The organism is Bacteroidia bacterium (genome assembly GCA_026932145.1).
Lineage (GTDB): Bacteria > Bacteroidota > Bacteroidia > J057 > JAIXKT01 > JAIXKT01.
The window spans coordinates 1-57,671 of record JAIXKT010000021.1 but is presented as its reverse complement, the minus strand read 5'-3'; the positions used below and the strand labels follow the sequence as shown (position 1 = coordinate 57,671).

The window sequence follows — 57,671 nt, the reverse complement described above, 5'->3', positions numbered from 1 at the left end:
GTTCTTTTTTATAAACGGGATGCCAAACATGATTAAGGCACTAAGCAAGCCGATGGCCGCAATATGCCAGTGGGCAAAAACGATGAATCTGGGAATATCTAAGAGTAATGCTATTGGGCTTTCTCCTTTATACATAGAAGGTTCGTCGCCTAAAAGCACCGGTATTTGTTTGGAAATAATGATAATCCCAATTGCGGCAAGCATTCCATGTATTGCTGAGTGTGGGAAAAAGTCTCCGTATGAGCCAACTTTTAATACTGCAAAAAGAATCTGAATAGCTGCCATTACCACAATTACTGCGCAGGTCATCTTCCAGCCTTGTTCACCTCCGCCAAATTCCATGATGGCACCGGAACATATTGTAATTAAGCCGGCAGCCGGCCCCTTGATAGATAAATCACATACCTTGAAAAAGGTCGTAAAAATGCCGCCTACCATAGCCGCTAACACGCCCATAGCTGCCGGAAAACCACTCGCCTTGGCTATCCCAAGACTTAAGGGCAGTGCTATCAAAAAAACCAGAAAGCCCGAAACCATATCTGATTTTAAACTTTGTTTGCTATCTTTAAATGTAGATAACGATAATACTGATTGATTATTCATGTTGAAAAATGAAAAATGAAAAATGAAAAATGAAAAATGTTTTTTTAACTTGATTTTAACGGATTTGAGATGCTGGGTGATATTTGCGGCCCTAAAAACAGCCTCGCATAAATTCTGATAAGCGAGATGCCACTGACCACAAAACTGAGTGCGACCAACATTCCCAATACAAATTGATGTTCATAAATATGGCTAATCAGTAAATCTTCACCAATAAAGGTTGGTGTTATGGGAAAGCCAATCAAGCCAAGTGCCGCTAATAAAAACACAAAAGCTAACGTTTGATGCTTAACAATATGCCCTGAATACCCTTCTAAATCAAATGATTCCGGCTCTGCTTTTTTTAGTTTATTTAAGCAAATAAGCCCGATTATCCCTGCCGGAACAACTCCACTGAAAAAAATAACGGTTTCATGAAAGTCTATCTGTTTGTTGAAAGAAACAGCAAGTGCCAAACTAATGTGATTAAACAAAATCAGAAACCAAGCTAACCGTGGATGCTCATTTTCTGCAAATGACCGCAGTACCATAACCAACCCCAACAACGCAAAAACAGGCGGTAGAAACTCCAATATTAACGGAGAAAGTATATCTTGAAAAAAATACAACCCAAAACCAGTAACATATATCGGGAAAAAGTAGTATAGTACATTTTTAGGCGTTAAAAAAGAAAGCAACTTCCCTCGCCTTTTTAAGAACCGGAATACTCTATTGGTCATGAAATAGTCCATATTCCATTCCTTTAAAGAAAGTAAATAAAGTGTGTCTCTTATTTTTCCCGTTTGAGTGCCGCTACCCGGAACAAAATGATAGATTTGCTCCTGAATTAAATAACTGACAACCGAAGGCGATACCAATAGTTGATACGTCCTTAAAAAAGCATTTCCGGCAAAATGTAGCAGCGCTAAGGTATGCCAGCCGAGTGCAACTTCGATAAACATGATACCTATTTGGGTGATAGACGCATAGGCAATCTTAGGCTTTATGGACGATTGAACCCGCGCAATCAAAGAAGATACAATAGCCGTAAGTAAGCCCATTAAACCAATGGCAACTCTAACCGCAATCTGCCCCTCCCAAAAAGGATAAGTCCTCAACAACAAAAAGACCCCTAAATGAACTGATAATGAGCCATAAAAAATGGCACTGGACGGCGTAGGGCCTTCCATAGCTCGAGGAAGCCACGAAGAAAATGGCACTTGGGCGGATTTTGCCAGCGCCGCAACCAACAAAGATAATCCAATAAAAATACCTATTCCGCTATCTACTGATAAATTCTTGTGAACCAACACGTGGCTACTCATCTTGAAAAACGTAATACTTTCGTGCCAAAAATGGTGGCTTGCCCACATAGCCGCTAAAAGCCCTAAATCACCAATTCGATAGATTGAAAATACCTTAACAGCATTCTTGACAGGCAAATAACGATCTCGGTAAAACGCTATTAACAAAAAAGAAGAAATACCTAAAACCTCCCACCCAATAAAAAAAGTCTCGAAATTCCCAGCAAGAACGGTTAAATTATAGCCAAAAAAGAACAGTAAAATCGTATTGAAAAACCGCTTATAGCCCGGCTCTAAGTGCATATAGTAGTGGCTGTACCGAGCTATCAAAAACGTAATAAAAGAACCTACCAACAAATAACACGCCGCTATCTTGTCAAAATAAAAATTGATAAAAAAATAGTAGCCTTTTGACCGGTATAATACCAACTCTTCCAGATTAATATCTCCGGTATCCTGAACCAACCAATACACAATGAATGCACATAAGAGCAATAATTGGGATCCTGTTGTGAACATAGCTATTCGAGAAATGAGTGTTTCTCGCTTTGACGGAGAAAGCACACTCAGCCAAAAACCTAAAAACGGTACGGCAACTAAGCTAACTATAGCAAAACTGATGTTCATAATTAATATATTTGATAAACCGGTAAATTTTCAGCCTCAGTTTCAAAGACTTCTCTTAGAGAATTAACTTGCGGAATCGAATTGAGTATAGGTTCGTGCAAAATGAACTCTCCCTGCCTAAACACAAATACCTTTTTATTTTCCGGATGAATCACTGCCAAGTGAATCCAGTCATTAATATACCACTCGTATGTAGCCGGGTTTGCTTTAACAATCTGCAATGCAGCATCCGGAAAATGCTCTATTATTACCAAAAGACGCAAAGAGTCGTGAATATCAACCATTTGTCTCGGTAATCCTGTACGCAGGTCTCCGTCTATGCCGTTCGCCACGCCTATCAAGCTCATCACATTATGGGGAAGTTTAGTCCCTGCCCCCAAACGGTAGTTATCAACCCTTGAAAAGTAATATTCTAAATTTATCCCTCCACAAACAGGCGTTACAGCATTCAGTATTCCCAGCAAAATAGAGCCATCCGGGTCAATTCGGTAGTCATACGAATTTAGAAAAGCACGTCTATCCAAAAATAATTGTTTACTATTTTCTCTTTTTCCGATGAGACAAAGGGCGTTCGTGGCGTGATTCCATTCCGGGCGCGGCTCATATAACGAAAAAGCACGCTGTTTCACTTGTTGATGTACTTTTTTAGCGGACTTTTTGGAATCTACTAATAAAAATCTACGGGAACGCTCTTTGGCATTTTCCTGCAAAGAGCTTTCAAAAACCCGTAGATTTTCCTGATGTTTTCGTTCATTAACAGATGTTAGTATCTCCTCATCAAAAAACGCAACTTCGTCCCGAGTAGTATCATGTAGCGCTCCAATAAATTGAGTGGTTTCAGGAATAACTATTCCTTTTTGGGTAAGTAGCTTACGAACTTCCGGCTTATTCGCCATATAAGCTACCACACGAGCATTTACAGAACCTGCCCTGCCCGAACAAGCACCGCAATCGTATCCTGCATAATGAGTGTTGTTGATGCTACTTGCTCCATGCCCAACAATATACACTATTGGTGCAAAATTTTCTACTAAACCGATTCCCAATAGAAAACCCGTTACCCGCTCAACCATTTCAGGAACCGAAAAACCTACTTGTAAATCATGTTGTCTCTGGCCGGTATAGTCAATAGTTAGCTGGCTTTTTTGAGACATGTGTTTAAATGAAGATACCGCTTCCGGTATTTCCGAAGGAAATAAAATATTGATTCCCAATCGTATAGCAGACCAAAACCCTATAGTGGGTGAAGCCAATAAGCCACCCCAAAAACTATGCGTTTGGTTGTGAATCAAAGTGTCTTTATGGTGATGTTTTTCAGCCTGCTGCTCCTGAATCAAATAGGGCGTAGATTGTGGCGCCGGGCATGACTTTGTGAGAAACTTTCCATTTTCCGGCTGAAAATAAAACGCAACATTAAAAAAACCCGCCGTACTAAAAGTTTCACACAAGCTATCGGTAGCTTCTAAATGCCGCCTAAATGAACATTCTCTATCATCTATACAAAAAACAGCTTGAAAACTATGTTGCTCTTCCTGAATGTTATTTTTGTAAGTAATACTGATTCCTTTCAGCACACCGTCGTAATAGCTCCATTCAAATGCTTCTTGCCAAAGACTAAAAACTTCAAAAAGTTCATTATATGAAAACTCTGATAATGCATCCCGCTTAAAATCAGCAGGTAAGTAAGCAGATATTGGCTTCCATTTTTCGCCGTATCGCTCATCTAAGGTGTCTAATTCTAATAGCAGTTCAAAGGTTATTAAATCTTGTAGCGATACAATTCTTTTATCCACTAAGGTATCAGGGTTTTCCTCTAAAACACAGAACATCCCAGACCAACCGGGATGAGCAAATTGCTGGTCAAATAAATAACGCTCTACCAGCATTTCATCCCCGATGATTAAATCAAAAAGTGCTTGCAATAAGTCTTTCTCTTCAAGAAGAAGTTTTTTAGCCCGTTTTGTTTTGAAAAGGCTACTATAGCTATGCTGCTCTATTTTTTTTATTGCCTCTAAAAACGGTAATTGATAGTACGGAAATTTCTGATTAGCAATACCTTGATCTAAAAATGCTCCTAAAACCTTAAATAAGGTTGGATGCACATATTTATCAAGATTAATCTTGCAGCCTTTTTTCCAATACGCCCTGAGATTACCCACATATTGGTGGTGAGTTTCGTCATATTTATGATGCAGTAGTTTGTCTTGCCATTCTTGCAGGGATTGCTCTCCCTTAGCCTCTTTGATGCAACGAGCCAACACAGCTTCCTGTATCTGGCCTTTTTGGTACATCTTTCGGTAATCTTCTAAAGGTAAATATACCTGATAACCAAAATTTTGAGCAGAAACTCGAAGTGCTTCGTGAAAGTTTTTATCTTGAAACGCATGTAGCGTATTATGATGAATAAAGTACTTTAATGGGTTTTGTGTTGGCAGATAGTGCCGAATTTGGCTCAAAATCTGCCCTACCGAGGAATCCTCAGCATTGTCAATGGATTTCATTTTTTTGTTTTTTAAACAATAATATTGTGTTTTTTTTACTTAAATAATAATAGATATACCACTATATTTGAAATTATTTCAAATACTAACAGGTTTTCCATAGCTAAAAAAGTATGGAATAGAGAAACAACTTACTAAACTCTATGGATGAGTTAGGTAAAATAGCCAATGGCTAAAAACAGTGTTAAACTCTAAGTTATTAATTAAGAAAATGCTTCCACGCGTGAAACAGTGCGTAAAGCGGAATATCCCACAAAATAGGGGCGTGTACGCCATAAAAATGACCGTAACCTATCAATGCATTGATAACGATAGGTACAGAATACTGGGCTACCTCGAGTACATTATCTACTCGGTTTTCCTCTTTTTTATTCTCTTGGTCTTTACAAAGATTGTTTTCTTCAAGGGAGTAAAAAGTGGCTGTGATACTTTTAGTCTTCTTTAGATTAAAATTCTGGAAGAAAGGAGCCGTGCTGCATATCTGATGCACAACCCTCTTCGGATGCAAAGACATCTGAAAAACGATGCCTAAGATACCGCCGAGCAAAGCGACAGCTAATGTAGCTTTAAAAACGACTCTTTCAGAATTTAGGAGCATACTTGCTTTGTAAACAAGATTACCACAACTTGGAGGTGATTACAAATTCGCTGCAAAGTTAGTTCAATTTATTTTCAAAAAAATATTGTGTCTTAAATCTTCTAAATCTATTTCTTTAGAAATTCTTTTCAAAAAACACCCAAGAATACTTCCCAAGAATGGGTTTAAGTATTTTTTTCCTATTTAAGCTGTATTTCTGTTTTGTACCTTTGTGGCATAATGGAAAAAATCCGAAACTTTTGTATTATTGCACATATAGATCATGGGAAAAGTACCCTTGCTGATAGGCTGTTAGAGTTTACAAACACCGTTTCTGCCAGAGATATGATGAGTCAGGTGTTAGACGATATGGATTTAGAGCGCGAGAAGGGAATAACCATCAAAAGTCATGCAATACAAATGGACTACCAATTTCAAGGAGAAAAATACACCTTTAATTTGATAGATACACCCGGCCACGTTGATTTTTCGTATGAAGTATCTCGCTCAATAGCCGCCTGTGAAGGTGCCCTATTAGTTGTGGACGCTGCCCAGGGAATCCAAGCACAAACTATTTCTAACCTTTACTTAGCGATTGAAAATGACTTAGAAATCATCCCCGTCCTCAATAAAATAGATTTACCCGGTGCTCGCGTAGAGGAAATGTGTGATGAAATTACGGCCTTGATAGGTTGTGATAAAGAGGAGATTATCTTAGCCAGTGCCAAAGAAGGTACTGGTATTCAAGCGATTTTAGAGGCTATCGTTTACCGGATACCAGCCCCCAAAGGAAACCCAGATGCACCGCTCAAAGCGTTGATTTTTGACTCCATATTTAATTCTTTTAGAGGCACTATTACTTATTTTCGTGTTTTTGACGGCTCTATTTCTAAGGGCGAACTATTGCGCTTTATGAGCACAAAAGCCAGTTATTATGCGGATGAAATCGGTATTCTACGGCTTAAAAAAGAACCCAGAGAAAAAATCTGTGCCGGAGACGTTGGTTACTTAATAACCGGCATCAAAGATGTGCGGGAGGTTCGGGTAGGCGATACCATTATTTCCCAGAGTAACCCCGCCACAGAAGCTATAAAAGGATTTAAAGACGTGAAACCTATGGTTTTTGCCGGAATTTACCCCGTAGATACAGAGGAATTTGAAGAGCTGAGAGCTTCTTTAGAAAAGCTGCAACTCAATGACGCTGCATTGGTATTTGAGCCAGAGACCTCAGCCGCATTAGGATTTGGTTTTAGAACCGGTTTTCTGGGAATGCTGCACATGGAAATCGTTCAAGAGCGGTTAGACCGAGAATTTGACATGACCGTCATAACCACAGTGCCAAACGTACAGTATATCGCCACCTTAACCAACGGCACAATTGTAGATGTTCATAACCCGACCGACTTGCCCGACCCCGGAAGCCTCCAAAAGGTAGAAGAACCCTACATCAAGGCACAAATCATCACCAAATCCGAATATACCGGCGGAATCATGACCCTCTGCATCGAAAAACGCGGCATCTTCAAAAACCAACAATACCTCACCCCAGAGCGCGTTGAGCTAACCTTTGAAATGCCCTTATCAGAAGTAGTCTTTGACTTCTATGACCGGCTAAAAACCATTTCCAGAGGCTACGCATCCTTAGATTATGAACTCGTTGGCTACAAAGAATCCACATTAGTAAAAATGGACGTTATGCTGAACGGAGACCCCGTAGATGCCCTTAGCGCAATTATTCACCGCGATAAAGCCTACGACTGGGGAAAAAGATTATGCCTAAAACTCAAAGAACTTATCCCCAGACAGCAATTCGATATTGCTATTCAGGCAGCTATCGGTGCCAAAATCATCTCCCGTGAAACCGTCAAAGCACTGCGAAAAGACGTTACCGCTAAATGCTACGGCGGAGACATATCCCGAAAACGTAAACTCCTCGAAAAACAAAAGAAAGGAAAAAAACGTATGAGGCAAATAGGAACCGTTGAAGTACCTCAATCCGCTTTCATGGCAGTATTAAAATTAGATTAACATTGGCACTCTTTTTGATAAAATATCCTAAAATACTCAGAAATCATGAACCACATCATCAAATTAACAACTTTTCTATTTTTAATTACCTTATTCCAAGTAAGTTATGCGCAGCAAGATGAAATTATCGGAGATGATGAACCGGTAACCCATACCGTAAAAGGCCCCAAATATGAAAATGCTCGTATTCAGTTGAATGGAAAAGACTTTGCCCTATCAGATGAAATAAACATCACAGCCGGCAAAAAATACCAAATTGACGTTACTCAACTACTACCCAACTCCGTAGTTATCCTAAAACTACAAAAAACCGGCGTTCGAGTAGATCAAAAAAAATTCTATGCAAACGAAGAAGGTGAGCTGAACTTGGAAACAACACTCCCTAAGCAAAAACTACAAGCCAGCGCAGTAATCATCTACACACCGTCAAACGGAAAAGTAATCGAACGAAAAATTAAAGTAAAGCTATCTTAAACACAAGATTAATTATACTTAATTACTCGTAATTTTACCTACTGCTATCACTTAAAATTTATTTTACTACTAATTTGCGAATCCAAAATAATTACTAATTTCGCCTTTATTTTTTAATTATGGGAAAGTTTATAATTAGCAAACGCAGCAACGGCGAATTTCAATTTAACTTAAAAGCAACTAACGGTCAGGTTATACTAACCAGTGAAGGATACACAACCCGCCAAGGATGTGATAACGGCATCGAATCTGTACGTAAAAATGCACCGGAAGACAAACGCTATGAACACAAAACAGCCAGTAACGGAAAGTTTTACTTTAACCTAAAATCCTCAAATGGCCAAGTTATCGGAACAAGCCAAATGTATGTTAGCGAAGACGGATGTAACAACGGAATAGAATCCGTAAAAAAGAACGCATCAGAAGCTAAAATAGAAGAAAATTTGGGCTGAAAACCAACCTAAAAAACTTTGCGTAAGGCTTGTATCCTATCCATAAATTACTTTGTGGCAAAATATGCTTTTAATTAAGGATATTATTGATATTTTAGAAACTTGGGCACCACCAGCTTTAGCAGAAAGCTATGATAACTCACGCTTAATCGTTGGTAACAAGAATAGTGTTGTAAATCATATTGTTATCAGCTTAGATTTAACTCAAGAAGTTATTGCTTTTGCTAAGCACTTGAATGCAAACCTGATAATCTGCCATCATCCGATTTGGTTTGGCTCAAAACAAAATTTAGTATCCGGCACTTGGGTAAACGATTTATTGATAGATGCAATTAAGTCAGACATTGCTTTGTATGCCTTTCACACAAATTTTGATAATATCCGTACTGGTGTAACCAAATCTATTGCGGCTCTCATGGGGCTGCAACGAACCCAGATATTGCTGCCTAAGCCCAAACAGTTGCAGGTATTATACGTCAATGTGCCAACTACCCACCGGCAAGTTGTTCAAGAAGCATTGTTTGCAGCAGGAGCCGGTAAAATCGGTGATTACGATAACTGTTCTTTCTTTTTCTCCGGAACGGGGACATTTCGCCCCCTATCCGGTTCAAATCCTTTTTTAGGTGAAAAAGACGTTATTGAAATCGCCACAGAAGATAAATTAGAAGTCGTTTTCCCTGCAGCCCGCCAAGTTGAAATAATTCGGGCTATGAAACAAGCCCACCCATACGAAGAAGTGGCTTTTCAAATTATAACAACAGAAAACTACCATTCAGATATTGGTGCCGGCATTATCGGATATTTACCAGAACCTGTGTCCAAGGAGATATTTTTAGGCTCACTAAAAGCTATTTTTTCGGCAGAGGGAATTCGATATGCTGACACTCATAAAACACATATTGAGAAAGTAGCCGTTTGCGGCGGATCCGGCAGTTTTTTAATTTCGGAATCACTCAAACAAAAAGCCGATGCCTTGGTTACAGCAGACATAACCTATCATAAGTTTTTTGAGCCGGATAAAAAAATGCTGTTGGTTGATATTGGACATTATGAATCCGAACAATTTGCTGTTCAACAAATACACGCCTATATTCAAGAAAAATTTTCTAACTTTGCGGCTTCAATTTTCACCCATTCCACTAATCCAATCAGATATTTTCGATAATGGATATTTCAATTGACGAGAAGCTTCGCTCCTTAACACGTTTGCAGCACATTCACAGTAAGTTAGATCGTATTAACCAGATTTTAGGCGGATTACCTGAAGAGGTACGGGACTTAGAAGACGATTTAGAAGGCCGTCGAATCCGCACCCAAAAAATAACCGAAGAAGTTCACCAGATAGAGCGAGAAATTGCCGATAAGCGTCAGCATATTTTATCCCAAAAAGACCTTATTAAACGCTATCAAGAGCGCTTAAATGAGGTTCGCAATAACCGTGAATTTGAGTCTTTGACTCATGAAGTTCAATTAGCAGAGTTAGAAATCCAAACTGCGGAACGCAGAATCCGTTTTAGCACAGAGAACTTGGAAGAGCGTACAAACTCCCTATCATTTGAAAAAAACTTATACCAAGAACGGTTGCACGACCTTGACGCTAAAAAGCTGGAACTAAGCGGATTAGTAGCTGAAAACGAAGCCGAAGCCTCTAAGTTAGAGTCCGAAGCTGTTGATGCTTCTAAGCAGATTGAACCCAGATTGCTAAAGGCGTACAGTAATGTTCGCAACAATATGCGCAACGGTTTAGCAGTAGTTTCTATGGATAGAGATGCCTGCGGAGGCTGTTTTTCTGTGATTCCACCACAACGGAGAGCAGAGATACGCCACAGCAGACGAATAATTGTTTGTGAAAACTGCGGCAGAATACTTGTTGATGCGAGCTATTTCCCTGATTATGTGCCACCTGCTCCTAAGATAGAAGAAGTACCTGCTCCCAAAACCCGCAGGCGCGCCAGCACCGCTAAGACAGTGGATGCAGGAGCCGAGTAACGCTCCAAAGAGTGAACTTCGCATGGTATCTCGCCCGAAAATTTACTTTTTCGGTAAGTCGTGTACACACCAGACTTATCATAGCATTAGCTATCGGGAGTGCAATGCTCGCCATTGCAGTAATGGAGGTCTCCATTTCTGTTGTCTTTGCCTTTGAATCCGCTATAAAAGAAAAAATAATTGGATTTACAGCTCATGCACAACTGACAAACTATTTACCACAGGCAGATAACAACATTATCCCAATTACGCTATCCGACTCTCTGCTACAGCTATACAAAGGGAGTTATGTTCGTAGTTTGCAGCCATTTATCTACAAAACCGGGATTTTAAAGTCTAAAAATGGGTTAGAGGGAATTCAGGTAAAAGGCGTAACTGCCCAGTGGGATAGCTTGTTTTTTAAAAATACCTTAGTTGCCGGTAGATTACCCGATTTCTCATCGGAGAAGTATTTTGAAGTTCTTCTTTCCCAAAAATCAGCTACAAAATTAGGCGTTCAGGTAGGGGAAAAAGTTCGCTTATATTTTTTGGAGAAAAATATTCGTGCTCGGCCAATCATCGTTAGCGGAATTTATGAAACCGGATTAGCAGAATTTGATGCTCGAATTGCCATCGGCAGCCTTACGATGCTACAGCAAATTTTAGGCTGGGAAGCCAACCAAGTAGAAGGATTAGATATTTTTTTACATAAAACCGAAAATTTGCCCCTCTTTTTAAGTAATATCAGTTCTAAAATAGCTTTTGACCAGCAAATATTATCTGTTTATGAACGGTATCCAGAAATATTTGACTGGTTAAATCTGCAACACCAAAATGTACTGTTTATATTAATTTTGATGATTTTAATTGCCATGATTAACCTTTCGGCAGCCTTAGTGGTGTTGATTTTAGAGAGAACATCAGTTATTGGTCTGCTAAAAGCTATGGGAGCGTCTTTGTTTCAATTGTATCAGTTATTTTTGGGTCAGGCTTTTTGGTTGATTTGTATTGGTATAGTTTTGGGGAATGCCCTTGGGTTGGGGCTGCTTTGGGTGCAGCAAGAAACGGGTTTTATAGCCGTTGACCCTGATTCTTATTTTGTGGAAGTAATTCCGGTTAGTTGGCGTTGGGTAGAGTTTGGGCTTATTAATCTCGGAACTCTAATAATCTGCTTATTTTCAATGCTTATACCAGTAACTTTAGTCAGTAGGATTCAGATAATTCAAGCTATGCGCTTGAATTAATTGTGTTTTTACAGGTACATCATTTTCAAATAGGCAGAGATGCTATGTTTAATTTATTGCTTGTGGTTCAGAAAGTATGATGAAGTTTTTGGCAATAAAGACTAACTTTATCGTCTATGCCAGAAGTCCAAGCTAACGGTTACTGCCCTCATTGTCGAAGCACAAAAATATCCAAAAATGGGCGGAACAAGAACGAGGCTCAAAATTATTTAGGTCAATACTTTAGTAGTTTTTAATCTGTTTCTCGCCCTGAAATATGTTTACACTTTTTAATTTTTATAACCCTATTTCAGGGCGAGACACCACAAGCAAAAATTTTTCTTAAAAAAAATGAAACATAATATTCAACAATACGTACTTATACAAAAAGCAAATGCCCCATTTCCTTATAGAAAATGGAGGCACTTACTCTCTCAACTATGCATCACAAATTTGCTCAGGTAGCACGCATCTCTGCCTGCGGTTACTGTGGATGAAAAGTTCTGCTAAACTTCCCCTCCACATAATATTGATGCTTATTTATGCAAAAAGTAACCCAAAATTTTAGCTTTTGGGTTACTTTTTTGTAAAAAAAAATGGGTTGTGCACCAGAAAACATGAAAGCTATACTTTCAACACTTCTGTTATATCTCTGTATTTTAAAATTTTAGCGGGTATTCCGCCTGCGATTACTCCGGGTGGGATATTTTGTGTAACTACAGCACCGGCAGCAATTACAGAACCTTTTCCGATTTTCACCCCACGAAGTACCGAGACGCCATGCCCTAACCACACATCGTCCTCTATAACAACAGGTTGGCTTGTCATCCCTTGGTATTGCATGGGAATATCGGTACGCGCTATCTGGTGGTCGGTATCCCTGATTGTTGCCCCGTCAGCTATCATCACATTTTTACCAATAGATATTTGTTCATTGACGCCAATAACCGAGTAAGAGCCGATATAAGAATGTTCTCCAATTATTAATTTTCCGTTTCCTTGTATTGTAACGGAGTGCTTGATATGTGCATACGCTTTTAGCTCAATATGAAGTAAGGTAGGATAATCTTTTGACCAAAAAGGTCTTAACACAACATTAGTTTCTACGTATGCCTTTGGATGAATGGATACCAATGGCCAATTTTTTAACCGAAACCACTTAGTAATTAGTTTGGTTTTGATTCGGTATTGATATTTATACCAACTTTTCCAAAAGTGGATTTTTTGCATCATAAATCTTAGTCGGAAATAAAGGGGATATACAGCGTAATGAAGCCGAGTTTTCGCTTAATGTGCCAAATACAAATGCCATTCAGCAGTACCACACCAAGTGAATTTGCAGCAGCAGCACCGATAATCCCCCAGGTCGGAATTAATAAGAAGTTTAGTGAAATCACAATTATAGCAGTAATAATAGCAGCATTTTGCAAAATCTTTTGTTCCCCAACCATTATTAAAAGTTGGCCTACTGCTCCTGAAATTGCTCCAAAGAACTTACCAATAGAGATTATAAACAAAGCCCAAGCTCCCACACGGTATTGTTCACCAAAAATCCCCATTACATAAGAGGGAAAAAGTAAAAATATCAGCAATAGCGGTAAGGATGTCCAAAAAATAAGCCGTGTAGCTCGCCGAATATGGACTTGAAGTGCCCATACATCTTGTTTAGAATGTGCCTCTGCAAATTGCGGCGCAGTTAAATTATTGATAGCCAATAAAGATAGAGTGGTTAGTACTGATAGTCGAATAACAATATTGTAAATCGCAATTTCTGCTTCTGGTTTATACATTCCTAATATCAATAGCCCTGCTTGCGCTGTAATAGTTGTGAATAAAGCACTTAACATGACCGGATAAGACTGCTTGGTTATTTCTGAATACTTCATTCCTCCGGAAGGGGAAACCTGCCCTAGCTTAGCTACCTGTCTAAACCAGATTATAGCAACCACGCAAACGAGTAATAATGCCCAGAAATTCCAAATTATAGGATGCTCATCGGGAATAAATAACCCGGAAACAAACAGCAGTAATAATGTAAAAATATTTTGCGCAGCAGTGCTCATAAAGGCAAATCCACGCATTACCCGAAAAATACGTAAGCCTTCGGTAAATAAAGACCCGAGTGCATACGGAACAAGCGTAACCGCTGTAATCATAAAATACTCCGCTAAATAGGGCTTATGATATACTTTTTCGGCTAAAAGGCTACGCGCTAACCATAAAACGATTGCTATAACGGATGATGTCAGTAATAAAATAATAATTGCGCGAAAAAACGTCTGTTTAAATGCGGCAAATTCTCCTTTTACGCATTGGTTCACCCCAATACGTACCATAGAAATATCTAACCCAAACTTGGCCGGGATTATTAGTAATTGCAACAACGCTAAACATAAGGAATAAACACCTAATACTTTATCGCCCTGAGTTTTAGCTATCCACCAAAGCACGACAAACCCAAATCCCATTCCTAAAACCTTGATAATGAACGAGATAACGAAATCTACTAATAGTAGCCGTAAGTTAGGTTGCTTTCGTAGGCGAATAATCAGGAGTTTTATCATGCGGAATAAGCCTTTGTGGCTGATTCTATGATAGATAGAAAGTCTTTGGCTTTTAAACTTGCCCCGCCAATCAGCCCCCCGTCTATATCCGGCTGGGAAAATAACCCAAGAGCATTTTCGGGTTTAACGCTACCGCCGTATAAAATAGTTGTTTGGTTAGAAATTTCCGGAGAATAATTCTGTGCTATTTTTTCCCTGATAAAACCATGTACTTCTTGGGCTTGCGTGTCTGAGGCTACTTGCCCCGTTCCAATAGCCCAAACAGGCTCATAGGCAATGATAACTTTCTCAAAATCAGTTTCTCCTAAGCCAAATAAGCCTAAAGATAACTGACGTTCGATGACGGAAAAAGTTTGGTTTTGTTGGCGTTCTTGGAGTGTTTCGCCTATGCAGAAAATAGGTGTAAAACCAGTAGATAAAGCAGTGGTCATCTTGCGAGCTAATCTTTCGTCAGTTTCTCCAAAAATCTGCCTACGTTCAGAATGACCTATTATCACCGCTTTACAACCAACCGACCGTAGCATAGCAGCAGAAACTTCTCCGGTAAACGCTCCCAAATTAGCTTCATGTAGATTTTGAGCTGCTAAAAGAATGTTATCTCGCCCTTCAATAACAGAATGAACAGTACTTAAAAAAGGAAAACTGGGTGCCAAAATAACCGATACCGGTGAGGGTTGGTTCATTACACCTGTAACAATTTGCAAAGCAAGTTCACGTGCCTCAGGTAAGGTTAAATACATCTTCCAATTACCAGCCACTATCTTTCTTCTTCTTTCAATCATCAGGGCAAAGTTCGGACTTTTCAATGAACAAATAACTGAATGCTATTCTAAAACAATTTATATTTTAAATAACAATCCAACAACCTATTATGGTATTTTAGAAATGCTATTTTCTAATGATAATTCTTCTAATTACTAAGAGAATTTAGTGATTAATTATCAATCTATTATGATTTATCTTGTAGTGTTATTGTATTTACCAGAGGAATGATATTCCGGCTGTTGGCACTAATGGTAGTTGGTTTACACGTGTATTTCTAATTCTATCAAAATAAAAAACATTTTCTCGGTTATAGGTATTAAAAGTATTAATGTTTATTTCTAATAAAAATTTATCTTTTATGCTGAATTTTCGTTTAGCAGTAATATCTAATCGGTGAAAATACGGTAGGCGAGATCCGTTATAGGCATCACTTAGCATGATAGTTAAATTTCCATTTTGGTTTAAAACGGGTGCTTGTGAGCCGTTATTCCAGAAGTATAATTTTTCAAACAGTGCTTGGGTTTGGGTAAAAGGGAATCCTGAACCCAATGACCAACGTAAACCGAATTCCCATTTGGCTTCGCGGGAAAATTTTCCCTCAATATCGCCGGTCTTATAGTTAGCCACTAAATTAACATTATGGCGGCGGTCAAAAACCGGAAAATAAGTCGTAATAAAGTCATTCCGTTCAGATTTTGATAGCCCATAAACAGCCGAGAGATATAACTTTTTGGTCTGTAATTTTAAATTTATATCAACTCCCCGAGCAATTCCTGTTTCTGTAATGAACGTAGGGTCTGTTGGAAATAGTTTATTGCGATTAGAATTGGTGAGCTGGGTAAAGTTTTTCTGCCAAGCCTCTACCAGTAAATCAACTGCATTGAATAGCCGAATTTCAACTCCGGCTAAATAGTGTATTGCATATTGCAAAGAATTATTTTTAACCAAGTTTTTAGGTGTTTCATCTTCGGGTGCTGACAAAAACCCTTGAAATAATGCTACCACATCTCGGTCAGAGGTAGGAGACATTAGGTTTTGGGAATACATTCCGGCAGCCGCATTAAAGCTAATCCGCTTAAAGTTTAGTTTTCCACGAATTCTTGGCTCAAATGAAACAACGGACTGGTTGTTGTAATAATGTGCCCGAAGGCTTGGTTCTAACACAAAGCGGTGAAAATCAACTTTTTCACCATTCAGTGTTTGGGTTTGTTTGAATACTTTTTTAAACTTTACAAACCCTGCGGCTTCTGTGTTGTTGTTAGCTGCCTGTGTAATAAGCCCTAAGGAATTACTAAATTTTAGGTCTGTACTGAAACCTAAAAATTCTATTCCATAAGAAAGCTCATTCACTGAGTTGATGATATAGGCGAAGTTTAGCCCACCATTAAATCCGGTGATAGAACTTTTTCTGGGGAAAGCTTCACTGGCACTGACTAAACCGGTTTGATAAGAGCTAAGTGCAAAATTTCCGGATATAATTGCATTTGTGTTATTGGGCAAAAACATAAAATTAGCTCCTCCGCCACTTGACTTCCACTGAATATTTGCCGGAAAACCATAAGTTACTTTGTCTTGTTGGTGAAATCCAAATAGATTGACTCGATTAGCTTCCCCCCCAAAAGTTACTTTACCAAAAATATCTACCAATTGATAGGGCATTCCGGCAGTATCGTTTACATAAGAATACATAGATTTGGAAATTTGGTCAATTAAGCCATAACGGCTTGATATTAAGAAACTTGAAGCATCTTTAGCTAAGGGGCCTTCGGCTAAAAATCCGGTAGTAAATGGATTCAGGTGTGCTTTAGCACTAAAACGGCTTAAATTTCCGGTTCTCGTTTTTATGTCCATTATAGAAGAAACCCGCCCGCCGTATTCGGCAGAAAAGCCCGCCGTATAAACATCGGTAGAACGAATGTAGTCCGTATCAAAAACAGAAAATAACCCAATTGAGTGAAAGGGATTGTAAATCACGGCTCCGTCTAAAAGAACTTTATTTTGGATAGGAGTGCCGCCTCGCACAAAAATCTGCCCGCCTAAATCGCCGGTAGAAATAACGCCCGGAATCACTTGCAGATATTGAGCTAAATCCGGCGTCCCTAATGTTGGTATAAGAGAAATATCTTTACTGGAGATTTTGACTACGCCGGTATTTACTTTGGTTGGGTCAATGATACTTTTTTCGGCAACTATTTCTACTGTTTCTAACTCTTTACCTTGATTCTCTGTCATTTTAAAATTCAAGGTAATTGCCTTTCCGGCAGCTACTTCCACATTTTGCCGAACCGTATCATAGCCTAAGTAGGTGATTCTGAGATCGTGTTTACCTGCCGGCACCTTAGAAATGGAAAATAAACCTTGTAAGTTTGTGTTTGCACCGATTCCAAGTTTTTCAAAATAAACTGTTGCCCCGATAATAGGGTCTCCGGCAGCATCTTGAACTGATCCACGAACAATAGCAGTTTGGGCGTATATCCAACTACAAAGCCCCCAAAAACTGAAAAAAAATATTATTTTCTTGGCAAACATGACCACAAAGGTACAGTTTCTCTCTTGAATACAAACGACAGCGGCATAGAAGGCGGTATATCACCGACCAATTTTATGAGCCATAGCTTTAGCTATATTTTATATTTAAAGTATGTTAAGCAAACTACTCGCCAGAAAATAACTATTTTGAGAAAAAAGTAGATGCTCAGTAGTAAATAAGGTTCATTCTAAAACCATATAATTAATGGTTTTATTCATTTTCTAGTCTAATAATAAATAGAAAACGGTTTATTTTCAATAGATTACATCTATTGAAAATCCTTTAGTTTTGGGATTTAATATTGTTTTTTCCCAAGCGATAATGGCTGATTTTCGGGTACTGCCCCACATATAACCTCCAATATTTCCGGATGCCTGTATCACACGGTGGCAAGGGATAAGAAAAGCGACCGGGTTACTTCCTATGGCTGTACCTACTGCCCTTGAAGCGTTAGGATTCCCGATTTGCTTAGCAATGTCGCCATAAGTATAAAGTTGTCCGAATGGAATCTGCAACAAACTTTCCCAAACTTTTAGCTGAAAATCGGTTCCCTTTAGATGTAGTTTGATTTCAGGCAGGTTATTCCAATCATTTTGAAAAACAGATAGCGCGTATTGGTGCATCGAATCTACTTTTGGCTGAAATATTGCATTTGGAATCTTTATTTTAAGGCCCTTCAATGCCTTTTCTTTGCCAGTCTCAAAAGCCATATAGCAAATACCTTTCAATGTTGAAGCTATAATTAGATTTCCAAAGGGACTTTCAGCAAAACTATAATTAACAGAAAGATTTTCAGTAGCATTTTTGTGTTCGTCCGGCATCATTCTCTCTATTTTAATAAAATGATGCGGCTTTCCCAGAACCGGAAATTCTGATTCAGAAATTATTCTTCTATTCAATTATGATAATCAATTGATTCAAATAACGCATTTACATTCTATAAATGCAAATATTCACAACAGTGCTATCTGGTTTTGAGGATTTAATATCTTCTCACAGGGAAACCTAATAACGTAGCAACAATATCTACGGGAATATCTTCTAAAAAATGGGTTTCGTAGGATTCATTATAGTAAGATATTAGTGGCGAGGGTTTTACTGGATTATAGCGAATTTCAGCCATAAATACAGCTTGGTGGTCTTCTATCTTTATGATTGAGTTTGTATGGCGCGTTCTGAAAGAAAGCGTAGGAATAAGATTTGAACTATTTAGAGTATAGGCTTCTCTGGTTTCAGTAATTTCTTGATAATTAGGGAGTCTTCCAACAAATGGGTCTGTTTGTTGGATATTTCCCCATTGAACCTCATCGCAAAATAAATTTTCCCTAAAATAGTGTGCTAATTGAGTTAATTGAGAAATCTCACTATTTGCTTGGCATAAAAAGAAACGATAAGTTTTTGTAAAACTTTCTATTTTGGGCCGAATAACTCGCGGAAAATAGGCTGATAAAGTCTCTTCAATTTCTGAAGCAGTATTTCCCAATGGTATCCAAAATAAGAAAGGATACTCATGGAACAACTGCAAAAAAAGTTGGTCAGGGGAATCCGAATGAAACAATATATTTGATGTCCAAGACATCCCCATTCCATTTGAGCAAGTAGAGCCTACGGCTACAGGTATTGCTTGCCGTAGTGTTTCGATTGCAATTTCCTTATCTTGCTCTTTAGTGGGCACTAATTCAAACGCCATTTCGGCAGAATGATGAAGTTTTTCCGCAAACTCCTCTTGCTCTGTACCCGAAAGCCAATGTATGCCTGCTATAGATTGGCTTTGAAGTTCACGAACCCAAGCAGGAACGGTTTCAAACATCAATGCAGAATAGTTTTGAGTATTTTTAGAGTTTAATTTTGCCGTTCAAGTAATCTTGAACTTGGTCAGAAGGAAGAATAACCTCTTTGAAGGTTAATGCGCCATTTTTCTCTTTTTTGAAAGCTTTGATAACCTTTGTTGTGCTAATACTGGTTTCTTTCTTTAGCGTTGCAACTACTTTCTTTGCCATATTATTAAGGTATTAATGTTTGTTTTTGTTAGAAAAAATTACTTGATTTCACGGTGCACCGTATAGCGGCGAAGAATTGGGTTATACTTTTTTAGTTCTATGCGCTCCGGCTTATTTTTACGGTTTTTAGTAGTAATATATCGGGAGGTTCCGGGTAAACCCGACTTTTTGTGCTCTGTACATTCTAAAATAACCTGAATGCGACTTCCTTTTGCTTTCGCCATATCTTGTATGCAGTAAATTCAGGGCGCAAAATTACATAAAATAAACCAATCGTTTTATAGTTTTTTAATTTTATTCTTTAAAAAAGTGAATTACAGAATACCTTTATGCTCTAAAACACTTAGAAATAAATTTAAGTATCACAATGAATACTACTCTTAACTTTTAGGGTATTTTTAGTTAGGTAATCAGATAATGATATTGAAAAAATTATTCACACTGCAATAGTTCATAAAATCTACAAAACCGAGAATTATCTGGTTTGAATTTCTTTATCAAGTATTTATTCAAAAGTGGTGTATGTTACCTATGTGGAAAAAAGTAACTGGTATAGAAAAAATAATTCAAGAAATACGGAAATTCGCACCAAACATCTGTATATTTGCGGCATGAATATTGACATTCTCTCCATAAATCGATACAAGACACCTAACCCTATGGGGTTTCTGTATCCCTGTTACCGGGAGATGTTTGAGAACAACATTATCTTTCAGTTTAACGGTATCGTAACCAGCGACTTAGTTGTGAGCGTACTTAAAATTATGGGAGATATGTTGGAAGATAACGGAGCAGACAGAAAGGTTTCTAAGAAAGTGTTCAACGTTATGGTTGAATGTTTTCAGGGTGTTTATCAAGAAGTTGAAAAAGACGACCCAAAATTTGACCCAACCGCAATATTACTTGTAAAAAAATTAGGAGTTGTTTATTACGTATCTACTGGCCGCTTTATAGAGACATCTCTTTGTAACGAAATATCCAGTTTCATTGACTCTATAAATGCTATGGATACAGCTAGTATAAAAAGCTACTATAAAGAACTATTAGTTAGTGAGCTAAATAGTTCAGCAAACTTGACTAAGTTAGGGATCATTGATATTGCCCGTAAATCACGCCAGACCTTGGCTTATGACTTTGAAAACGTAAATGACACTTATTCTTTTTTTAGTTTGGAAGCTAAAATTTCTGCAAATTTGCTGTAAATAACACGATTTATGATAAAGCCTTTAAAGATAGAACCAACCCATAAGACACCCCACGTGCATTTAAATGCTGAATCAGGTGTTTTTGAAATAGGAGGCCGCTCAATCCCTGAGGATTCGGTCGGATTTTATAAGAAAATTATTGACTGGATTGATGAGTACGGTGGTTCACCTCTCCCGCTCACCGAATTCAAATTCGAATTAGAATACTTCAACACAAGTTCTTCCAAAAATATTTTGGAAATATTAAAACGATTGGAAAAAATCCACTCAGATATTAATATCGTTAAAATTATCTGGTACTATGAAGAAGACGATGAAGATATGGAGGAAACCGGCGAAGACTATAAAGTACTTATTTCAGTTCCGTTTGAGCTTGTGATGAAAGTGTATTAACATTACCGATAGATAAAGACTATGACCTATAGCTATTATAAAAATATGCAAGCGAATAACATCATCTTTGTTTATCAAGGAGAAGTTACCGCTGACTTAGTATCCTCTGTACTCCAAATGATGGAAAACAAGCTTGACGGGGATAATGAAGATAAAAAAGTAAAACGAAAAGTATTTAACGTCATGGTTGAATGCCTCCAAAATGTATATCATCACTTAGACTCCCTTGAAGTTGCAGAGATTACAGACGATTCATTAATCAATGATAGAACAGCTCTCTTAATGATTGGAAAAGAAGATAAAGATTACTACGTTATTACCGGAAACCATATTCTTAATGACCGTGTAAAAGACGTTCAGGGAAAACTTGAACGTGTAAATAACTCCAATAAAGAGGAGCTAAAGGCACTTTATCAAGACATTTTGTCTAACGAACAGATGTCTTCTAAGGGTACTGCCGGTTTGGGAATGATTGACATCGCTAGAAAATCCGGCCAAAAATTAGGCTACGACTTTCACTATGTAAATGAAAAATATTCCTTTTTTAGTTTAGAGGCTAAAATCTCAAGAGTACAAGAATAAAAATAGTTGCTATTGTGAGAAATCTTGTTATTGAACCCACACCAAAGACCCCAAAGGTCATACTGAACGCCGACATTAATGTCTTTGAAGTCTCAGGCAGATCAATCCCTGAAGATTCAGTCGGGTTTTATCGAAAAATATTGGACTGGCTCGATGAATACGCCCAGAACCCTAATCCAAAGACAAATTTTAAATTTCAATTAGAATACTTTAACACAAGTTCCTCTAAGTGTATTTTAGACGTATTCAGAAGATTAGAACGGTTACATAAAAATGGTCGTCAAATCGTTATCACTTGGTGCTATGACGCAGACGATGAAGATATGGAAGAGACCGGCGAAGACTACAAAGCTCTTTTAGACGTACCTTTTGACTTAGTTACAATCTGAGTTTTGTGTATAACTTAAACTAATTTGTTGAAAACTAAATACTTTACTTTAAATACTGTTTGAGTTATATCACTACCTTAGCCATAAAATTGTAATACTACTTAACTATGGAAAAAAGAAAATTAGAAGCGTTTGCTAATGAGATAGTTAGCCTCTCTAAAGCACGTGAAGCACTTGCCAATGACGAGCTTTCTCGTGAAGAGCTGAAAGGTCATTTCAGTAGCCTCGCAGATGAGTATGAAAAATTACTTGATGAAACAAAGTTCCTAACTAAGGTTAGTGATAAATTAGAGTCTAAGTTAAATACCGCTAACGAAAGACTACAAGCCTTTAACCAAGAAATTAGTGCTGAAGCCGAAGAGGTTAAAAATAAAAACGAAAAAATCCTTCAAAAACAACGCCAAATAGTTCAAGAAAAAGCAGAATTAGATACTAAGGTAAACAAGTTTCAGCTTACCATGATTATTATGGGAGCTTTGGTTGTAATCTGCATGATTTTTATCGTATATTACGTTATTTTTAACGCAAAACCCGGTACTCACTAATATTTACAGCAATATAACGAGTAATCTAAATAAGAAATAGACTTTCTTATTTAGATTTTAACGGCTTTGTTTCGCTCTAATTTTAGTAATAATATTTAGCTATTTTTATATGGCTCGAAAAGTGAATCAATTTTCGACATATAATATTAGAAAAATTGCAGTAATAAAAAGCTTCGGAAAAAGTAGCTTTGAAAGATACAACTACTGTAATTATTTTTATTTTCATATAAGTTTAAATATACCTATGGTTTTGAAATGCTTGTTTTTAACTTTGTATTATGATTCGGAAGGTTTTAATAGCTAATCGTGGAGAGATTGCGTGCAGAGTTATACATACCTGTGCTCGCTTGGGAATTCAAACAGTTGCGGTGTATTCAGAAGCAGATACAAATTCACCCCATGTTCAGCAAGCAGATGAAGCCGTTTGTATTGGCGCAGCCCCCAGTATAGATTCTTACTTGAATCAAACACGCATTATCGAGGCAGCAAAGTTATCAGGCGCAGATGCTATTCACCCCGGATATGGATTTCTTTCTGAAAATGAACACTTTGCGCTCTCTTGTGAACAAGCCGGGATTATATTTATCGGTCCAACTTCAGCAGCCATAACTTGCATAGGTTCTAAAAAAAAGGCTAAAGATTTAGCTATTGCTCACAATGTACCGGTAGTGCCGGGCTATCACGGAGAAGAACAGGCCACAGATAAATTAGCCGAAGAAGCTCTCAAAATCGGATTTCCCATATTAATTAAAGCAGCAGCCGGAGGCGGCGGAAAAGGAATGAGGGTCGTTCAGCATGAAAATGAACTTTTGCACGGAATAGAAAGTGCCAAACGTGAAGCCTTAGCCGCTTTCGGCAATGATACGCTACTGCTTGAACGTTATTTTGAAACCGTTAGGCACATAGAAATACAAATTATGGGAGATACTCACGGTAACTTAGTGTATCTCCATGAAAGAGAATGCTCTATTCAACGCCGGCATCAAAAAATCATAGAAGAAGCACCTTCGCCGGCATTATTAACGAAACCGGAACTTCGCCAAGCGATGGGCGAAGCAGCTATCAGAATCGCAAAAGCAGCAAACTATACAAATGCCGGAACAGTAGAGTTTATCTTGACACCAGACGATAAATTTTACTTTTTAGAAGTAAACACCCGTTTGCAGGTAGAACATCCCGTAACCGAAGCTATTACCGGCTTAGACTTAGTAGAATGGCAAATTATGATTTCTGAAGGAGAAAAAATCCCCCTAAAACAATCAGAAATACCGCTAAATGGTGCTGCTGTTGAAGTACGACTATATGCAGAATCACCTGACAATCAGTTTCTTCCTTGTACAGGAACAATCCATCGTTGGAAAACATCCCCGTATGCACGAATAGATTCAGGAGTTACCGAAGGAAATGAAATATCTATCTATTATGACCCGATGATTGCTAAGGTTATTACTTGGGGAAAAAACCGGCAAGATGCCAACAGATTAATGTCCAAGGTATTAGCCGAAACCATCATACTTGGCTTAACTACAAATCTATCTTTTTTGAAAAACCTAATAGAACACCCGCAGTATTTATCCGGAAACCTAAATACCCGTTTTGTTCAAGATTATCGAACTGAACTCCTTTCTCCTATTCAGGCAACCCTTCCCATTGAAGTACAGATAGCTGCACTTTGGTGCTGTATTTTAAATGACCGAAACGCGCAAGTCAATTTACCCGGTATTCCCGCCGGCTGGCGAAATAATCCTTTTGATAAAACTACTCGCCGCTTTTCTTGGATAAATAAAAATGTAGAATACGCTGAATCAGTTTGTTATAATTTAAATGGAGATTCTCAAATCTGTATTAAGTTAGACGGACAATTCGCTTCTTCCAACCTATTGGCTTATTCAGAAGAAGCTATTCGCTTTACTTTTGGGAATAGACAGTATCACTTTGATTATTATATTTACGAGAAACAGATTGGTTTACAGAATATTAGCTTAGGAAACTATGAGTTAATAATAGTACCGAGATTTATTGAACCGGTAAATATAGAGCACGAAAACAGCTATCATTCTCCGATGCCGGGTAAAATACTGCGGGTATTAGTGGAGGCCGGCCAAAGAGTACAGGCAGGAGAAGCACTGTTGATTATGGAATCTATGAAAATGGAAAACACAGTTCGGGCACATACAGATGGAGTTGTGAAGGCTATCTATGTAGCGGCGGGTGCTGTTGTGGCTGCCGCTACACAACTGATAGAAATGGAATAATTAGAGTTGATGAATAACGTAACGTATTAGTAAACATTTACTTCCGGTTCTAACTTTACGTTGAACTTCTGGAAAATACTTTGTTGAATTTTTTGGGCGAGTTCCCATACTTCGGTGCCGGTGGCTTTTCCGTAGTTTACCAGCACTAAGGCTTGCTTGGGGTGGCAACCAACATCACCTTGCCGGTACCCTTTCCAGCCTATTTGTTCGATAAGCCAACCCGCAGCTAATTTAATTTCATTATGAACTCGATAATGAACTATCGCTGGAAAATCTTTTTGCAGTTCAACAAATTGTTCATAGGAGATAATCGGGTTTTTGAAAAAGCTGCCTGCATTTCCGGTAACTTTTGGGTCAGGAAGTTTCGTACGGCGAATTTCGACTATCGTATCCCGAACTTGTTGAATCGTAAATGGCTCAAGATAGTTTTTCCTAAGCTCTTCTAAAACAGTACCATAACTTAAGATAGGTTTGTAGGTAGGAGGTTTCTGTAGGCAAAGTGTTACTTCTGTGATTATAAATCTATCTTTACCTTTTTGCTTAAAATAGCTGTCTCGATAGCCTAATTGGCAATCCTGTACGGAAATTTGGCAGAATCTTTGGGTAAATTTATCCCACGCAGTTACTGATTTTAAGGCGTTTGCAATTTCAACTCCGTAAGCACCAATATTTTGAACGGGTGCAGCTCCTACGCGGCCGGGTATTAGCGATAGATTTTCAACGCCCCCAAAACCATTTGATACTGCCCAATGAACCAACTCGTCCCAAACTACTCCAGCACCAACTTTCACCCATATATTTGACTGGTTTTCTTGTTCTATGTGGATTCCTTGGTTCCGGATAGCAATAACCGGAATTTCTAAATTTTTGGTAATCAGAATATTACTTCCACCACCTAAAATCAAATGTGGTTCTGACAATATTCCATGATAGGATGGTATTTGTTCCGGTGAATGTACTTCATATAGTTCAGCGCAAGTAGCTTCAATTCCAAAAGTGGTGAGATTTTTTAAAGAGACGGGCATTTTATTTCAATATAACAGTTCTAAACTGCCTGCGCCTTCACGAATCACCTCAAAAGTGTCATCTTCAAAACTGCAATCTACCAATGTGGAAGGGATAATTCCTCCCTGGCCTCCGTCAATCACCATATCTACTATGGATTTATATTTTTCGTGAATCAATTCTGGGTCGGTAAGGTATTCCAAAATATTATCATCTTCCCGTAAAGATGTGGTTAGCATTGGGTTACCAAGTAGCCGGACTAAATCGGTTACAATATGATTATCGACCACGCGGATTCCGACAGTTTTTCGTTCGGACTGAAAATGGCGGGGGATTTTTTTAGAAGCTCTTAAAACATAGGTATAGGGGCCGGGTAAGGTACGCTTCATCATTTTATAGATAGACGTAGAAACCTGAACAGCATAATCAGAAATGATAGAAACGCTTTCGCAGATACAAGAGAAGTTGGACTTTTCCGGCGAGATATTCTTGATTTTACAAATCCGCTCAATACCTTTTTTGGAATAAATATCGCAGCCAAGCCCATAAACGGTATCGGTAGGGTAAATGATAACTCCGTCTTTACGTAAACAATCCACCACTTTTTGGAGCAGCCTCTCCGGTGGATTTTTAGGATGTATCGGCAAAAGCATTTCTATTTAGTATTTGAGGTAGAAGTAATTTAAACTTATTTTAAAAAATTGAAAAGGGTTGTTGAGATTTGTGTCACAAAACATAATTATTTCAGAACCACCCCTTATGTACAAAGTACTTAGCAAAGATATAATAAAAAACGAAATAGTTGTTCACTTACCTTCATCCAAACAAGGATTTCCGCCAACTGTCTCGCCCTAAAATAGGTTTACACAAAAAAGTGTAACCACAGAGAAAAAAGCAGTAAAAACAGAACAAGAGAAAGAGACTATAATTGCCTCGTATTTACTGGACGCGAAAACTTATCGCCAGTTAGGAAACAAACATACTGTTATGTTAATCGTAAATTAACGGATAAAGTCTTCTGAGTTTTTGCCTTGCATCGTTTGTTGTAAATTGCCAATTGATTTTACCATTTTTGTTGTTTCTGTGTTGTTGCCAAGCCTCTACTTCGCTGACAATATTTTCTATTTTTGCGATATGCCTATTCAAACATTGATGGTTTAGAACGTGTAATTCTATTTCTGCCATATTTAGCCAACTTCCGTGTTTAGGAGTATATACAAATTCAAACCTGTCCCAAATTCGTTTTGCTTCCTGCGGTTCAAACATTTCATATAATGCCGATGGGGAATGGGTTTTAAAATTATCCATTACCAAAGTTATCTTCTTCGCTTCCGGATACATTTCATCAGCTATTCTTTTTACAAACATTGCCCAATCTTTTTTGGTTTTTGTCTGCGTTACTTCAACCAAACGTTTGCTTTTCAATGGCTCGTTTGCCATAAATATATTGACAACACCATGTCTGGTGTATTCATAATCTTCCCGCTTTTCATAACCCGGAGTCATGGGAGAATTGTTCTTGCTTTCTATCAATTGCTTTGGTGACTCATCCATGCAAACAACGGGGTTTTCTTCATTGTAAGGTCTTTTATAAACATCCAATACATTTTCCATATGTGCTACAAACTCACTACTTTTTTCCGGTGGAATTACCCAACCTTTTACTTTCCAAGGCTTAAGTTCATTTTTTTTAAAACATTCCCAACCGAAACATAAGATATGCTGTCCACGTAATTCAGCTCTACCATCTTATCTGCTAACAATCGCAAAGACCATTTTGCAAATCCTTTGGGTGGCTCGCTACAGCATAGTGCAACCAATTTAGCTTCCACCTCGCCGTCTATCTTTATTTCATATTTTCGGCTTGTCTGTCTGCGTTCCAGCACTTGCTCGAAACCCTCTTCAATAAATTTTTTCTTAACTCTGTCTATGGTTCGCATCCCTACTTTCAGTACTTTACTAATCTGTTCATTGGTTACTTTGTCAGAATATTCGCCTTCATCGCAGTTTAACAGAATATAAGCAGTACGGAATGTTTGTGAAGTATGGCTTCCTTTATTAATGATTGCCTGAAGTTCCTCTACTTCTTCCTTTGTCAATTTAATCGTGTATCGTATCATTGTTTTTTTGTAAAGATACGAAATATATGCGTCATAACATATCTAACCTAACAGTAGTTTTCCTATATAATCTTCTGCTTCTAACTCATAATAAGTTATTTATATTTATTCTTAGCTGCTTTTGTGCTTTGGCAATGAGGGCAAGTAACCGTTTGTTTGACTTCTGGCATAGACGATAAGGTTAGTCTTTATTGCCAAAAACTTCATCATACTTTCTAAGCCGCAACCAAATAATTCCAAGTTCCGTTCTTGTTCATCTCGTTTTTGGATATTTTTGCACTTCGGCAATGAGAGTAGGTAACCGTTCATTTTGCTTTATAAATAAACTACAAAGTTATTGCCAAGAATTTTATCCTGTTTTCTGAACCACAACCAAGCTTTTTATTAACATTGATGAAAAAGAAAAGACTTCTTTTTGGTGCTGTAGATATTGGCTACCGAATAGAGCACTATACAAAGTTTATCCATGAAGAATTTTCCGATAAATTAGAAGTTGAATCATTTTCAAAATATGTTTTAGCTAAAGATCATTTTGAAACAAAATATACTTTTACATGCGAAATCTATAAAAAATCTAACTTTTATGTTTACATTTACTTATTTTTATTTTTTCTAAGAGCATTAATTCGATATGATATATTTCATTTTTTATCAGGAGAATTAATTTTAACCTATAAATATAGAGATTTAGAACTATTTTTATACAAATTGCTAGGTAAAAAGGTTATTATGCATTTTGTCGGTGCTGATATTAGATCTGTAAAATATTCAAAATGGAAAAATGATAATTTAAAAACATATTTAGAAACAAAAATAAATCCTTTTCCGATGTCTGATGAAAATCAGCTAAAATTGATTAATTTGTCTAAAAAGTATGCTGACAAAATAATAGTTTCAACACCCGATCTATTGCAAATAATCCCAGATGCAATATACATTCCTGTATTTATTGATATAGAAAATTTCCAAAAAATAGCTGACTATAAATTTGATAAAAAGTTGCCACTAAAAATCCTTCATTCACCATCAAATAAATCAATTAAAGGTAGCACTTATATTATAGACCAACTAATGCCTCTCAAAGAGATGAATGGAATACAAGTAGAGGTAGTTATTCCCAAAAAAACTTTTGATGATTGTAATAAATATTATGTTTTAAGTAGATATGAATTGATAAATGAAATGAAAAAATCTCATTTTTTAATTGACCAACTATCAATAGGATGGTATGGTCTTCAATCAATCGAAGCATTAATATTAGGTAATGTGGTATTCTGTTATATAGAAGACACAAATATTAAATACTTATTCCCAAATACTCCTATAATTAACTTAAATGCAGTAAATTTGGAATCAGTGATTAAAGAAAATATTAATCTAAGCTATACCAATAATATTGTAGAAGATAATATAGAATGGGTTAAAAAATGGCATACAATTAAAAGTTATAAAAATATATTTTATGATTTATGGCTAAGCAAATGAATCAAAGTAAACCAATTTTTGATATTACCCAAGCAACTCAGGCTTAGGAATATCAAGTAATGGTATTGTTAAGCAAGTATAGATTTAGGAAAAACGTTAAGAGGAGGTTATTTGTAATAACCTCCTCTTAACGTTTCATCATAATAGGTTTTACCTCAACAATGTAACGCTTCCGGATCTCTGAATTGTCTCTAAATTGTTGTCAATTGGATAAATTTTAATTGTGAAGAAATACACTCCTTCTGTGCAATCAGAGTTTTGAAGATTTTTGCCGTTCCAATATTTAGTTGAATTAGCGTCATTAAAGAACATCAGTGCCCCCCACCTATCGTGTACCCAGAGTTCATACTTTGAGTATCCTTTTATGTTTGGTACGAAGAAATCATTGGTAGCGTCTCCATTCGGAGTAAAGACGTTAGGTATTGTGATGATCTCATCTTCTAAAACAGTATAGGTAGCGAGTTGAGTAGTGTCTGAACAGCCTGTTAATGGATTTAGGGCGATTACAGTAACAGTATATGGGCCACCTAATGGATAAATATGCGTTGGAGAAGCCTCATTGCTTGTTTGGCCGTCCCCAAAATCCCAGTAATATACTGCTGAAGTATCTACCCCTTGATTATGCTGAAACTGAACTGCTGAATTTGAAATACGCAATATCACTGGATTTGCCGGAATCGAAGAAACATCTAACACAGGTGTAGATAATAATACAGCCCGTACCGGCACACGGATTGACGTACAACCGTTTGCTGTGTATTCTACCCAGTAGGTTTCTGTTTGTTGTGTATTTGAGATTACTAATTGTTCACCTGTATTTAACACAGTGGTAGAATTTGAATCAGAATACCATAAAAATACTCCTCCGGTAACTGTTGAACTTGCTGTTAAAACTTGTCCTTGGTCTAAGCAGGCAGCTCCGTTTGTAGCAGTAATATCCGGTAGTGGAACTATGGTTATGCTTGCGGTATCTGTGTAATAACAACTTTTTCCAAAAGTAGTGTCTTCTATGGTTAAGGTAACTTGTGTAGAGACGTTACTACTGTATGTTTGGCTTGTAGCTACTACTGTTTGTGATACGGCATCTCGCCATATATAGCCTCCTATGCCGGAGTATATTGGGCCAACGAGTGTGCCAGTACCTCCTGCACATAATGTAGTATCTAAAACAGTAAATATCGGCAAGGATTTTACCCGAACTCGTATTGAATCCATCGAAACGCAACCGTTAGAGGTTACTTCAACGGTATAAACGTGGGTGCTATTTGTGGTATCTGAAACCGGTAAAACTGCCGTAATTGTGCCGGTAAACACACCATCTTGGAACCAACGGAAAGTAGTTCCATTTGTAACCGGTGTTATTACATAAATTTCTCCAGAACAAAGTACTGTATCTGTTGGTACAATATCAACAGTAGGTAGAGAAAACTCTTGAACCGCTGCGGTATCTGTATAACTACAAGATTTGTTGTTTATTGTTTCTATAACAGTTAAAGAATACGTTCCTCCGGTTGTTACAATTAGCGTATCATTGGTGCCAACGGATAATCCGGTTGCTAAATTTATCCAGTTATAGGTGTAATTTGAACCAAGCGGCCCACGTAATATCGCCGGATTGCCGGAGCAAATAGAGGCATCTAATACATCAAATATCGGCAAAGGCTGGCGGCCAATGTGCACACTCGCTGTATCATAGCAATTTCCATTGGAAACAATTACGGCATAAGTTCCTGAATCACCTACTGCTACCAATAAACTGGGTAAGAAATGGTTCAACTTTGTCCCATCACGATACCAATCATAACCGGTCGTTTGGGTAGTAGTAAGCGTTAAAGTAATACTTTCATTGGCACATAAAACGGTATCAGGGATGGTAAAGGCAACCGATGGTGATGGGGTTACTAAGATATGCATTGTATCTAAGCAGCCGGAATTTACCGTGATAATGTCTGTTGCGGGTGTTGCAGGATTTCCGAAATAAACTATTCCGGTTAAAGAATCAATAGTTGAGCCTATCGAAGAGTTAATACTCCACCGCAGGTTAGCTCCTGTTGAAGTATAACTTGCACTTGTACCTCCGCAAACCGTTACCGGGCCAATAATCGCCGGCAGTGGATTAACAGTGATTAAGAAAGTATCTTTGCAACCACTGGGAGATGTAGCGAACAACGAGTCTGTTCCAAAAGTGGTTCCAGTAGAGTAGTTTACCGTAAGAACTCCAGACACAGAACCATTTAACGTTGAACCAACCGAAGATACTAATACCCAATTAGATGGCACAGAAGAGTTATACTGACCACTAAAGCCAATACAGTAGGCACTCTGGCCGGAAATAACCGGCTTCGGCTGAATATTTATACTGATTGTATCTCTACAACCAGACGGCGTTACAAAATAAACCTCATCAATCGCAAGAAATGTTGTGGTTCCGGCTGATATTACTCCTGTTACCGGATCTATTGTAGAGCCAACTGTAGAACTTATACTGAAAGTACCGGCTAAACCACCACTTTGTATTGTTCCTTGTGTAAACATACACAGTGAAGCAGGTCCCGTAAGAACTGGCTTTGTATTTACTTGAACAAAATGTGTATCTAAGCAGCTGGCGGCAGCAGAAACAAAGTAAATTGTATCTACCCCTGCCAAAGAACCCGACACATAGTTTCCTGAACCACTAATTGATGATCCAATCGTTGTGCCTATTGTGAAAGTACCACCAAGCCCATTTGTGGCAAAAGTAGCAGCACTATACGCACAAATTGAATCTACACCGGAAATAACAGGCTTCGGATTAACCGTAACCGCAAGAGTATCTCGGCAACCACTCGGTGTTTCAAAAATAACACTTTCGATAACTGGACTTGATGTTGTACCAAAATCAACAACACCGGTAGAAGCATTAATAGAAGAACCAATACTACTACTCAAAGAAAAAGTTCCTGCTAAGCCGGAAGTAGAATACGTATGTTGTGTAAAACTACAAACATTAGTAGCGCCAGTAATATCTGGCTTTGGATTAACTCGAACAAGATGCGTATCTAAGCAACTGGCGGCAGCAGAAACAAAGTAAATTGTATCTACCCCTGCCAAAGAACCCGACACATAGTTTCCTGAACCACTAATTGATGATCCAATCGTTGTGCCTATTGTGAAAGTGCCACCAAGCCCACTCGTGTTAAAGGTAGTAGCTGTATAAGCACAAATTGAATCTACACCGGAAATAACAGGTTTTGGATTAACCGTAACCGCAAGCGTATCTCGGCAGCCACTCGATGTTTCAAAAACGATATTCTCTATAACTGGACTTAACGTTGTGCCAAAATCAGCAACACCGGTAGCAGCATTAATAGAAGAACCAATACTACTGCTTAGCGAATATGTGCCTACTAAGCCGGAAGTGGAATAAGTATGCTGTGTAAAACTACAAACATTGGTAGCGCCAGTAATATCTGGCTTCGGATTAACGGTAACCAAAAATGTATCTCTACAGCCATTTGAGGTTACATAAAAGATAGAATCGGTTGCAGCACTCGATCCATTACCCATTAGAGCAAGGCCGGCAGTATTAATAGTAGAACCAATAGAACTCTTGATTGAAAATGTACCCGGAATTGCAGTCGTTAATGAATACGTATTGGATGTGAATCCGCAAACAATTGTATTCCCGACAATATCCGGCTTTGGATTTATTGTTACTACGAAAGTATCACGATACACACAAGCATCAGTATTGTTGTAAAAACTATCTACAACCATTAGTTCGTAAGTTCCGGCAATAGAAATTGTTATTGTTTGCCCATTTACCGGTGCGCCTGCTGGGAGTCGTCTCCACGCGTAAATATCAAGGCCAGCCGGTGCTGTAACCGTTATCGTATTGCCTGAACATATTGTTTGATCAGGAATATTTAGGATAGGCTTTTGATTTACAATAATTGTCATACTATCCGGCCTTGGGCTCCGGCAGTTATTAGCATTTGTAGTAAACAATATATAAGTTGTTGTAACTGCGGGGCTTACAACATAAGTTGTTGAAAGTCCACTGTAAACCGGTGTGCTTGATCCGGAGACGAAGAGTTCGTAGATTTTTCCGGGAGCAGCTCCGCTAAACGTTAAAGTAGTTGATTGTCCCGGGCATAAGGTAGAATCATTTGTAGAGAGAGTGGGTTCTGCTGCCGGCTCTACCACAACTATTGCCGTCTTAGGCGGGCTCTTACACCCATGGCTTGACATAGCTACAACCTGAAACAAATTCGCAGTCGTAGAAGGGACTATTAACGTATTATTGGTACCGATAATAGTAGGATTCCCTAAAACCGTCCATTCATAACTTGCACCTCCAGTGGCAGTTAAAGTAACTGTATCGCCATCACAAATCAGTGAATTGGTTGGGTTGACTGTTACCGTAGGGTTCGGATATACTTTTACAATCTGCGTTTTTACGGCACTTGTACAGCCGGTTGCATTCACTGAAACTACCGTAATTGTTGTATCAGCAGTTGGGGTAATCTTTATAGAATCTGCAATTACATTTCCGGGAGACCAAATAAAGCGTTTAATCCCTCCTACTCCACCTGAACCACTTGCATATAAAGTCGTTGATTCTCCGGCACATAGCAGCGTATCACCGGTAATATTTACGATTGGATCAACATCTACAAAAAATGTACGAGTAATAGGTCCCGTTAAGCCGCAGCAATCTGTTAATAGCTTTAAAGAAACTGTATAGTTCCCATTAACCGTTGGGGTATAGGTTATTGTATCACTCGTTGCGCTGGAATCTGTAAATACCGTAGTAGCTCCGCGGCGTATTGTCCATGAATAAGTTACAACGCCGGTTAAAACAGAACTTGACATCACTATTGGGGTATTTTTACATACAGAGTCATCGGATATAATGATGGTTGGAGTAGATGCTGAAGGTGTACTTAAAATCGGCCAGAAATCAGTATAAACATTACCGGAGTAAGATACTGTTTTTCTACCTGTGTTTGTGTATTGCGAAATCACATTTGCGCCGGTTGGGGTTGGATTAGTTGCATCACCAATTGTTCCAAGGTTCCATGCAGCCGAAGAACCAGCATTAAATACTACATTTCGGTTTGTGCAAGAAGTATCTCCGCAGGTTATTACGGGCTGGGCAATAAGGTTAAAGTCAGCCGGAGTGTTTGAGCCTGAGGTAATAACCTGCGCCATTCCTCCCGAGGCTACTGCTGGGTTAGTTCCTGTTACATATAATTTAGTAGCAATTCCAGTTGATCCGTCTCCTCCTTTTCCGCCAGCACCACCTTGTCCGCCGTTTCCTCCATTTCCGCCAGAGCGGCCGCCAGAGGGAGTTGAGCCAGAGTTACCTGTGCTACCTGAGCCGCCTGAGCCGCCTGAGCCGCCTATCCCCGCTGTGCCTGCGTTGCCTGCTGAGATGCTGCAGTCCTTAATGGTAGCACCTGTACCATTAGCAAAAGCTACTATACCAAAAGAGCTAGCGCCGCTTGTACCGGGAGTTCCGCCTTGGCCGCCGGCACCGCCAGCACCACCGGTACCACCGTTACCACCAGGATCTTGACAGCAACATTCGCCGCCGCCGCCGCCGCCGCCGCCGCCGCCGCTACCGTTACCCCCCACAGAACCATTTGTTGCCCCTGTACCGGGCACAAAAAAACCTCCTGCGAATGTTCCTGCCGAAGCGTTTGCACCAATCGAACCGACCGTACCCACACCACCGGGGTTACCATTATTTCCATTTTGAGAAGTTTGTCCCAAAAACACACCCTTCTGCCCGCCTGTTCCACCGGAACCGCCACTTGAACCAGTTCCAGTGGAACCCGTAGAACCATTACTCCCACTTCCTGTACAAAGGCCACCACCACCAACAGCACCACCAGCACCACCAGCACCACCAGCAAATCCCCCGCCCAATACACCAGTAGTTCCTACTGCTCCGTTCAAACCATTTCCTGCATTTCCAACAATTATTCGGCAGCGCACAATATTGTAGCCTGAACAACCATTCAATGCTATCGCATAAACGCTGGTCGCTTGTTGCCCAACTGTAGTAGCCGGTGCATCCGCTACTTGTATCGTTAAGTCTTGAAAACGAAAGCCATTTACCGAGTTCAAACTAAATGCTACAAGCCTATTGGGATTTAATTCTATATTATTAGCATCTCTATAAATTATAGTAGGAACTGCATTAGATTTTGTCCAGTTGGTGCTATTATATCCACCATCTAAGGTTACATAATCTGTAATAGTGGTAATTGGGTTTGAAATATTGTAAGTTCCGGCGGCTATCTTAATTATACTTGCATTGCAAGCTGAGAGTATCAAGCCACGTGCTAAGGAGGCTGGGTCAGCTCGAGTTCCGGAGGCGTTAGCTCCTCCGGTTGGAGTTACATATATTGTGTTACAAGCCGCAGCCGGCGGCGGCGGCGTAACAATTACCTGAGTTGTAGTGGTAGTTGAGCAGCCATTGGCAGATACTCCTCGCAAAGTTATCGTTTGAGTAGAAGAAAATGGGCCAACGGTTACACTTGGTCCTGTACCCAAATTTGTAACTCCATTAAACCAAGTGTAGGTAGCGGCATTGCCGGTTGCCGTTAAGGTTACTGATGATCCGTTACACAATACCGGATTCTGAGGTACAATAGATATTATTGGGCTTGGATTTACCGTTACAGTACCTGTCTTAAACAATTTACAGCCGCCCGCATCTGTTAAGGTTACGGTGTAAGAATACGTTCCGGCTGTAGAATAGGTAAAAGAGGGATTGGGCGTATTTCCTGCCGTAAAGCCTCCGGAGCCAGCCCAAGAATAGGTAACTGGTCCTGTGTTTCCGGTTACATTAGTTACAGAAAAATTAGTAGGCGACCCTTGGCAAACTGTAGTAGCATTTACCGTTGCCTTAATGTTGCTGATTACATAAACCCGATAAGCAAAAGTACCTGAACCATTTATTGTACAGGCGTTATCTCTTACCGTAACTGTGAACTGGTATGCTTGAGAACTTGTATCAGCTATACCAGGTGCCCAAGTAAATGTACCGGTTGGGTATGACCCTGCTCCAACGGTAAATGTAGCACCTTGTATGCCGTTATCCCAAGTCATGGCTACTTGGTCTCCTCCACCTGCATCTGAAGACCCAATAGTAAAGTTCACTGTTTGGCCGGGACATACAGTTATTTGCGCATTAGTTGCATTATAAGTAGTTCCGTTAATGCCCGTAGTAATCGGGTTGATGTTATTACAATTCAAAACAATAACCTGTACATCTCTGATTATAGTACCAATTAATACCCCATTACGGTACTCTTTAACTTTAATGGCTAAAACTCCAATTTGAACGTTCGTAGCACTAATAGCTAAATCCCCTGTGGACGTGCTAAATGTAGTTGTACCATCTAATGGATGAGTAGGAGAATAACCCGACCTAAAAGAAACAACACTACTTGGGCTGTCTTTCGGATCAACTAATTCATAGGTTAAAGAATCTCCGTCTGCATCAAACGCACCGTTATTGTAATTATAAACTTGGCCTCGGCAAATATAAGGAACAGGTCTATTTAAAAAAACCGGAGAAGAGTTACAAGCACCACCTGCTGTGGTATTGTCTAACGTTGATTCTATATAAAAGTCAGTACCTCCGGGATTATTAATGGTATTAATGGAGTTATTTCTACAACACAAAGTATAGCCAAATATCCAATCTATAGCTTGACCATTTAAGGTAACTACTCCTTCGTAAATGTACTCTTGCACACCTGGAACAGTGCCACCATTGCAAGTAGAAACGGCGCTGGTACACGTTGGGGCAATTTCTATTCCCGTTCCGGGAATCGGATTACAAATAATGCTGCGGTTTACGCCCAGACTTGCAGATTTAATAACAACACTTACATTGGGTGGTGCCGAAACACCTTGGCAATCCCTATAAAAAGTAACCCGAATACGATATTGATTTCCACCTAAGCATTCATAAGTTATATCTCCACCTACTGCGTGTGAGGCTATTATTTTTTGGTTTAATGCTGCCATTAACACAAAGGCTAATAACAATACTATCCGCCGAAAAATACTTGAACGCATCTTGTGCTTTAACCATAAATACTCCCAGTTAGCTGTCATCATCAAAACTTCTTAAAGTTGCGAAAATACATACTTTGTAGTTATGTGTTTTCGTTTTCGCAGAAATTAAAGACTAAATGTTTCATTTTAGTATCATAATTAGTCAAAAAAAGGTGATGAATAGAAATATTAGCTGCTACTTTTTGAGGAATATTTTAGAATTTATGTTTAATTTATAAATCGTTCAGGCACATTTTTTATGTGCCTGAGCGATAACCTTAGCAAAAAATTTACTATAATTTTACAAATCTACTAACCAAAATAGTATGATTTTCAGATACAGTTTCTATCACATAAATTCCTGATGGTAAATTGCTTACATCAATATTTCCGGAATTTACAAGATTTGATGTTACCCACACTTTTCCATTTATGTCTAAAATTTTAACTATTGCTTTCTCCGGTAAAGGGAAAATTTGGATATTTAATATTTCCGTTACAGGATTAGGATATATTTTAAATTGATAAGAAACATCTCCGGATCTAAACACGGATGATTGTACATGGATAGTTTTGGTAATAGTATCATTACAAACGCCGTCATCCAAGATTAGTTGAAGTAAATAATCTCCGGGCTGGTTGTAAGTAGTGGAAGCACTATCGGGAAGAACAGTAAATGTTCCGTTCCCAAAATTCCAGTACCAACTTTCTACCCGAGACGCTGTATTTACTCGAAAAATCACTTCTTGGCCAACCACAACGGTATCCGGAGCTATTAAGCCAACTGGAGAGTTGTGGTGTATCGTTACTGCTATTGTATCGGATATTTGACAGCCAGATTCATTGGTTACGGTAAGGATGTAAGTCCCTGATTGACTTGGATATAGCCAAGGTAAAGATGAACCGTCTGACCATAAATAACGACTGAATGTTCCTCCCACAAACAACGGCTCATTAACACATAATTCTCTATCTTCCCCTAAATTCATTTCCAAAGAAACATAGGAAATACTTACTGAGTCTCTTATCGTACAGGTATTGGTTATAATTTCTACCCAATATTGCCCTTGTGCTGTTACCTCTATTGTGTTGGTAGTATCTCCGGTGCTCCATAAATAATGATACGCAGAATCGAATGGGGCTTCCAGCAGAACCGGTTCACCTTGACAGACTTGATGATTGGAGCCTAAGTCAAATTCTATAGGAGGCATCACGGTTACAAATACGGAATCTTCGTTGATACAGCCGCCCGGGGTAATCACTCGCACATGATACCAATGTGTTTTATCAACCCACACTCGTTGGGTAGCTTCACTTGTATTCCAGATATAGACAGATCCGGGAGAACCTGCATCTAACATCATCCCGCCACAAACAGTGGTATCATTTCCGAGAGAAACGATAAACGGCTTCTCTATAACCTGAATTGTATCATAAGTAGTACCATTCACGTTAGTAGCTGCAACCCAATATGTGCCAGGTACGTTAACGGTAATTTTGGGTATCGTATCTCCTGTTGACCATAAGTAGGAAACTTCATGTATTTCAGGTAGTTGTCCGCAAATAAGGTCCGGGAAGATGGGGTCAGGGTCGCCCGGTATCACAGAGGCATCTAAGTAGGTGAAGCCCCCCGGGCAAATGGTTGTATCATTGCCTAGGTCAATCAGCGGAGTGGCTGGTATCCAGTCTATTCTAACGTTATCAATAGCAATTCCGTCATGATTTTTTGAAAACAGCGCATTTGATGTTACCGAATATTTCCAGCGCAGCCAAATATTACGGCGGCGGCGCTGCACCTCGCGTGGTAAAGAGATATTTAGATATTTCTTTACTGAATTAGGAAGCCTAAACCGAGAGTCGTAGGTAGTTCCCTGCACTAACTTAAATCCGGAAGTTGGACCGTCAATGCTATATTCTAATACCAAGCGGGAATTAGCAAATAAGGCCTCCCATTGCTTTACAACGTCATAAGAAATAGCCATTTCGGCACACTCTGCGGTGTTGCATAATGCCAACACAAAATAACCCGGATTGTTTGAGATACTATCTCCAAGCATACCGATTTTGCCTCCATAATTGTATGTTCCGGAAAGCATTGTTAACCAAGTTCCAGGTAAAAGTACAGGGTTCGGAATCCTCCCATTAAATGCAATCCAACCACTTGGATATAATATCCCTGAATCTCCCGGGGTATTGTTAAAGTCCTGAATATATGGACTATTAGTAGGTAGTTGTATTGGCATTGGGATGGGTAAAGACTGCCCCCATACCCATAATACTGATGACCAAAAGCATAATCCTACTATTACAAACTGTTTTGCCCTATTTCTCATGCAGCAAATTTAATCAAATACTTAAATTCAGCTATTTAAAAGTGATTAAATTGCTTGAATAGTATTTTGTTACAAATATTATGTCATCAAAAATACCAACATTAGCAACAGGCCGATAAACATCATCAAGGCATAATTTTGTACTATACCTGTTTGTAGTCGTCTGAAAATATTCCCTGCAATAGTTGTAACAAATGCGGTTCCATTTACTAAGCCATCCACTACTTTTTGGTCAAAGGCGAATGCTCCTTTATCAGAAATATAAACAAATGGGCGTATTATTAAATAGTTGTAAATTTCATCTACATAAAATTTATTTTCCATGACTTTATATAGCTTTCCAAAAAAGGATTTAACTTTTTCTTCTCCGGATATATCGTATTTACTATATAGGCGGTAGGCTAAAAACATTCCAAAAAACGCAATTAGGATTGATGCCGTAATGAGGAAGATTTCTACACCAAGGGATGCGTGTAAGGTTCTGTTAATGATGAGTTTTGCTTCTTCGCCGGAGAGCCAATGGTGGGTTATCCAGTTATAGTGTCCGTGTCCAATAATTTCGGGTAAGCCAAGATACCCGCCTACGATTGCTAAGCCTGCTAATATCCATAATGGAATGGTCATTAACGGAGAAGATTCGTGTGGGTGGGCATCTTTTTGCTCGTAACGAGCCTTTCCATTAAAGGTTAGGTAAGTTACTCTGGTCATGTAAAATGCTGTTAATAAGGCCGTTAATGCTCCTATCAGCCACACGAAATAGTACATTGTAGATTCGTGCCCTGCGGCAAAGACTTTTCCAAGTATTTCATCTTTGGAGAAGAAGCCGGATAGTCCGGGTATTCCGGCAATAGCTATTGTTGAAATCCAGAATGTCTTTGAGGTGCTTGGCATATAGTGCCCAAGGTGTCCCATGGTTCGTATATCTTGTGGGTCTTTTGCAGCGTGGGCGTGTTCCATAGCATGGATAACGGATCCTGAGCCTAAGAATAAACAGGCTTTAAAGAAGGCGTGTGTCATCACGTGGAAAATAGCTGTGGTAAAAGCTCCAGCTCCTAAGGCCATAAACATAAACCCAAGTTGCGATACCGTAGAATAGGCCAATACTTTCTTGATGTCATTTTGGGCGATAGCAATCATGGCAGCTAATATAGCTGTTAGGCCGCCTACTACGGCAACTAAGACCATTACTTCCGGTGCTTGCAGGAATACTGGTGATATTCGGGCTATCAAGTAGATTCCGGAGGTAACCATTGTTGCGGCGTGGATTAAGGCAGAAACGGGTGTTGGGCCGGCCATCGCATCCGGAAGCCAAACATATAACGGAATCTGCGCTGACTTGCCCGTTGCGGCAATAAAGGTACATAACGCAATCCAAAACGCAACATCATGGCTCAACGTAGCTGTATTTAAAGCGGTAAAGTTTAAAGAACCGGCTACTTGAAAGGTGATAAACATCGCAACTAAAAGCGCAAAGTCCCCTATCCTATTGGCTACAAAGGCTTTCTGCGCAGCAGCAGCTTTATTCATATCTTCATACCAAAAACCAATTAGAAAATAAGAACACGCCCCAACGCCTTCCCAACCTAAAAATAGCACTACAAAATTATCCCCAAGCACTAAGTTTAACATAGCAAAGATGAATAGATTCAAATACAAGAAAAACTTGTAAAATCCTCTATCGTGATGCATATAACCAATTGAATATAAATGAATTAACGAACCAACTCCAGTTACAATCATGCCCATCAATAATGATAATTGGTCTAAATTGTATGAAAAGGAAATATCTAAATTCTTGGTTTTCATCCAAGAAAAGAGGGAGAAGTTGATTGGCTCTCCCGTAAAGCCCAAAAATGTGCTGACCAGAATCAAAAAGGGTATCGCAACCATAGCTGTAGCTATGCCGCCAATTAATTTTTCTTGTTTCCGAAAATTAGGAGAAATAAAACCGAGTATTCCTATTACAGATGCGCCTAAAAACGGCAATAATATGATGAGTGGCAAAAGTGCTTCCATTGAATTTACTGCTTAAAAAATAATTACCACTTAAATAAATTTACGTTGTTAATGTCTATATCCTGCTTATTCCGAAATAATGCAATAATGATGGCAAGCCCCACAACTGCTTCAGCGGCTGCAACACACATCACAAAGAAGACGAACATTGTTCCGGCTGCATTATTATGTATTCGAGAAAACGTAACCATAGATAAATTTACGGCATTGAGCATTAACTCTACACACATAAACACGATAATCGCATTTCGTTTAGTGAGCACCCCCACTACTCCAATGCAGAACATAGCTGCGCTAACAGCTAAAAAATAATACGAATAAGTCGCTAAATCCATGTTGTTAATTATGTTTACGAGCAATCACAATAGCTCCCATAAGAGCCGCTAATAAAATAACGGAAATCATCTCAAAGGGAAATAAATAGCTGCTCATCAATGATCTTCCAATCAATTCTACCTTTCCAAACTCAAACGGAGTAATGTCTGTCTTTATACTTTTACTGACACCGGTAAGAATATAGAGCATTTCACCTAAAAAAGCTATCCCTAAAATAAATGCTAACCCCTTAGTAATGTCAAATTTAGATTCCGTAGGGTCTTCTTTGCCTAAGTTTAATAACATCACCACAAATAAAAATAGTACCATAATAGCTCCGGCATAAACTATCAACTGAATAATTGCTAAAAATTCAGCTTCAAGTAGCAGATATAACCCTGCTATGCAAAACATATTCAGCACTAAGAAAAGTACACTATACATAGGATTTCGGCTTAATATTAAGCCAAATCCACCAGCTAAACCAAATAATGATAACACCCAAAAGAGAACTTCCATAATTCCCGTCAATACGAGCCGCTAAATTCTAACTTTAATCTGAAACTTCCAACTGCTTCAATAATAGTATTCAATAATTTCTACCTTAACTTTTATTTTATATCCTGGTTATCAGTATTATAGAATAAAAACTAACTATTTTGTTTTTAAAATAATTACTTTACTAATCTATCTTTCCAGTGGTATTTTTTGCCTAAATTTCCCCAAATTCCAATTATAGAAACATATAGTAGATAGATTAATTTAGCTGGTAACCAAGCGCTTAGTAAGTTACTATTTTTCAAAAACTGCGTTGCCAAGCGAACTATCAGATAATCCGGGATTAATATAATTATCCATGCTAAAAAGACAAATGGAAATATCTTAGGATAAAATATCCCGTAAAAAAGAAACCCCAGAATTCCTATGTGTGTTATCCAAGCTGTAATTTGAGCTAATGAAATATCAACTCTCTGATAATAAAAGCTTTTGGATACCCAACGTCTGCGCTGTTGCCACCATTGGGATATACTTTTTTCGGGTAAAGTGCTTACGGCTGCCTGTGAATTCCAGCAAAAGCGGATTGGGAAGCCGGCTTTATGAAACCGGTGCAGTAAAAGCTCGTCATCGCCGGAGGCAATTTGGTCTATGCCGGAATATCCATCAACTTGCTGAAATACAGTTTTTTTAAATGCGAAATTAGCTCCGTTGGCAAAAATGGGAGTTTGGTTTTCAATCAAGGTGCCGCCTAAGGCTACTAAAGCGGCTGATTCTAAGGCTTGGGCCTGCTCAAAAAAATGCTTCCCCGCTTCAATCCGAACCGGACCTGCTACTACCGCTACGTTTGGCTGCATATACAAGGTTAATGTGGATAACCACTCAGGTTGATGCCAGCAATCGGCATCTGTTGTTACAATCCATTCTCCCTGAGCTGCTTGGATTCCAGCTTGTAATGCTTTTTTCTTCCCTATTTCTGCTTCTGAAAGCGAAAGTACCCGAAAAGAAACGTGTTTACTGCAAAACGCAATTTCTTGAGCTATTTGGCGGGTGGCATCTGTAGAATGGTCATCTACTACAATAATCTCATAATTACTATAATCCTGATTTAAAATACTTTGTAAACACTTTGTAATTGAAACTGCCTCGTTCCTTGCCGGTATAATGACTGATATTGATGGCTGGAAACTGTTGTCTTCGGCTGGCTGGATTTGAAGTAACGAATGTTTTAGGATTAGCCAATTTTTCCAAAGCCAAGTTGTATAAACCACCAAACTAATAATCAGAATTATCTCTATGATAATCATTATCTTTAGTGTTTAGCAAACATAACTTCAAAAAAAAAGCCACCTCTAAAATAGGCGGCTTATGATAATTTCTCTGGAAATTACTTACTCAAAGTCTGGGTAAATCTATATGGTTTTGAATTTATGGTATCTATACTAGAAACCTTAAGCATGTGTCCATCAAGGATTTCTATTTTAAGTTGAGCCCGTTTTTTGTTTTTCTCTTTGTATAGCAAATAGTTTTCATCAGCAGAGAATACCCAGCTATCTTCGTATTTTTCGGGTAATGAACTTGAGCATGATTTTGTTCCTTCATCAACAGCGACTTTGCCATTTACTTTAAATTCGATACGGTCATCTACCCAACAATTCTGCCATAGACTGGTAATCGTAGAATCCGGTGTTATTTGTAGTGGAGGATTGATTGTAAGAGATATAATACGATATTTCTTATTACATAAGAGGTCTGTTTTTGAGGGAGTTACCAATGGTTTTTGACCGTCATCTGAGCAAGCTGCCAGACCAAACACGAAAGTTAGCAAATAGAGCAGTTTGAAATTTAAAACACGCATATTCTACTTTTTTTTGCAAATATATCGTTTTTTCTAAATATACTTTCATTTTTAGTCGTTCTTCTTAGTTTTTAGTAGCTATATTTCTGTTTTTCAGTATTTTAAATTTACAAAATACCTTCAATACGGAAATCACTTTTCTAACATTCGTTTAAGATTTTCCGTTAATTGTACATTGGGTTGGCATTTGATGCTGAATTGTTGGGGTATAGTAACGTCATTTTGAATTGCTGTTATGACGGCTGAAGCTGCCCATTCTAAGTCAGTATCTTTTTCAAAATATCCTATTTCTATTTCGTCAATATCTGCTGTAATGGCTTTTTTGTTGTGATTATCCCAAAGTTGAATCTGTATATTTTCTACCGAAATAGTTGTTTTTCCTTCTTGGCTTATCAAGCCAAGTATGGGCTTAGGATAAGAGATTAAGTTTTGGGATTGATTGCATTTTCTGCAAACAATGTAGTAATTGTTTTCAAATACATTCTTTTTTTTGCCTCGTGTAAAGCAATGCGTACAAAACACCGCATTTGGTTCACTATGCTGAACGGGATTATTGTCTTTGACCCCCATAAAAGTAGCTATTACTTGATGTTTAAAGTCTTTTTCCGTTTCACTTGAATCTTGAATTCTCTTTTTTAGGGTTGAAAACATTTCATCAGTTTGATGTATCTTCATTTTTTTCGCCAAAATCTTAAACAACCTATCTAAGTCTGAATCGTTTTTTGTCTTTTTTATTACCGATAGCAGTGCGTTAACATGGGTTTCATCTCCACAATCTCTAAAAAAAGCGAAAGTGATGTTTTTAATCTCTTCAATAGAGTCAGATAAATATGCCAAAAACATTTTGGATATGTATAATTTAACATCTTCATTGGTTTCTAAAGGATAATGGAGACTGATTATGTTCAAAAGTGTTGTTTTTCGATAAAAATGAGTGGCCTCTTTATCTAACAATATGGTATTAAGTAGCGGTTGGTATGTTGAAAACGGTATTTTGGCTAATTTCTGAACGATATATTCATAGAGTTTTGGCGATGTATTGGCAAATTCTATTAAACTTTCTACGGATTCGGGTGTTTTCAGTTCCGTAGCAAAATCCACTAACGCAAATGCAGCATCTTTCGGTGAATGTTTTTTCAAGGCAGAGACAAAATATATCTTAATGAGTGGCTTGTTTTTTTCTGAAAAAAGAAGTGAAAATAACTGGAGTGTTTCCCAATCGTTTGACAAAAAGAGTTTTTCGATTTCTTGCCAGCTCTGTATATCTACATTTTCCTGTAATATTTTGTTTTTCAGCACATTAAAGGCTTCTGAACCCGAAAGTTTATCCTCAGCTTGCTGTGCTGCAGTTTTTAGCATCGGATTAGAATCTTCTTGTGTTTCTTTAACTAAGCGGCTACTTAGTTGTTTGTCTTTTAACAATAAAATATGCTGCAATGCTTCTGATTTCACAATAGGATTTGTATCACGCAAAAAATCAGGTAAAAAAGTAGCGGCTTTATTCGGAAAATGTTTTACAAGAATATCTAAAGAAACTAACCGAGTGTTAGGGTCAATATCACGTACCCCTTGTTTTAGCAAATCATAAAATTCACTCTCAGGTAGCAGCATCATAGATGGAACCAACATCCCCCTCAAAGGTTTTGCTTCTATATAAAACTTCTTAAAAAACGGCACTATCTCAAGTGGAATACCTACTTTTTTAAATAACTTGGGGAGAAAACTAAAGGTTTTTATCCTTGATTTATCTCTAAAACTTTTATTGTATATAATTAAGGCCAAAACAACCACACAGGATAATATTCCGGGTATCAGTATTCTTCCAAGTCCAAATCTGGTTATAAAGACAAAAGCTATCATAACAAATAGCGGTATCAGCACCCAAAAAACTGTTTTTTTTCCCCAATCTTTATAATAATTTTCCAGATAGCGAGCTGTATTTTCAGGATTTTTCAAGATTTGCCGGCGGATATACCAAGCAAGATAAGTATTCTGAACTGCCAAACTCAAATAAGCAAGCAGTATTCCCAACAATAATCCCAAAACAACAATCATAAATCTCTAACTAATTTTTAATTTTTAATTTTTAATTTTTAATTGCCCCACATAACCGTCCTATTTCTAAGGTGTTTAATAATCCCTGAACGCTTGCCTGATCATCAAATTGCTGGCCATTACGGGTAGCTTCTTTTCCTTGCAGCTCAAAGTTTTGCAGGCGCAACATCATGCCAGAAAAATGTTTTTGGAAAAATGCGTGATATACAGCAATCCGTATCGGAATTTGATTGGGATGCAAATCCCATCCTTGAAAAACCCCCATCCGTAAGGAATCCAAATGATAATCAGCCAATTTCCGCCAAGAATTAGTGATAAACTGCTTATTTTCATGCTGTTGAATATCATTTTGTGGATCTGAATGTGGGGGAATAGCTAATTGAAGTGCTGCACCGGTAGATACACGAACATTCTTGCCGCTACTTACTGACAAGGCTTTTAGCAAAACTTGATGACAAATTTCATGGTTAGTTGCTTGATAATCAGATGGAATCCCTAATGCCGACAGTAAATCATAGACACCTAAGTGTAACGCAGAACAGCGACTATCCGTTGTACGCAACCAAGTATTGAGTTCTGCCGACAAAACCTCCGGCGTTTCCAGCATCAGTTCTACCTCAAATCTCTGATTGTAGGTTTCTTCAGCCTCATCCAGCAAGTTTGTTAGTAGTTGAATTTCTGCTAATTCTTTAATCTTGGGAAGCGTTATCACAAAGTTTTTAGGAAGTAATTTACCTTGTGAAAATTGATAAAATGTTTCTAAAAAAGTGGATAAGATTTCTACACTTAGCTCAACTCGTTCCGGCTGAAATGACAATATTCTGATTCCCAGGCGAGTTTGTATAGCAGGCATTTCAGCCAACAATTTACCGATTCTGGTTGCTTCTGCCAGATAAATATCTTTAGGTTTATAGCCAAAACCATCCTCAAAATCAATTCTATAATCGAAAATTGATTTTTGAGTTAATTGATTACTAACGCTTTGATACCAAGTTTCGAGTGCTGAGTTATTTGCGGGCAGGATTTCCTTGGGGAGTATTTCTTGGGCAAATTCGGGATTATTTTGGCTATATTGTTGCCAAATAGTTACTGCTATACGCTCTAATTTGGTTATCGTAGTTTCTGAAAAGCGATGAGCACCGCCATAAACTACGTGTGGGAAAAATAGCTTTTCCGGATTGTAGTCATTTTCTATTGGGCGTGATAATATTTCCCGCTCATACTGGCCAAGTAGCTTTTTCCATGAATCTTGAAGCATTTGAAATCCGATATAAGTTATTGTTAATAAGGATTTTTAGGGTCATACATTCGTTTTTCGAGTTCTGCGTCTGAAAACTCGTATGGCTTAACTGTGGTAAAGTGGCTACGTTCAAAGCGGTTTAAAATTGCTTCGGTAGCCAGCCACGCAAACATTGTTTGATAAGCAGCTAAGGTATATTGGCCAAAATGGGTGCTGGCTCCTTCATACCGTTGTAGTTGATATTCTTCAAAAGTAGCAACATAGCCGGCGTACGCATTTGCATAGCCGGCAAAAATTACTTTTTGGATATTTTCATTGGATAAAATCCCTTGTACGGTGTTTTTCAGCCTTTTACCGGCAACAGTAGTAAATTCCGCTGGAGCAGCAATGATAGCTATTTCTCCTAAGACAACCAATTGAATGGGCAAAATATTCGGTGTAAGCGGCTGACTACCAAATGAATCATTAGCTGAACATCTTGCTAAGGCACGAATGTACGGGTCTATTTTGGAAAGAAGCGGTATCTTATGAAAATTCTGAATACCCAAAGAAGAATGATTGGCACAGTCTATAATCGAGATTTTATTCCCCTGTATATTGCGGTCAAGTGTTGGGCTTATTTTTTGGCGGATTTTTTCTATTACTTCAAAAGTGCTGACTATCAATCTGTTTGTTCCGGGTCCTTCTTTAGTACCTGCGGTAAATTCTGAGCCTATATGGGCTGTTCCGGTTTTGCAGCCTGTTTTATCTGTGTAAGCAGCATCTACTTCTATGTTGGTAAAATCTACGTATGCCTGTAAGGCATCTACGCGAACGGATAAAGGGGCTTTTTGGCTACTCGATTGCCAAATTTGCTTAGCTTTTTCAAACTGTAGTTTACCATGCTGCTTCAGGTTTTCAAAGTCATCACGAGATTCGCCCCGCCAAAGTTTATCGCCAAAGTGTTTTTTGAAGTTCGGCGTTACGTCTCCGGCTGCTCCATTAGCGAATGCAGAGATAAAACCTTCGTTTCTGCCTTGTTCGCCACCGGTTTGCCATTGTTCAAATAATTCGGAGGCGCAACCTTTGTTGTCTGAAGAAATCGAATGCTTGTCATTATGTACCGTAGTGGTGTGAATAGCAAACCAGTTGAGGCAGCCTATGGGTTTATCATCCTCAGTATCAAAGCGTAAGAGCTGCATCTCTCGGTCTGTAGCTAAATGCCGGTGGTTAAAATCGTATTTTATCACATCGGGATTTAAGTTATAGGCATCTATTGAACGGTTGAAGGCTACTGGGTCATTGGCGGAAAATTCGGCGGTATCGAAGTATATTTTCCCGGGTTTTTGGTTTGCATCAGCTTGAACAATAGCGTCAAAGATTCCGTTTACGATTTTGTTAAAGACTTCGGGAGAATATCCGGAAACAGTTAGGTTGTAAAGCGGATAGTGTGAGTACCCGCCGGGAGCAGAATGAGTGTGATTTGCCATAAGGAGCAGATTTTGATCCGTGATACCTAACTTCTCTGAATATGCTGCTATTTTTTTCAAAACATACTGGCGAACTCCGGTTGTGATAAAAGCTAAATCGCAGGTAACAAGGGCTACTTTTCGGCTCGTTTGGCTGTCTTTAATCACAAACGCTCTGGCAAATAACCGAGACTGAACGTCTTTAACGGTATTCCCAAAAACCCCCCAGCCTATCATCCCGATTCCCGCTACCTCTGCGGTAATATCCTGTTTAGCAGCACCTATCCAATATGAACTCATATAACAGCAAACTTACAAAAATTATTGTTGTTCCATAATTTTCAGTTTGTTTCTGTTTCGTATTCTTACAAAGGTTCTATTTCAAGGGAAAAGGCTTTAATAATCACTTGAAAGTAAGCCCAATTAAGGTTTATACCCTGAGTTTTTGAATAACTGTTCGTAATTTTGGGCGGTTAGTAAGTCCGTTAGGGTTGTTTTTGGGTTGTTTTTCATATAGCTTCGTATTATTTGCCAGCCGACATAGTGCCCTAACCTGCCCGGAGAATCACGCGACACATTGGGGGTAAAAGGCCGCTCCCGAACGTATTTTTCATATTTCAGAAAATCTTTGCTATACAGCATCGGAATCAGATCATTATAGATTTCTTTGGGGAAATGCTGCGCCCAATCCATTTGTTCCGCCGTATAACCTATTTTGACAGAGTCCGGAACATCCGGCAAAACAATATCCAAAAAGTAGTATTTTATTCCATAATAAATCATTTCATCTAATAACGAAGGGGATTTTTTCATGCTTAGTTCTTTTTGATAAAATCCAATATAGCTAAAGAATAGGTTTGGCAATATCATTTCCGGCTTGCATTTTTTCCGTACAAATTTCGGAATGTCCGAAGGATAAAATTTAAAAGAATCTCCTAAAAAATAATGTAATCCAATGCCGGCGTACTGCTCCGACAGGTGCAGTTGGTCCATAGTCTGTGTGCCCGGCATAGAATAGCCTGAAATATAGGTTCTAAAACGGGGGATAATTGCATCCGGTATATGCTGGCGCAAACGGTTCATTGCAGATTGTATTCCCGAAACAAAATCATGATTTTCAGGGTAAAACTTTAATACAGAATCTATTAGCTGCTGTGTATGTATATCTAAAGAAAAACCAACCAAGTCTTGGGCAATAATGCTATCACTCAGCAATGAATCCCCTCCATACAACCAGTCAATATAAAAATATTTATCCGGTAAAAATATTTGGTTATAAATTTCTCTATTAGAGAGCTTTGGCTGTTGCTGATGCAAAACATAAGCTTTACGAAGCTCTAAATCAGCCCTTTTAAAATTAATAGGAGCTTCCGGAACTTTTTCCTGCACCACCTCCGGCATCTGAACATCGCTACCAGAGTGTTTACAAGAGTTTAATAAAACTACTACAAAAGTTATACAGATGAAAAACCTATTGTGAATGTTTGTCATGAAAGCAAAATTAGGCTAAAATTTAGATTTTAGGTAAAAAACTATGGATGCTTTGTATATCTCTTCGGAAAAGTTACGGCCATAAACGACTAAGCGTAGTATAAAATGTTCCGTAAGGTATTGTAACAGCACCCAGAGTGGCAGTTGTTAGCAAAAAGAAAGAGGCTATCCTTTTCGGACAGCCTCTTTCTAAAAGTAATTTTAGGAGTTATTCTTTTACAATTTTGGCATAAGACACATTACCTGAATGCTCTAAACGAAGTTGATATACCCCGGCAGGTAGTTGTGTTATATCAAGCACAACTTGTTGATAATCAGATTCTATAGATGATTTTTGCTCTAAAACAACTTTTCCGGTAATATCTAATACATGAATATTTACCACTTGACTGTTAGGCTCATCAAAGGTTAGATAAAGGATTCCGTTACTTGGGTTTGGATAAACGCCTACTGAGGCAGCACTTTGCATTCCTGTTTTAGCCCCGATTGTTGTAAAGGTTTGTGTCGCTGACCATGAGCCGAATCCAATGCAATAGGCACGAACACGCCATTCATAAGTTGTTGAGTTTAACAAATTACCTTGAATTATATTTTTGGCGGAGATGTTATTTCGGTACACCCAAGTAGGGTTTCCAACCGGACGGAAAGAAATTTGATAATACATTCCGGAATCTGCATCCCAAGAAAGGGTAGCTCTATCTAACTGAATGTTGGTTGCAGATAAGTTATATGGAATAGCGCACAAAAGTTCTGTTGTAAAAGTAGCCAGATTAGAACCGTTGGTTAAGCTACTGCAATGGGCACGAACCTTCCATTCATAGGTTGTATTTTGATCCAAATTATTGATTATAGCGGAGTTAGAATTCGTTTTTACAACCTTATAGGCTGTTTGAGTACCTGCTACGCGATAAAAGACATCAAAGCTATCGGCAGGGCCGGGTGAGTATGCCCAAGAAACATTTACTGTTGAATATGGATAGGTAATATCCGGTGTTGCAGTCAAGTTAGAAAACATTCCGCAGTGGGCAATAGTGGAAAATGTTTCTAAGTTAGTTTCGTTCGTTCCTCCACCGGAGCAGTAAGTTACTATTTTCCATTCATAGTTAATTCCCGGCTGTAGTTGGTATTGGCGGTGTGTATTTTGGTTTACAAACGTTAGTGTTCTGTACCAGAAATTCGCTCCTGCCTTACGGATGTAGAGTTTCACGCTATCTGCGGGATCTAAAAATGGGCCGGTTGGGATAGTCCAATTAAAAGTAGCATTGTTATATTGGATTTGTGTTGTAGATAGGCCGGTAGCCATTGGGCAGGAACAAGGAGCGATGATAACAGAATGTTGAGCTACTGCGGTGGAGCAGCTTGCGCCAAAGATAGCAGAAACATGATAGTCGCCTGATTCTGATGCTGTTGCATTATTGATAGTTATAGCGGCAGTAGTGGCAGTAAAACCATTGGGGCCGGTCCAATAATAGCTTGTTGCACCGCTAACACTAGTGGAAAGACTTAGGGTATTTCCACTGCATAAAGTTGCGGGGCCGGTAATCGTTGGCGCACTCATATTGCCACGTAAGCCACAGATGTAATTTTGGTTATTCGTATTATTTCCTGACCCAAAAGTTACTGAAGCTAAAATACTAACATCACCACCTCCAAAATCACAATTATTGCCATTTGTTGAAGTTGCGGCTATAAAGCTATTGGAACCCGGAGTTGTGGAATTATTCATTTTGGGACCCAGTATTGAATTATACAATGAAGAAGGTGCGCCGGCTGATAACGTGTGTATGTTGCCATTAACACCGGAAGTACCTGATCCTGATTCCTTTAACATTACCATTTCAGTCGTTGCGATATTAAACGTTCCTGAATTTTTAGTAAAATAAGTAGTATTATCCAATCCTATTTCTACCAAAAAGTCCGAAGGGTCTATGTCTGGTGCAGCCACACTTCCACCACGTAAGATGACTATTGTTCCTTTCGGTAAGGAAGTCCATGGGGCAACGTTTTTGAAAGTGTAGCTTCCGCCGTTATCATTAACCATATTAGAGGAAAAGTCTTTGATAGTCATTCCGGCCAAACTGATTCCATTTTTTACAACCAATAATTCTACGTCATCAGAGGCTATTCCATATTTATTAATCACAACAGTTGGTTCAGTTCCGATTCCTGTTACGGATTGATTTTGGGGAGTTGCACCTAAGCTATTGTGGGTAATTGTTCCGTTTGTTGTGCACACACAAGCTGCATGAAAGCGTACATATATCGTTGTGGAAAGTACTACGCCGCCAGCCTGTGATAAAACCAAAGTAGATGAAAACGGGCCATTGTTGTTCAAAGAAATCTCAAAGCCGGTTGGGGAGGTTAGGGTGATGTCATCTGTTAAAGCTGCACCTGAAACAGAGTAAGAATTTACTGATGAAACACAGCCGTCAAAGGCATAAGAAGTTGATAGTGTTCCTGTTATTGTGATGGTAGGTGTTGGCGGTGGGCCAGCAACAGTGAAATCAGTAGCATCTAAGGCTGTACTTCCGGCATAAGCAGTCCAGTTAGCCGCATTAGCTACAATGGGTTTGTAATCATCGAGGTTTTGCTGGTCATTTCTTGGGTTTGTGTATTGGGCATTTTTAGTACCACCATTTGTAATTGCTATGGAGATATTGCCAGTAGCGAGTTCTGTTGGGCGGTAAGTGGTGTTTGCGGTAGCTGTTCCGGTAACTAACCAGTTGGAAGCATAGACTAAGCCATACAAAATAGTTCCGGTAAAAGTTGATGGGTTTGTGTTATTTCCCCAATCGCAGGTATTTACACTATTGCCGGCACCGGCACCTTGGTACGCAAAGATATTGTCTCCGGAAGTAGATAAGTTAAAGGTTCCGTAAGAAGCGGCTGTTCCTGTGTTGCATACCCAAGTTGGAGCATCAATTGTTACTACCGAGCCGGGGTTTACAGTTGCGTTGGCAGTCCAGACTACAAAGCCCTCTCCGCCCCTGGCATTGTTGGTTGCATTAGCTGAAACCGCTGCTAAAAAGGCATTATCAGTGAATTTAATCTTTGTTCCGGAAGTAATGGTAGTCCACGTAACAAAAGAAATTCCATCAGGGTCAGTACCATTAAACCCGATTATGGAAATATCTCCCCGACTTAATACCGTCTGGGAAAAGATATTCAGCCTCAAAAGAAAGACTAATATCCACAAACCAATAGTAAAACGAAAAATACGCATATTTCTATATGTTTTTAATCCTACAAATTTACAATTATTTACGTACATAGCATTTATTTGTGCAATATTTTAAGGAAAATGAATTTTGTAGCTAAATCTTTAGTTGAAGTGCCCCAAAAATTATCTTTTTATAGTTTTATAGAAAACTAACTTCTTCTGGTTTATGCTGGAAAGCACTCTAAGCATAACGAAAGGTTGTAAAAAAAAACACTTGGGGTAGATTTTGCAATCTGCCCCAAGTGCCTGAATAATCGTTTCTTCGGCTTACTCAACCACTACCTTATAGCTACCAAATTTATCGCCCATTTGCAAAATCAAATTGTAAACACCTAATGAACAGTTATTTAGATTTACTAAAATATCATTCTCTGTTTCACTGCTACCTTGTTGGGTAGCTATAATACGCCCCATAACATCCTGAATCATAATGCTATAAGTCTGGCCAGATTCTCCCGAAAAACGTACTGAAATATAGCCGCTTTTTGTAGGAACGGGATATACAACAGCAGAAATCCCTGAAGCATTAAGTTGTTTCGGTAAAACATGGGTAAACGTATCTATAGATGACCATGGACCATAGCTGCCATTACAATTGGTACGTACACGCCACTCATAGGTGCTATTTTCAGATAAGCTACCTAAATTACGGGTTGGTCCTATATTATTTACAATAGAAGTCCAATTAGGATTACCCTGTAAACGCCACTGTATATTGTAGCTCGAAGCACCCATGATAATATCCCAAAAAAGATTCCGCTGAGTAGGTGAATAATAAGCACTTGCTAAATTAGTTGGTACGCCACAGGTAGCTAATGTAGTAAAGCTATCTAAATCAGAGGTAGCAGAAACTACACCATTGCAGTATGCCTGAGCTTTCCACTCATAATCAGTTGCTTGCCAAAGATTAGTAAGCGTAACAGAAATATTGCTAGTGGTTACAGAAAACCAGTTACCCCCCACTCTACGATATACTACTTTAACGCTATCTGGTGTCCCTGATGTGAACCAGTTTAGAGTAGCAGCACTGTCAGCTACATTAGTTTCATTAGTTCCGGTAAAGATAGCGCATTTTGCAGGCGTAGTAAATAAAGCTGAGTTACTCATCGTACCAACACCGTTATAGTAGGTCTCACATTGCCACAGATACTGGATACCTGCCTGCAATTGCTGACGTTGAAAACTTGTAGGTGCACCGGATAGGGTCTCAACCCTATACCAGCTATTAGCTATAGACTTCTTGATATACACTTTAATAGAATCACAAGGAGTATTTCCATCGTATTCCCAGTTCAAAAGTGCACCATTGTGGGTAATATTTGAGACTGTCATAGAAAGGTTTTTTACGGTATAAGGAACCGGAATAATGAGTTTAGTTACAGCAACATCATAAACTCCACCGCCATGAGTTGTTTGAAATGCCCCAGCAGTAATATCGTAATTAGTGGATTGAGCATAAGCGGTAATATACACATTTTCACTATTGTCTATGGCTATATCACAACCATAATCATTACTAGCTCCCCCGATATAGGTAGAATAAACCAAAGCTGTGCCGTTGCTGTTTAGCTTTGTTACAAAAACATCATAAACTCCCTCTATTATTGTTTGAAAAGCTCCTGCCGTAACATCGTAATCAGAGGATCGAGTAACACCTGTAATATATGCATTTCCGGCAGCATCAATACCAATCGAATAAGCCTCATCCGTATTAACTCCTCCAATGTAGGTAGAATAAATCAAGGCAGTGCCGCTACTATTTAACTTCGTTACAATAACATCTCGATCTCCACTACGCGTTGTTTGAAACGCACCAGACGTAACATCGTAATCGGTTGAATAAGTGTAGCCTGTAATGTACACATTTCCGTTATTGTCAAGAGCAAGAGAATGGCTATCCTCCTGCCCACTTCCTCCAATGTAGGTAGAATAAATCAAGGCAGTGCCGTTACTATTTAGCTTCGTTACAAATATATCCCATACTCCACCAGATGTTGTCTGAAATGCTCCGGGTGTAACGTCATAATCAGAGGATTGAGTATAGCCTGTAAGATACGCATTTCCGCTGTTATCAATGGCAAGGGAAGAACCCCAGTCATCACCACTTCCTCCGATATAGGTAGAGTAAATTAAGGCTGCACCACTACTGTTTAGCTTTGTTACAAAGACATCCCAGCTCCCGCCGCCATTTGTTGTTTGAAAAACGCCAGCAGTAATATCATAATTGTTCGAAGTCGTATAGCCCGTAACATACGCATTATAGCTGCCATCAAGGGCTATGGAATAACCTCTGTCATCACCACTTCCCCCAATGTAGGTAGAATAAATCAATGCCGTACCCGTGCTGTTTAGTTTCGTTACAAAAACATCGTTACCTCCTCCAAGCGTTGTTTGAAAGGCTCCAGCAGTAATATCATAATTATTCGAATTAGTAAAACCCGTAACATACGCATTATCGTTACCGTCAAGGGCTATAGAATAACCTCTGTCATCACTACTTCCCCCAATGTAGGTAGAATAAATTAATGCCGTACCCGTGCTGTTTAGTTTCGTTACAAAAACATCATAACCCCCGCCAAGCGTTGTTTGAAATACTCCGGCCGTAACATCGTAGTTCGTTGAGTTAGATTGGCCAGCAACATACACATTGTTATTGCTGTCAAGAGTAAGAGAAAATCCCCAATCATTAGCAGTTCCCCCAATGTAGGTAGAATACACTAAGGGGTCTATAATCAAGTGTTTGCTGCGATCATAGTCGCCTACGGAAACAGTCCAAGAATCGCCTTGTTTACGAAATTTGCTTGATACCACACCATGGTCTTGGTAGGTCGTTAAATCGCCCATAGCTACCTCCCCAAAACGGGTGGTAAATGCAAGACTTCCGTTGGGTTTCAGATAGCTATCGTATTCTCCCTGAAACTTAAACTGAATCTGCGCCGGGTCGGCATTTGGAGCAACCACAAAATCATAACGCAAATTGCCTTTTTCAAAGTAATACCGTACGTCCACACCGGCGTAAATATTTTTCACCCAAACTTCTTCATAACGTTGTACATTACTTGCGTGCTTACTTGGGTCATTACCAATCAGGTAGTTATAGTACCCTGTTTGTGGTCGTTTGCCTTCTTTGGCAGGATTGCTATTTACGTTTTGCAGTTCAAATAGCACCCGATGCCCCAGAACGGTAACGTCTTGCTGGTCGTTATCAAACTTATCGGGAATCTTTACCGTTGTTTTGGCACTGCTGCCTTCTGGATAATCTACCTTGTAAAAGGTATAGTTCACTCCTTGTCGGGTAATCCATGCATCTAAGCCGCCTATACGGCTGAGATACAAGACTTCCGCCGGCCATTGACCTTTATTTTCAATGAAATACTGGTGATTATCGGCTTTTTTAATCACGCTATTAGCCTGAGTTAAGCCGGCGATTTGACCAAAAACACTTGCGTTTATGCAAGCAAATAAATAAAAACAAAATACTGCTTTCTCTCTCATGATAAAGAATTATTAGTTCTGCAAATATAGTTATTTAATTTATATATGCAAATTTAATTTTGATATTTATATA

The 57,671-nt window shown here is 38.7% G+C and carries 40 protein-coding genes and 1 pseudogene (1 of these 41 running past the window's edge); 13 read left to right on the top strand and 28 right to left on the bottom strand.

The window, feature by feature from the left end:
- The 4 genes from LC115_05800 to LC115_05785 all read right to left on the bottom strand — a co-directional run.
- Positions 1 to 603, bottom strand: partial view of a SulP family inorganic anion transporter gene (locus LC115_05800; protein MCZ2356192.1) — the beginning only. Its footprint begins 978 nt before the window's first position; the window shows 603 of its 1,581 coding nt (coding positions 1-603); the start codon lies at positions 601 to 603; the stop codon falls past the left edge of the window.
- Positions 604 to 647: 44 nt separating this feature from the next.
- Complete coding sequence (locus LC115_05795; protein MCZ2356191.1) at positions 648 to 2,513, bottom strand: hypothetical protein; 1,866 nt, start codon at positions 2,511 to 2,513, stop codon at positions 648 to 650.
- 2 nt (positions 2,514 to 2,515) lie between these two features.
- Positions 2,516 to 5,014, bottom strand: a complete 2,499-nt coding sequence (locus LC115_05790) for a DUF2309 domain-containing protein (GenBank protein ID MCZ2356190.1) — start codon at positions 5,012 to 5,014, stop codon at positions 2,516 to 2,518.
- A gap of 199 nt (positions 5,015 to 5,213) precedes the next feature.
- The gene (locus tag LC115_05785) at positions 5,214 to 5,612 is read right to left on the bottom strand and encodes a hypothetical protein (GenBank protein ID MCZ2356189.1); all 399 of its coding nucleotides are present in this window, start codon (positions 5,610 to 5,612) and stop codon (positions 5,214 to 5,216) included.
- A gap of 219 nt (positions 5,613 to 5,831) precedes the next feature.
- Between LC115_05785 and lepA the strand changes: the two genes are divergently transcribed.
- From lepA to LC115_05755, 6 genes are all read left to right on the top strand, one after another.
- Positions 5,832 to 7,619 carry a translation elongation factor 4 gene (lepA, locus tag LC115_05780; protein MCZ2356188.1) on the top strand — a complete coding sequence of 596 codons (1,788 nt, stop codon included), beginning with the start codon at positions 5,832 to 5,834 and terminating at the stop codon, positions 7,617 to 7,619.
- Positions 7,620 to 7,664: 45 nt separating this feature from the next.
- Positions 7,665 to 8,093, top strand: coding sequence for a hypothetical protein (locus LC115_05775; protein MCZ2356187.1), 429 nt, complete (start codon positions 7,665 to 7,667; stop codon positions 8,091 to 8,093).
- A gap of 119 nt (positions 8,094 to 8,212) precedes the next feature.
- The gene (locus LC115_05770; GenBank protein ID MCZ2356186.1) at positions 8,213 to 8,545 is read left to right on the top strand and encodes a YegP family protein; all 333 of its coding nucleotides are present in this window, start codon (positions 8,213 to 8,215) and stop codon (positions 8,543 to 8,545) included.
- A 64-nt stretch (positions 8,546 to 8,609) separates the two neighbouring features.
- Positions 8,610 to 9,710: a Nif3-like dinuclear metal center hexameric protein gene (locus LC115_05765; protein MCZ2356185.1), complete on the top strand. Its 1,101-nt coding sequence runs from the start codon at positions 8,610 to 8,612 to the stop codon at positions 9,708 to 9,710.
- Positions 9,710 to 10,534, top strand: a complete 825-nt coding sequence (locus LC115_05760; GenBank protein ID MCZ2356184.1) for a C4-type zinc ribbon domain-containing protein — start codon at positions 9,710 to 9,712, stop codon at positions 10,532 to 10,534. Before LC115_05765 ends, LC115_05760 begins: the two co-directional genes overlap by 1 nt.
- An 11-nt stretch (positions 10,535 to 10,545) precedes the next feature.
- Positions 10,546 to 11,757 (top strand): ABC transporter permease, encoded by a 1,212-nt coding sequence (locus tag LC115_05755; GenBank protein ID MCZ2356183.1) that lies wholly within the window; start codon positions 10,546 to 10,548, stop codon positions 11,755 to 11,757.
- Positions 11,758 to 12,360: 603 nt separating this feature from the next.
- On the opposite strand, the gene LC115_05750 is transcribed toward LC115_05755, so the two are convergent.
- The 8 genes and pseudogenes from LC115_05750 to rpmG all read right to left on the bottom strand — a co-directional run bounded on the left by LC115_05750 (position 12,361) and on the right by rpmG (position 19,819).
- Entirely contained in the window at positions 12,361 to 12,969 is a 609-nt protein-coding gene (locus tag LC115_05750; GenBank protein ID MCZ2356182.1) for an acyltransferase, read from the bottom strand.
- 5 nt (positions 12,970 to 12,974) lie between these two features.
- A complete protein-coding gene (locus LC115_05745; protein MCZ2356181.1) occupies positions 12,975 to 14,300 on the bottom strand; it encodes a polysaccharide biosynthesis C-terminal domain-containing protein in 1,326 nt (441 codons plus the stop codon).
- Positions 14,297 to 15,082, bottom strand: coding sequence for a triose-phosphate isomerase (gene tpiA / locus LC115_05740; protein ID MCZ2356180.1), 786 nt, complete (start codon positions 15,080 to 15,082; stop codon positions 14,297 to 14,299). Before tpiA ends, LC115_05745 begins: the two co-directional genes overlap by 4 nt.
- A gap of 196 nt (positions 15,083 to 15,278) precedes the next feature.
- Positions 15,279 to 17,594, bottom strand: coding sequence for a TonB-dependent receptor (locus tag LC115_05735; protein ID MCZ2356179.1), 2,316 nt, complete (start codon positions 17,592 to 17,594; stop codon positions 15,279 to 15,281).
- Positions 17,595 to 17,849: 255 nt separating this feature from the next.
- Positions 17,850 to 18,437 (bottom strand): annotated as a pseudogene (locus LC115_05730) (methylated-DNA--[protein]-cysteine S-methyltransferase).
- A gap of 140 nt (positions 18,438 to 18,577) precedes the next feature.
- Positions 18,578 to 19,405, bottom strand: coding sequence for a hypothetical protein (locus LC115_05725; GenBank protein ID MCZ2356178.1), 828 nt, complete (start codon positions 19,403 to 19,405; stop codon positions 18,578 to 18,580).
- A 25-nt stretch (positions 19,406 to 19,430) separates the two neighbouring features.
- Complete coding sequence (locus LC115_05720) at positions 19,431 to 19,595, bottom strand: DUF4295 domain-containing protein (GenBank protein MCZ2356177.1); 165 nt, start codon at positions 19,593 to 19,595, stop codon at positions 19,431 to 19,433.
- A gap of 38 nt (positions 19,596 to 19,633) precedes the next feature.
- Positions 19,634 to 19,819: a 50S ribosomal protein L33 gene (rpmG, locus tag LC115_05715; GenBank protein MCZ2356176.1), complete on the bottom strand. Its 186-nt coding sequence runs from the start codon at positions 19,817 to 19,819 to the stop codon at positions 19,634 to 19,636.
- Positions 19,820 to 20,206: 387 nt separating this feature from the next.
- On the opposite strand from rpmG, the gene LC115_05710 reads away from it, so the two are divergent.
- The 6 genes from LC115_05710 (at position 20,207) to LC115_05685 (ending at position 24,964) form a co-directional block, all read left to right on the top strand.
- Entirely contained in the window at positions 20,207 to 20,797 is a 591-nt protein-coding gene (locus LC115_05710) for a SiaB family protein kinase (GenBank protein MCZ2356175.1), read from the top strand.
- 15 nt (positions 20,798 to 20,812) lie between these two features.
- Positions 20,813 to 21,193 carry a DUF1987 domain-containing protein gene (locus LC115_05705; GenBank protein MCZ2356174.1) on the top strand — a complete coding sequence of 127 codons (381 nt, stop codon included), beginning with the start codon at positions 20,813 to 20,815 and terminating at the stop codon, positions 21,191 to 21,193.
- 21 nt (positions 21,194 to 21,214) lie between these two features.
- Positions 21,215 to 21,775: a SiaB family protein kinase gene (locus LC115_05700; GenBank protein ID MCZ2356173.1), complete on the top strand. Its 561-nt coding sequence runs from the start codon at positions 21,215 to 21,217 to the stop codon at positions 21,773 to 21,775.
- A gap of 14 nt (positions 21,776 to 21,789) precedes the next feature.
- On the top strand, positions 21,790 to 22,164 hold the full coding sequence (locus tag LC115_05695; GenBank protein ID MCZ2356172.1) for a DUF1987 domain-containing protein: 375 nt from the start codon (positions 21,790 to 21,792) through the stop codon (positions 22,162 to 22,164).
- A gap of 107 nt (positions 22,165 to 22,271) precedes the next feature.
- Positions 22,272 to 22,709 carry a hypothetical protein gene (locus LC115_05690; protein ID MCZ2356171.1) on the top strand — a complete coding sequence of 146 codons (438 nt, stop codon included), beginning with the start codon at positions 22,272 to 22,274 and terminating at the stop codon, positions 22,707 to 22,709.
- Between the two features lie 278 nt (positions 22,710 to 22,987).
- A complete protein-coding gene (locus LC115_05685; GenBank protein MCZ2356170.1) occupies positions 22,988 to 24,964 on the top strand; it encodes a biotin/lipoyl-binding protein in 1,977 nt (658 codons plus the stop codon).
- A 26-nt stretch (positions 24,965 to 24,990) separates the two neighbouring features.
- Here the strand turns inward: LC115_05685 and murB are convergent, their stop codons facing one another.
- From murB to LC115_05670, 3 genes are all read right to left on the bottom strand, one after another.
- Positions 24,991 to 25,989: a UDP-N-acetylmuramate dehydrogenase gene (gene murB / locus LC115_05680; GenBank protein ID MCZ2356169.1), complete on the bottom strand. Its 999-nt coding sequence runs from the start codon at positions 25,987 to 25,989 to the stop codon at positions 24,991 to 24,993.
- A 6-nt stretch (positions 25,990 to 25,995) separates the two neighbouring features.
- Positions 25,996 to 26,622, bottom strand: coding sequence for a threonylcarbamoyl-AMP synthase (locus LC115_05675; protein ID MCZ2356168.1), 627 nt, complete (start codon positions 26,620 to 26,622; stop codon positions 25,996 to 25,998).
- Between the two features lie 337 nt (positions 26,623 to 26,959).
- A protein-coding gene (locus LC115_05670) for an IS630 family transposase (GenBank protein ID MCZ2356167.1) occupies positions 26,960 to 28,089 on the bottom strand; the annotation gives its coding sequence in 2 pieces (ribosomal slippage) (positions 26,960 to 27,672 and positions 27,672 to 28,089; 1,131 coding nt in all).
- A 393-nt stretch (positions 28,090 to 28,482) separates the two neighbouring features.
- Here LC115_05670 and LC115_05665 point away from each other — a divergent pair.
- Complete coding sequence (locus tag LC115_05665; GenBank protein ID MCZ2356166.1) at positions 28,483 to 29,574, top strand: hypothetical protein; 1,092 nt, start codon at positions 28,483 to 28,485, stop codon at positions 29,572 to 29,574.
- A 150-nt stretch (positions 29,575 to 29,724) separates the two neighbouring features.
- Here the strand turns inward: LC115_05665 and LC115_05660 are convergent, their stop codons facing one another.
- The 13 genes from LC115_05660 to LC115_05600 form a co-directional block, all read right to left on the bottom strand.
- Positions 29,725 to 37,653, bottom strand: coding sequence for a gliding motility-associated C-terminal domain-containing protein (locus LC115_05660; GenBank protein ID MCZ2356165.1), 7,929 nt, complete (start codon positions 37,651 to 37,653; stop codon positions 29,725 to 29,727).
- Between the two features lie 272 nt (positions 37,654 to 37,925).
- Entirely contained in the window at positions 37,926 to 39,965 is a 2,040-nt protein-coding gene (locus LC115_05655) for a T9SS type A sorting domain-containing protein (protein ID MCZ2356164.1), read from the bottom strand.
- A 78-nt stretch (positions 39,966 to 40,043) separates the two neighbouring features.
- Positions 40,044 to 41,981 (bottom strand): NADH-quinone oxidoreductase subunit L, encoded by a 1,938-nt coding sequence (gene nuoL / locus LC115_05650; GenBank protein MCZ2356163.1) that lies wholly within the window; start codon positions 41,979 to 41,981, stop codon positions 40,044 to 40,046.
- 23 nt (positions 41,982 to 42,004) lie between these two features.
- The gene (nuoK, locus tag LC115_05645) at positions 42,005 to 42,316 is read right to left on the bottom strand and encodes an NADH-quinone oxidoreductase subunit NuoK (protein ID MCZ2356162.1); all 312 of its coding nucleotides are present in this window, start codon (positions 42,314 to 42,316) and stop codon (positions 42,005 to 42,007) included.
- A gap of 4 nt (positions 42,317 to 42,320) precedes the next feature.
- Positions 42,321 to 42,815, bottom strand: coding sequence for an NADH-quinone oxidoreductase subunit J (locus LC115_05640; protein ID MCZ2356161.1), 495 nt, complete (start codon positions 42,813 to 42,815; stop codon positions 42,321 to 42,323).
- A gap of 155 nt (positions 42,816 to 42,970) precedes the next feature.
- On the bottom strand, positions 42,971 to 44,098 hold the full coding sequence (locus tag LC115_05635) for a glycosyltransferase (GenBank protein ID MCZ2356160.1): 1,128 nt from the start codon (positions 44,096 to 44,098) through the stop codon (positions 42,971 to 42,973).
- An 80-nt stretch (positions 44,099 to 44,178) separates the two neighbouring features.
- Positions 44,179 to 44,649: a hypothetical protein gene (locus LC115_05630; GenBank protein MCZ2356159.1), complete on the bottom strand. Its 471-nt coding sequence runs from the start codon at positions 44,647 to 44,649 to the stop codon at positions 44,179 to 44,181.
- Between the two features lie 132 nt (positions 44,650 to 44,781).
- Complete coding sequence (locus LC115_05625) at positions 44,782 to 46,704, bottom strand: HEAT repeat domain-containing protein (GenBank protein MCZ2356158.1); 1,923 nt, start codon at positions 46,702 to 46,704, stop codon at positions 44,782 to 44,784.
- Between the two features lie 31 nt (positions 46,705 to 46,735).
- A complete protein-coding gene (locus tag LC115_05620) occupies positions 46,736 to 47,962 on the bottom strand; it encodes a hypothetical protein (protein MCZ2356157.1) in 1,227 nt (408 codons plus the stop codon).
- A gap of 23 nt (positions 47,963 to 47,985) precedes the next feature.
- A complete protein-coding gene (locus LC115_05615) occupies positions 47,986 to 49,692 on the bottom strand; it encodes a neutral/alkaline non-lysosomal ceramidase N-terminal domain-containing protein (GenBank protein ID MCZ2356156.1) in 1,707 nt (568 codons plus the stop codon).
- A gap of 123 nt (positions 49,693 to 49,815) precedes the next feature.
- Positions 49,816 to 50,883, bottom strand: a complete 1,068-nt coding sequence (locus tag LC115_05610; GenBank protein MCZ2356155.1) for a hypothetical protein — start codon at positions 50,881 to 50,883, stop codon at positions 49,816 to 49,818.
- A 208-nt stretch (positions 50,884 to 51,091) separates the two neighbouring features.
- The gene (locus tag LC115_05605; protein ID MCZ2356154.1) at positions 51,092 to 54,106 is read right to left on the bottom strand and encodes a fibronectin type III domain-containing protein; all 3,015 of its coding nucleotides are present in this window, start codon (positions 54,104 to 54,106) and stop codon (positions 51,092 to 51,094) included.
- Positions 54,107 to 54,370: 264 nt separating this feature from the next.
- Positions 54,371 to 57,598 (bottom strand): SBBP repeat-containing protein, encoded by a 3,228-nt coding sequence (locus LC115_05600; protein MCZ2356153.1) that lies wholly within the window; start codon positions 57,596 to 57,598, stop codon positions 54,371 to 54,373.
- Positions 57,599 to 57,671: the final 73 nt, after the last annotated feature.

Coding starts and splice junctions, on each gene's coding strand:
- LC115_05795 (MCZ2356191.1), bottom strand. CDS start 2,513: ATGAACATCAGTTTTGCTATAGTTAGCTTAGTTGCCGTACCGTTTTTA.
- LC115_05790 (MCZ2356190.1), bottom strand. CDS start 5,014: ATGAAATCCATTGACAATGCTGAGGATTCCTCGGTAGGGCAGATTTTG.
- LC115_05785 (MCZ2356189.1), bottom strand. CDS start 5,612: ATGCTCCTAAATTCTGAAAGAGTCGTTTTTAAAGCTACATTAGCTGTC.
- lepA (MCZ2356188.1), top strand. CDS start 5,832: ATGGAAAAAATCCGAAACTTTTGTATTATTGCACATATAGATCATGGG.
- LC115_05775 (MCZ2356187.1), top strand. CDS start 7,665: ATGAACCACATCATCAAATTAACAACTTTTCTATTTTTAATTACCTTA.
- LC115_05770 (MCZ2356186.1), top strand. CDS start 8,213: ATGGGAAAGTTTATAATTAGCAAACGCAGCAACGGCGAATTTCAATTT.
- LC115_05765 (MCZ2356185.1), top strand. CDS start 8,610: ATGCTTTTAATTAAGGATATTATTGATATTTTAGAAACTTGGGCACCA.
- LC115_05760 (MCZ2356184.1), top strand. CDS start 9,710: ATGGATATTTCAATTGACGAGAAGCTTCGCTCCTTAACACGTTTGCAG.
- LC115_05750 (MCZ2356182.1), bottom strand. CDS start 12,969: ATGATGCAAAAAATCCACTTTTGGAAAAGTTGGTATAAATATCAATAC.
- LC115_05745 (MCZ2356181.1), bottom strand. CDS start 14,300: ATGATAAAACTCCTGATTATTCGCCTACGAAAGCAACCTAACTTACGG.
- tpiA (MCZ2356180.1), bottom strand. CDS start 15,082: ATGATTGAAAGAAGAAGAAAGATAGTGGCTGGTAATTGGAAGATGTAT.
- LC115_05735 (MCZ2356179.1), bottom strand. CDS start 17,594: ATGTTTGCCAAGAAAATAATATTTTTTTTCAGTTTTTGGGGGCTTTGT.
- LC115_05725 (MCZ2356178.1), bottom strand. CDS start 19,405: ATGTTTGAAACCGTTCCTGCTTGGGTTCGTGAACTTCAAAGCCAATCT.
- LC115_05720 (MCZ2356177.1), bottom strand. CDS start 19,595: ATGGCAAAGAAAGTAGTTGCAACGCTAAAGAAAGAAACCAGTATTAGC.
- rpmG (MCZ2356176.1), bottom strand. CDS start 19,819: ATGGCGAAAGCAAAAGGAAGTCGCATTCAGGTTATTTTAGAATGTACA.
- LC115_05710 (MCZ2356175.1), top strand. CDS start 20,207: ATGAATATTGACATTCTCTCCATAAATCGATACAAGACACCTAACCCT.
- LC115_05700 (MCZ2356173.1), top strand. CDS start 21,215: ATGACCTATAGCTATTATAAAAATATGCAAGCGAATAACATCATCTTT.
- LC115_05690 (MCZ2356171.1), top strand. CDS start 22,272: ATGGAAAAAAGAAAATTAGAAGCGTTTGCTAATGAGATAGTTAGCCTC.
- LC115_05685 (MCZ2356170.1), top strand. CDS start 22,988: ATGATTCGGAAGGTTTTAATAGCTAATCGTGGAGAGATTGCGTGCAGA.
- murB (MCZ2356169.1), bottom strand. CDS start 25,989: ATGCCCGTCTCTTTAAAAAATCTCACCACTTTTGGAATTGAAGCTACT.
- LC115_05675 (MCZ2356168.1), bottom strand. CDS start 26,622: ATGCTTTTGCCGATACATCCTAAAAATCCACCGGAGAGGCTGCTCCAA.
- LC115_05665 (MCZ2356166.1), top strand. CDS start 28,483: ATGAAAAAGAAAAGACTTCTTTTTGGTGCTGTAGATATTGGCTACCGA.
- LC115_05660 (MCZ2356165.1), bottom strand. CDS start 37,653: ATGCGTTCAAGTATTTTTCGGCGGATAGTATTGTTATTAGCCTTTGTG.
- LC115_05655 (MCZ2356164.1), bottom strand. CDS start 39,965: ATGAGAAATAGGGCAAAACAGTTTGTAATAGTAGGATTATGCTTTTGG.
- nuoL (MCZ2356163.1), bottom strand. CDS start 41,981: ATGGAAGCACTTTTGCCACTCATCATATTATTGCCGTTTTTAGGCGCA.
- nuoK (MCZ2356162.1), bottom strand. CDS start 42,316: ATGGATTTAGCGACTTATTCGTATTATTTTTTAGCTGTTAGCGCAGCT.
- LC115_05640 (MCZ2356161.1), bottom strand. CDS start 42,815: ATGGAAGTTCTCTTTTGGGTGTTATCATTATTTGGTTTAGCTGGTGGA.
- LC115_05635 (MCZ2356160.1), bottom strand. CDS start 44,098: ATGATTATCATAGAGATAATTCTGATTATTAGTTTGGTGGTTTATACA.
- LC115_05630 (MCZ2356159.1), bottom strand. CDS start 44,649: ATGCGTGTTTTAAATTTCAAACTGCTCTATTTGCTAACTTTCGTGTTT.
- LC115_05625 (MCZ2356158.1), bottom strand. CDS start 46,704: ATGATTGTTGTTTTGGGATTATTGTTGGGAATACTGCTTGCTTATTTG.
- LC115_05620 (MCZ2356157.1), bottom strand. CDS start 47,962: ATGCTTCAAGATTCATGGAAAAAGCTACTTGGCCAGTATGAGCGGGAA.
- LC115_05615 (MCZ2356156.1), bottom strand. CDS start 49,692: ATGAGTTCATATTGGATAGGTGCTGCTAAACAGGATATTACCGCAGAG.
- LC115_05610 (MCZ2356155.1), bottom strand. CDS start 50,883: ATGACAAACATTCACAATAGGTTTTTCATCTGTATAACTTTTGTAGTA.
- LC115_05605 (MCZ2356154.1), bottom strand. CDS start 54,106: ATGCGTATTTTTCGTTTTACTATTGGTTTGTGGATATTAGTCTTTCTT.
- LC115_05600 (MCZ2356153.1), bottom strand. CDS start 57,598: ATGAGAGAGAAAGCAGTATTTTGTTTTTATTTATTTGCTTGCATAAAC.